Annotated in this window: 49 protein-coding genes (2 of these 49 cut by a window edge); 36 read left to right on the top strand and 13 right to left on the bottom strand. The window is 60.2% G+C overall.

Annotation, left to right across the window (positions count from 1 at the left end):
• Nucleotides 1–192, bottom strand: the 5' portion of a protein-coding gene (locus BM216_RS00500) for a GntR family transcriptional regulator (protein WP_244530020.1). 534 nt of this gene lie to the left of the window's left edge; only the first 192 of its 726 coding nucleotides appear in the window; it begins with the start codon at nucleotides 190–192; its stop codon lies off the left edge, out of view.
• 138 nt (nucleotides 193–330) lie between these two features.
• Between BM216_RS00500 and BM216_RS00495 the strand changes: the two genes are divergently transcribed.
• From BM216_RS00495 to phnA, 3 genes are all read left to right on the top strand, one after another.
• On the top strand, nucleotides 331–1,293 hold the full coding sequence (locus BM216_RS00495; protein ID WP_092993318.1) for a tripartite tricarboxylate transporter substrate-binding protein: 963 nt from the start codon (nucleotides 331–333) through the stop codon (nucleotides 1,291–1,293).
• A gap of 70 nt (nucleotides 1,294–1,363) precedes the next feature.
• Complete coding sequence (locus BM216_RS00490) at nucleotides 1,364–2,440, top strand: tartrate dehydrogenase (protein ID WP_092993315.1); 1,077 nt, start codon at nucleotides 1,364–1,366, stop codon at nucleotides 2,438–2,440.
• A gap of 171 nt (nucleotides 2,441–2,611) precedes the next feature.
• On the top strand, nucleotides 2,612–3,865 hold the full coding sequence (phnA, locus tag BM216_RS00485; RefSeq protein WP_092993312.1) for a phosphonoacetate hydrolase: 1,254 nt from the start codon (nucleotides 2,612–2,614) through the stop codon (nucleotides 3,863–3,865).
• Nucleotides 3,866–3,883: 18 nt separating this feature from the next.
• Here the strand turns inward: phnA and BM216_RS00480 are convergent, their stop codons facing one another.
• Entirely contained in the window at nucleotides 3,884–4,804 is a 921-nt protein-coding gene (locus BM216_RS00480) for a LysR substrate-binding domain-containing protein (protein WP_244530019.1), read from the bottom strand.
• 193 nt (nucleotides 4,805–4,997) lie between these two features.
• Between BM216_RS00480 and BM216_RS00475 the strand changes: the two genes are divergently transcribed.
• Genes BM216_RS00475 through phnE form a run of 3 tightly spaced genes read left to right on the top strand, consistent with a single transcriptional unit; the run spans nucleotide 4,998 to nucleotide 7,501 of the window.
• A complete protein-coding gene (locus BM216_RS00475) occupies nucleotides 4,998–5,861 on the top strand; it encodes a PhnD/SsuA/transferrin family substrate-binding protein (RefSeq protein ID WP_092993306.1) in 864 nt (287 codons plus the stop codon).
• A gap of 34 nt (nucleotides 5,862–5,895) precedes the next feature.
• Nucleotides 5,896–6,687 (top strand): phosphonate ABC transporter ATP-binding protein, encoded by a 792-nt coding sequence (locus BM216_RS00470; protein WP_092994950.1) that lies wholly within the window; start codon nucleotides 5,896–5,898, stop codon nucleotides 6,685–6,687.
• A complete protein-coding gene (phnE, locus tag BM216_RS00465; RefSeq protein ID WP_092993303.1) occupies nucleotides 6,677–7,501 on the top strand; it encodes a phosphonate ABC transporter, permease protein PhnE in 825 nt (274 codons plus the stop codon). Before BM216_RS00470 ends, phnE begins: the two co-directional genes overlap by 11 nt.
• Before the next feature lie 165 nt (nucleotides 7,502–7,666).
• Here the strand turns inward: phnE and BM216_RS00460 are convergent, their stop codons facing one another.
• Together BM216_RS00460 and BM216_RS00455 are read right to left on the bottom strand one after the other, a co-directional pair.
• A complete protein-coding gene (locus tag BM216_RS00460; protein WP_092993300.1) occupies nucleotides 7,667–8,296 on the bottom strand; it encodes a hypothetical protein in 630 nt (209 codons plus the stop codon).
• 113 nt (nucleotides 8,297–8,409) lie between these two features.
• Entirely contained in the window at nucleotides 8,410–9,546 is a 1,137-nt protein-coding gene (locus BM216_RS00455; RefSeq protein WP_092993297.1) for a GGDEF domain-containing protein, read from the bottom strand.
• 472 nt (nucleotides 9,547–10,018) lie between these two features.
• On the opposite strand from BM216_RS00455, the gene BM216_RS00450 reads away from it, so the two are divergent.
• The 8 genes from BM216_RS00450 to malQ all read left to right on the top strand — a co-directional run bounded on the left by BM216_RS00450 (nucleotide 10,019) and on the right by malQ (nucleotide 19,453).
• Nucleotides 10,019–10,918, top strand: a complete 900-nt coding sequence (locus BM216_RS00450) for a hypothetical protein (RefSeq protein WP_092993294.1) — start codon at nucleotides 10,019–10,021, stop codon at nucleotides 10,916–10,918.
• 372 nt (nucleotides 10,919–11,290) lie between these two features.
• On the top strand, nucleotides 11,291–12,007 hold the full coding sequence (locus tag BM216_RS00445; protein ID WP_092993291.1) for a FadR/GntR family transcriptional regulator: 717 nt from the start codon (nucleotides 11,291–11,293) through the stop codon (nucleotides 12,005–12,007).
• Nucleotides 12,004–13,170 (top strand): PLP-dependent transferase, encoded by a 1,167-nt coding sequence (locus BM216_RS00440; RefSeq protein WP_092993288.1) that lies wholly within the window; start codon nucleotides 12,004–12,006, stop codon nucleotides 13,168–13,170. Before BM216_RS00445 ends, BM216_RS00440 begins: the two co-directional genes overlap by 4 nt.
• 32 nt (nucleotides 13,171–13,202) lie before the next feature.
• On the top strand, nucleotides 13,203–14,462 hold the full coding sequence (locus BM216_RS00435; RefSeq protein WP_092993286.1) for an ABC transporter substrate-binding protein: 1,260 nt from the start codon (nucleotides 13,203–13,205) through the stop codon (nucleotides 14,460–14,462).
• Between the two features lie 95 nt (nucleotides 14,463–14,557).
• Nucleotides 14,558–15,493: a carbohydrate ABC transporter permease gene (locus BM216_RS00430; protein ID WP_092993283.1), complete on the top strand. Its 936-nt coding sequence runs from the start codon at nucleotides 14,558–14,560 to the stop codon at nucleotides 15,491–15,493.
• 5 nt (nucleotides 15,494–15,498) lie between these two features.
• The gene (locus tag BM216_RS00425) at nucleotides 15,499–16,329 is read left to right on the top strand and encodes a carbohydrate ABC transporter permease (RefSeq protein ID WP_092993280.1); all 831 of its coding nucleotides are present in this window, start codon (nucleotides 15,499–15,501) and stop codon (nucleotides 16,327–16,329) included.
• Nucleotides 16,330–16,333: 4 nt separating this feature from the next.
• Nucleotides 16,334–17,401 carry an ABC transporter ATP-binding protein gene (ugpC, locus tag BM216_RS00420; RefSeq protein WP_092993277.1) on the top strand — a complete coding sequence of 356 codons (1,068 nt, stop codon included), beginning with the start codon at nucleotides 16,334–16,336 and terminating at the stop codon, nucleotides 17,399–17,401.
• Between the two features lie 231 nt (nucleotides 17,402–17,632).
• On the top strand, nucleotides 17,633–19,453 hold the full coding sequence (gene malQ / locus BM216_RS00415; protein WP_244530018.1) for a 4-alpha-glucanotransferase: 1,821 nt from the start codon (nucleotides 17,633–17,635) through the stop codon (nucleotides 19,451–19,453).
• Between the two features lie 15 nt (nucleotides 19,454–19,468).
• Here malQ and BM216_RS33930 read toward each other — a convergent pair whose 3' ends face one another.
• Nucleotides 19,469–20,596 (bottom strand): sensor histidine kinase, encoded by a 1,128-nt coding sequence (locus BM216_RS33930; RefSeq protein WP_177230661.1) that lies wholly within the window; start codon nucleotides 20,594–20,596, stop codon nucleotides 19,469–19,471.
• A 631-nt stretch (nucleotides 20,597–21,227) separates the two neighbouring features.
• Here BM216_RS33930 and BM216_RS00405 point away from each other — a divergent pair.
• From BM216_RS00405 to fhuB, 4 genes are read left to right on the top strand one after another with little or no spacing between them, the layout of a single operon-like run.
• On the top strand, nucleotides 21,228–23,426 hold the full coding sequence (locus tag BM216_RS00405) for a TonB-dependent siderophore receptor (protein WP_177230660.1): 2,199 nt from the start codon (nucleotides 21,228–21,230) through the stop codon (nucleotides 23,424–23,426).
• 50 nt (nucleotides 23,427–23,476) lie between these two features.
• Nucleotides 23,477–24,289 (top strand): ABC transporter ATP-binding protein, encoded by an 813-nt coding sequence (locus tag BM216_RS00400; protein ID WP_092993271.1) that lies wholly within the window; start codon nucleotides 23,477–23,479, stop codon nucleotides 24,287–24,289.
• 13 nt (nucleotides 24,290–24,302) lie between these two features.
• A complete protein-coding gene (locus tag BM216_RS00395) occupies nucleotides 24,303–25,187 on the top strand; it encodes an iron-siderophore ABC transporter substrate-binding protein (RefSeq protein WP_092993268.1) in 885 nt (294 codons plus the stop codon).
• Nucleotides 25,184–27,151 carry a Fe(3+)-hydroxamate ABC transporter permease FhuB gene (gene fhuB / locus BM216_RS00390; RefSeq protein WP_092993265.1) on the top strand — a complete coding sequence of 656 codons (1,968 nt, stop codon included), beginning with the start codon at nucleotides 25,184–25,186 and terminating at the stop codon, nucleotides 27,149–27,151. The genes BM216_RS00395 and fhuB overlap by 4 nt, the downstream gene beginning before the upstream one ends.
• A gap of 87 nt (nucleotides 27,152–27,238) precedes the next feature.
• Here the strand turns inward: fhuB and BM216_RS00385 are convergent, their stop codons facing one another.
• On the bottom strand, nucleotides 27,239–27,598 hold the full coding sequence (locus BM216_RS00385; protein WP_092993262.1) for an ArsR/SmtB family transcription factor: 360 nt from the start codon (nucleotides 27,596–27,598) through the stop codon (nucleotides 27,239–27,241).
• 207 nt (nucleotides 27,599–27,805) lie between these two features.
• On the opposite strand from BM216_RS00385, the gene BM216_RS00380 reads away from it, so the two are divergent.
• On the top strand, nucleotides 27,806–28,909 hold the full coding sequence (locus tag BM216_RS00380) for an NADH:flavin oxidoreductase/NADH oxidase (protein ID WP_092993259.1): 1,104 nt from the start codon (nucleotides 27,806–27,808) through the stop codon (nucleotides 28,907–28,909).
• Nucleotides 28,910–29,081: 172 nt separating this feature from the next.
• On the opposite strand, the gene BM216_RS00375 is transcribed toward BM216_RS00380, so the two are convergent.
• Complete coding sequence (locus BM216_RS00375) at nucleotides 29,082–29,720, bottom strand: GntR family transcriptional regulator (protein ID WP_210217006.1); 639 nt, start codon at nucleotides 29,718–29,720, stop codon at nucleotides 29,082–29,084.
• Between the two features lie 216 nt (nucleotides 29,721–29,936).
• Here BM216_RS00375 and BM216_RS00370 point away from each other — a divergent pair, with 216 nt between their 5' ends.
• From BM216_RS00370 to BM216_RS00350, 5 genes are read left to right on the top strand one after another with little or no spacing between them, the layout of a single operon-like run.
• Nucleotides 29,937–31,436 carry an ABC transporter substrate-binding protein gene (locus tag BM216_RS00370; protein WP_092993253.1) on the top strand — a complete coding sequence of 500 codons (1,500 nt, stop codon included), beginning with the start codon at nucleotides 29,937–29,939 and terminating at the stop codon, nucleotides 31,434–31,436.
• Nucleotides 31,437–31,489: 53 nt separating this feature from the next.
• Entirely contained in the window at nucleotides 31,490–32,407 is a 918-nt protein-coding gene (locus tag BM216_RS00365; RefSeq protein WP_092993250.1) for an ABC transporter permease, read from the top strand.
• Complete coding sequence (locus tag BM216_RS00360; protein ID WP_092993247.1) at nucleotides 32,404–33,297, top strand: ABC transporter permease; 894 nt, start codon at nucleotides 32,404–32,406, stop codon at nucleotides 33,295–33,297. The genes BM216_RS00365 and BM216_RS00360 overlap by 4 nt, the downstream gene beginning before the upstream one ends.
• 9 nt (nucleotides 33,298–33,306) lie before the next feature.
• A complete protein-coding gene (locus tag BM216_RS00355) occupies nucleotides 33,307–34,695 on the top strand; it encodes a M20 family metallopeptidase (protein WP_092993244.1) in 1,389 nt (462 codons plus the stop codon).
• A complete protein-coding gene (locus tag BM216_RS00350; protein WP_092993241.1) occupies nucleotides 34,692–36,323 on the top strand; it encodes an ABC transporter ATP-binding protein in 1,632 nt (543 codons plus the stop codon). The genes BM216_RS00355 and BM216_RS00350 overlap by 4 nt, the downstream gene beginning before the upstream one ends.
• Before the next feature lie 35 nt (nucleotides 36,324–36,358).
• Here BM216_RS00350 and BM216_RS00345 read toward each other — a convergent pair whose 3' ends face one another.
• Nucleotides 36,359–36,985: a TetR/AcrR family transcriptional regulator gene (locus BM216_RS00345; protein WP_092993238.1), complete on the bottom strand. Its 627-nt coding sequence runs from the start codon at nucleotides 36,983–36,985 to the stop codon at nucleotides 36,359–36,361.
• Between the two features lie 269 nt (nucleotides 36,986–37,254).
• Here BM216_RS00345 and BM216_RS00340 point away from each other — a divergent pair, with 269 nt between their 5' ends.
• Entirely contained in the window at nucleotides 37,255–39,309 is a 2,055-nt protein-coding gene (locus tag BM216_RS00340) for a prolyl oligopeptidase family serine peptidase (RefSeq protein ID WP_092993235.1), read from the top strand.
• Nucleotides 39,310–39,338: 29 nt separating this feature from the next.
• Nucleotides 39,339–39,653: a hypothetical protein gene (locus BM216_RS00335; protein WP_143102695.1), complete on the top strand. Its 315-nt coding sequence runs from the start codon at nucleotides 39,339–39,341 to the stop codon at nucleotides 39,651–39,653.
• Nucleotides 39,654–39,802: 149 nt separating this feature from the next.
• On the opposite strand, the gene BM216_RS00330 is transcribed toward BM216_RS00335, so the two are convergent.
• From BM216_RS00330 to BM216_RS00310, 5 genes are read right to left on the bottom strand one after another with little or no spacing between them, the layout of a single operon-like run.
• A complete protein-coding gene (locus BM216_RS00330) occupies nucleotides 39,803–40,618 on the bottom strand; it encodes an ABC transporter ATP-binding protein (protein ID WP_210217017.1) in 816 nt (271 codons plus the stop codon).
• Nucleotides 40,619–40,625: 7 nt separating this feature from the next.
• A complete protein-coding gene (locus BM216_RS00325) occupies nucleotides 40,626–41,474 on the bottom strand; it encodes an ABC transporter ATP-binding protein (protein ID WP_092993227.1) in 849 nt (282 codons plus the stop codon).
• Nucleotides 41,467–42,381 carry an ABC transporter permease gene (locus BM216_RS00320; RefSeq protein ID WP_092993224.1) on the bottom strand — a complete coding sequence of 305 codons (915 nt, stop codon included), beginning with the start codon at nucleotides 42,379–42,381 and terminating at the stop codon, nucleotides 41,467–41,469. The genes BM216_RS00325 and BM216_RS00320 overlap by 8 nt, the downstream gene beginning before the upstream one ends.
• A gap of 3 nt (nucleotides 42,382–42,384) precedes the next feature.
• The gene (locus BM216_RS00315; RefSeq protein WP_092993221.1) at nucleotides 42,385–43,455 is read right to left on the bottom strand and encodes an ABC transporter permease; all 1,071 of its coding nucleotides are present in this window, start codon (nucleotides 43,453–43,455) and stop codon (nucleotides 42,385–42,387) included.
• A gap of 25 nt (nucleotides 43,456–43,480) precedes the next feature.
• Nucleotides 43,481–45,103, bottom strand: a complete 1,623-nt coding sequence (locus tag BM216_RS00310; RefSeq protein WP_092993218.1) for an ABC transporter substrate-binding protein — start codon at nucleotides 45,101–45,103, stop codon at nucleotides 43,481–43,483.
• Between the two features lie 197 nt (nucleotides 45,104–45,300).
• Here BM216_RS00310 and BM216_RS00305 point away from each other — a divergent pair, with 197 nt between their 5' ends.
• The 10 genes from BM216_RS00305 to BM216_RS00260 all read left to right on the top strand — a co-directional run.
• Nucleotides 45,301–45,945 carry a GntR family transcriptional regulator gene (locus BM216_RS00305; protein WP_092994944.1) on the top strand — a complete coding sequence of 215 codons (645 nt, stop codon included), beginning with the start codon at nucleotides 45,301–45,303 and terminating at the stop codon, nucleotides 45,943–45,945.
• A 1-nt stretch (nucleotide 45,946) separates the two neighbouring features.
• A complete protein-coding gene (locus BM216_RS00300) occupies nucleotides 45,947–46,867 on the top strand; it encodes a dihydrodipicolinate synthase family protein (protein WP_244530017.1) in 921 nt (306 codons plus the stop codon).
• A 13-nt stretch (nucleotides 46,868–46,880) separates the two neighbouring features.
• Nucleotides 46,881–48,020 carry a mandelate racemase/muconate lactonizing enzyme family protein gene (locus tag BM216_RS00295; protein WP_092993212.1) on the top strand — a complete coding sequence of 380 codons (1,140 nt, stop codon included), beginning with the start codon at nucleotides 46,881–46,883 and terminating at the stop codon, nucleotides 48,018–48,020.
• Between the two features lie 310 nt (nucleotides 48,021–48,330).
• Nucleotides 48,331–49,290 carry a cytochrome c oxidase subunit II gene (coxB, locus tag BM216_RS00290; protein WP_348271991.1) on the top strand — a complete coding sequence of 320 codons (960 nt, stop codon included), beginning with the start codon at nucleotides 48,331–48,333 and terminating at the stop codon, nucleotides 49,288–49,290.
• Complete coding sequence (gene ctaD / locus BM216_RS00285; protein ID WP_092993206.1) at nucleotides 49,287–51,803, top strand: cytochrome c oxidase subunit I; 2,517 nt, start codon at nucleotides 49,287–49,289, stop codon at nucleotides 51,801–51,803. Before coxB ends, ctaD begins: the two co-directional genes overlap by 4 nt.
• Nucleotides 51,800–52,183, top strand: coding sequence for a hypothetical protein (locus BM216_RS00280; RefSeq protein ID WP_092993203.1), 384 nt, complete (start codon nucleotides 51,800–51,802; stop codon nucleotides 52,181–52,183). The genes ctaD and BM216_RS00280 overlap by 4 nt, the downstream gene beginning before the upstream one ends.
• Nucleotides 52,180–52,827 (top strand): cytochrome c oxidase assembly protein, encoded by a 648-nt coding sequence (locus BM216_RS00275; protein ID WP_092993200.1) that lies wholly within the window; start codon nucleotides 52,180–52,182, stop codon nucleotides 52,825–52,827. Before BM216_RS00280 ends, BM216_RS00275 begins: the two co-directional genes overlap by 4 nt.
• The gene (locus BM216_RS00270) at nucleotides 52,824–53,873 is read left to right on the top strand and encodes a c-type cytochrome (RefSeq protein ID WP_092993197.1); all 1,050 of its coding nucleotides are present in this window, start codon (nucleotides 52,824–52,826) and stop codon (nucleotides 53,871–53,873) included. Before BM216_RS00275 ends, BM216_RS00270 begins: the two co-directional genes overlap by 4 nt.
• Before the next feature lie 345 nt (nucleotides 53,874–54,218).
• Complete coding sequence (locus tag BM216_RS00265) at nucleotides 54,219–55,376, top strand: efflux RND transporter periplasmic adaptor subunit (RefSeq protein WP_177230658.1); 1,158 nt, start codon at nucleotides 54,219–54,221, stop codon at nucleotides 55,374–55,376.
• Between the two features lie 12 nt (nucleotides 55,377–55,388).
• On the top strand, nucleotides 55,389–57,671 hold the 5' portion of the coding sequence (locus BM216_RS00260) for an efflux RND transporter permease subunit (protein WP_092993191.1). The gene runs 867 nt beyond the window's last position; only the first 2,283 of its 3,150 coding nucleotides appear in the window; it begins with the start codon at nucleotides 55,389–55,391; its stop codon lies off the right edge, out of view.

Below are 57,671 nucleotides of genomic sequence, written 5' to 3'. Positions count from 1 at the left end.
AACGGGTGTCCTGCTCATTCCGAGCTGTCGGGCGATCTCGATCTCGGCCGCCTGGTAGCCGGGCGCAAAGACGTTGTTGCGGATCGCCTCCTTGATCGCGACATATGCGGCCGTCACTCGGCCCGCGCCACTTTCATCGACCGCTGTCTCACTGGCCCGGAGGGGCGCCAGAGCTTTCGTGGCAATCATCATTCGCCCTTGCATGTTTCAAAGAACTATAGCGCGGGCAAAACCAGTTGACAAATCCTTGAGCAATGATGAGTTTAATCTTGCATGCAAGGTGGCATGGAATGGATGTGGAGGCGTCCATTTTTCCAGGGAGGATGAACTATGCTCAAGATTATGCTTGCGGCAGTGTTGCCGGTGTCACTCGCAGCAAACGCCGCTGTCGCTCAAGAAAACTATCCCAGCCAGCCGATCACGATCATGGTGCCAGCAGCAGCCGGTGGTCCGAGTGATACAGTCGCCCGCCTCGTCGCCCAGTCCATGGGCAAGACGCTCGGTCAACAGGTCCTCGTCGAAAACATGGGCGGCGCAGGCGGTTCGCTCGGAGCGGCGACCGTGGCCCAAGCGGAGCCGGATGGCTACAAACTCCTGCTCTACCATATCGGCGTCGCGACTTTCGCCGCGCTCTACCCGAACCTCAGCTACAGGCCGATAGACGACTTCAGCAGCGTGGGCCTCATCACCGAGGTGCCAATGACGATCGTAGGCCGCAAGGACCTCGGCCCGAAGACCTTCACAGAACTCGTGGAGTATATCAAAAATAACGGGCAGGGCGTGACCTTTGGAACGGCAGGCACGGGCGCGGTTTCTGATCTCTGCGGTCGTCTCCTTCAGGATGGTCTGCAGACCAAGTTCATCCTGGTGCCGTACAAAGGTATGGGGCCTGCCATGACAGACCTGATTGGCGGTCGGATCGACCTCGCCTGCGATCAGACGACCAATACGACGACACAGATCAAATCGGGCGAAGTCCATTCGTACGCGGTTACAACCTCGGCCAGGATTGGCGTTCTGCCCGATCTGCCTACCGTTGCTGAAAGTGGTGTCCAAGGATTTGAGCTCAGCGCATGGCACGCCCTCTGGGCACCAAAGGATACGCCCGACGCGGTCCGTAACAAGCTGGCCGAAGCTCTCCAGGTTGCGTTGAAGGATCCGACAGTCGTTGAACGCTTTGCGAGTTTGGGAACTGCTCCGGTCTCGCCAGAACAGGCAACCCCGGCCGCGCTGGATGAGAAATTCAAGTCCGAGGTCGACCGCCTCAGCACGCTCATCGGGTCCTCGAAGTAGGACTTTCCAATCAAACACAAGGCGGTCCGCTAACCGCCTTGTAGTCCCAACACCATGATAGAGACATGCTATGCGCCAATACAAGATTGCAGCCATCCCCGCCGACGGTATCGGTCCTGAGGTCATTGCAGCCGGACTGCAGGTTCTTGAGGCGCTTGCCCTCAGGAGCGGTGACTTCGAGATTGACACGAAAACCTTCGACTGGGGTTCGGACTATTACAAGAGGCACGGCGTCATGATGCCGGCGGACGGCCTGGAACAGTTGAAGAGTTTCGATGCCATCTACTTCGGCGCCGTCGGTGCACCGGACGTGCCTGACCACATTACCCTTTGGGGCCTACGTCTCCCGATCTGCCAGGGCTTCGACCAGTACGCCAATGTTCGACCCACCAAGATACTTCCGGGCATTACCTCGCCGTTGCGCAACTGCGAGCCGGGTGACCTTGACTGGGTGATCGTGCGCGAGAACTCCGAGGGGGAGTATTCCGGACACGGTGGGCGTGCGCACAAGGGACTGCCGGAAGAGGTTGGAACTGAGGTAGCCATCTTCACCCGCGTTGGTGTCACCCGCATCATGCGCTATGCCTTCAAGCTTGCCCAGTCTCGTCCGCGCAAGTTCCTCACGGTCGTGACGAAGTCGAATGCCCAGCGCCACGGGATGGTAATGTGGGACGAAATTGCCGCAGAAGTCTCGAAGGAATATCCGGATGTCACTTGGGACAAAATGCTGGTCGATGCGATGACCGTGCGGATGACGCTGAACCCTAAAAGCCTCGATACCATCGTCGCCACCAACCTGCATGCCGATATCCTGTCGGACCTGGCCGGTGCGCTCGCAGGAAGTCTCGGTGTCGCGCCGACAGGCAATATCGATCCGGAACGCCGCTTTCCATCGATGTTCGAACCGATCCATGGCTCCGCCTTCGACATTACTGGCAAGGGCATCGCCAACCCCGTCGCGACATTCTGGACGGCGGCGCAGATGCTGGAACATCTCGGTGAAAGCGAAGCAGCCGCAAGGCTGATGCAGGCAGTCGAACGCGTGACAGAAGAGCGCATTCTCACTCCCGACGTCGGCGGAACGGCAGATACCAGGCGTGTGACGGAGGCCGTCTGCGCAGCTATCGCAGGCTCGAACATCTTGTAGTCAGGGACCTTTGCATTCGAAGTGCCACTACCCGACTAATAGCCCTTTGTTCCAAAACCTCACAGGCTCATGGAGATAAAGCAAATTTATCCTTGTCTGCCTTCCGCCTAATGCAGCCGATGAGGCCGAGCCACTCGGCCGCATCGGACACAAGGACGGAAAGGATAACAGATGTCTGCAGCAGCCCACGCCACTTCGATCGAGGCCAATGGAAGAACCTATCGCTGGCCCGTGCGGCCAACCGTCGTCGTCTGCTTCGACGGCTGCGACCCGGCCTATATTGAGGCGTCGGCGCCGGCAGGCCATATCCCGACCATCAGCCGCTTCCTGAAGGACGGTTTCTATTCTGTCGCCGATGCCGCGATGCCGACCTTTACAAATCCCAACAACGTCTCGATCGTTTGCGGCGCGCCGCCGGCGGTGCACGGCGTCGCCGGCAACTACTATCTAGACCGCGAGACCAAGCAGGAAGTGATGATGCTCGACGCGCGCCTGATGCGGGCGCCGACTATCCTGTCGCAATTTTCCAAGGCCGGTGCGAAGATCGCCGTCGTCACCGCCAAGGACAAGCTGCGCAAGGCGCTGGCTCACGAGATGGACGGCATTGCCGTATCCGCCCAGTATGCCGACAAGTGCACGATGGACGAGAATGGCATCGACGACCTGACCGGCCTCGTCGGCCGCGGCACGCCGGACCAGTATTCGCCGGATCTCTCGCTTTTCGTTCTCGATGCCGGCATTCGCCTTCTCGAAACGCGTCCGCTCGACCTTCTCTATCTCTCGCTCTCCGATCTCGTTCAGCACAAGCATGCGCCGGACGCACCTGAAGCCCATGCGTTCATGAAAGCCGTCGACGATCGTCTCGCCCGCCTGATCGAACTCGGCGCCACGATCGGCATCGTCGCCGACCACGGCATGAACGACCTTTCGCATGAGGATGGCACGCCCAACGTCGTCTATCTCGGCGATGTGCTGGACGAGGGCTATGGTTTCGACACGACGCGGGTCATCTGCCCGATTACCGATCCCTTCGTGAAGCATCACGGCGCCCTCGGCGGCTTCGTGCGCGTTCACCTGATGGCCGACGGCATGGACCGAGACGCGGTGTTGAAGACCATTGCCGCCCAGCCGGGCATCGAGCTTGCACTGACCGGCGAAGAGGCCGCCGAACGTTTCGAGTTTCCGCTGGATCGCGAAGCCGACATCGTCGTGGTGGGCAGGAAGGGGGTCGCGGTCGGCGCACGCACGGTGGATCACGACCTGTCGCAGCTTGCCGGAGAACGCTTGCGTTCGCATGGAAGCCTTGCCGAACAGCAGGTACCGTTCATCATCTCTCACCCGCTCAACGATGACTATGCCAAGCGCCCGACGACCGGCCTCAGGAACTTCGACGTCTTCGATTATGCCGTGAACGGCGTTCGCTGAGCGAGCACTGAAGGTAAATCAGACCGGCTGGCCCGCCTGTGCCTCATCGCGCAGGCGGGTTTCCTTTTGCCCGTTCAGCTGGCGCAGATCGGGAACGCAGGAGGCGATCCAATCGACGAAGCTCGCCGCCGCCTCGCCTTCCCGCGAGGCCGGATTGGCGAAGACCTGATAGGCCGGTCCTTCGACCCGCAATTCCGGAAAGGGCTCGACGACCTCGCCGCGCATCAGATGGTCTTCGATCAGGAAGGTCGGCACGACGAGCGCGCCGCGGCCGGCGAACATCGCATCCAGTGCGATATAGAAATGCGGCAGCTTCAGCGCCTGACGCGTCATGCCGCCCGACAGGCCGGCAGCCTTCAACCACGTCTTCAGTTCGCCCGGCCGGGTGACTGCTTCGAGCAGGCCGATCTCCGCTAGGTCTTCCTTCGCAATCACCCTTCCATCGCCCGTAAGCCGGGCCGAGACGACGAGCGACAGCGTTTCGGTGAACAGATGCCGCGGCGAGAACTGCGAAGGGATGTTGCCGCCCCTGCGGATCGCCACGTCGAAAGGCATATCCAGCCAGTTGTCCGGCGTATGAGTGGGGCGCACCATCGTATCGACGGGGCGTTCGGGCGTATGGAATTCCTGCAGCTTGGGAATCAGCCAGCGCATCGCGAATGTCGCAGGTGCAATCAACTCCAGCTTGGCGCGCTGGATGCGCGATGGACGCAATTCCTCCAGCGCATCCTGTATCTCGTCGAAGGCGTTGCCGAGCACTGCCGCGAGGCGACCGATATCGGCCGTCGGGATCATGCCTTTGCGCTTTTCGACGAAGAGCGGCATGCCCATCCATGCCTCAAGCTGCGCAAGCTGCTTGCTGACCGCGCTATGGGTGATGGATAATTCGTCGGCCGCGGCAGTCACGCTGCCGGTGCGGACCACGCTTTCAAGAAACAACAGAGACTTCAGCGGCGGAAGGCGGCGTTTCCGTTGTTCCATTTCCTCACATTGCCTCGGCGATAATGTCACTGTACTATCTAGATGTAGTATTGTGAAATGCGGCTGCGTCTAGATATTGAGTTTCCGACGGAAACGAACTCTTATAGAGCAATTCCGTGACGCTATTATTACAACCGATGAGGAAACCCATATGCGTCGCCTGATAAGTGCTCTGGTCGCAGTAACCGTCACAGCCTCTTCCGCATTCGCCGCCGACAAGGTTCGTTTCGCCGTCACGGAAATCGAAGGCCTCGAACAGCTCCAGACCGAATTCGGTCCGTTCCGCGACAAGCTGCAGCAGTTGACCGGTCTCGACATCGAATTCCAGCCCGTCAGCTCCCGCACGTCCGCCGTCGAGGCGATGAACTCGGGGCAGCTCGAACTGGCACTGACCGGCCCGTCCGAATATGTCGTCATGCATGAAATGACCAAGGCGGAAGTCATCGCCGGCTGGCAGCGTCCGGACTATTTCGCCCAGGTCGTCACGATCGCCGGTCGCGGCATCAACACCGTCAAGGATCTCTCCGGCAAGAAGATCGCCTTCGGCTCCGCCGGCTCTACCTCCACCCATCTCGGTCCGGCCCAGGCACTGGCCGATCAGGGCCTCGCCTATGGCAAGGATTATCAGTCGCTGCATATCGACCGTAACGTCGCGATCCAGGCACTGATCAACGGCGACCTCGATGCCGTCGGTATGAGCTTCGACCACCTGAACAGCGCCCGCAAGGCGTTTCCGAACGTCGCCTTCCTCGTCGTCGCCCGCGGCCGCGACCTGCCGGACGACGCGCTGATGGCAAGCCCGAAGGCCGACCAGGCCGCGATCGAGAAGGTCCGCAAGGCCTTTACCGAACACGGTCAGGAACTGCTCGGCGCGGTCCTCAACGGCACCGACGACAACCAGAAATACGCTTCCGGCGTCTTCCGCGCTTCCGTCAAGGACAGCGATTACGGTTACGTCCGCGCGATGTACAACACGATCGGCATCGATACGTTCGGGAAGTTCATCGATGAATGATGCCGTGATGGAGCGCGACAGGCTGGATTGTCGAATGGTCAATACAGCAAAGCGGGATGGCGACACCGGCAGCATGGGCGAAACGCTCAGCCTCTCCTGCTACGATGTCTTCAAGTCCTACTCGGCGAAAGGCGGACTGGTGCTCCACGGCGTCTCGCTGGAAATCGATGAGGGCGACAGCGTCGCCCTCATCGGAGCCAACGGCTCGGGCAAGTCGACGCTTCTGAAAAGCCTGGTAGGACTGCATCCGGTGGACAAGGGCAAGGTTCGCGTTCTCGGACGGGAGCTGCAGGATGGCAGGCTGGAACAGGATGTGCGCCGGCAGATCGGTTTCGTTTTCCAGAACCACGGACTGGTCCAGCGCCTCAGCGCCCTGTCGAACGTCATTCACGGACGGCTCGGCTTTCCCGGCTCATGGCGGGCATGGCACCAGTCGATCGCGCCGGAACACTGGCGGCAGGAAGCGCTCGAAGCGCTTGAAGCCGTCGGTCTCGGTCACCGTGCCGCGGCACGCGCCGACCAACTTTCCGGCGGACAGGCGCAGCGTGTGGCGATCGCCCGGGCACTGGTGCGCAAGCCGAAGCTGATGATCGCTGATGAACCGGCGGCAAGCCTAGATCCCAAGACAGGCATGGACGTGATGGAAACCTTCGCGTCGATTGCCGCCCGCAGCGGCACCACGCTCATCTACACCACCCATGATATGGCGCATGCCCTGCGCTTTGCCAAACGTATCGTCGCCCTGAAGAGCGGCCGCGTCGCGCTCGACGTGGCTTCGGCGAATCTGACCGAGCAGGAACTGCAGAGATTTTTCCATGAGGCATGACACTCCAACTCTCGCCGGCCCCACTTCGATTACTCCGCCGGCCCGTTTCGCCGGCGCGAGTGCCCTGCAGTTCGCGCTGCTGATCGGGGTGGGAGCCCTTGTACTTTCGTCGATCTACCAAGTCGCCCCTTCGCCGGAGCGGCTGGTGACGGGCGCACCGCGGATGGCGAACCTTCTCGGCCGGATGATGCCGCCTGCAACCGACAGCACGTTTCTGCTGCGTATCGTCGGACAGCTGATCGAGACGTTCCAGATCGCCATCGCCGGCACCTTCATCGGCATCGCGCTCAGCCTGCCGATCGCCTGGCTTTCGGCCCGCGGCGTGACGCCGGTCCCGGCCTTCTCGTTCCTGTTCAAGGGGCTGGTGTCGTTCTTCCGCACCGTGCCGGATCTCGTCTGGGCGCTCGTCTTCGTCGCCACTGTTGGCCTCGGCGCCGTGGCCGGCACGATGACGATCATCGCCGACACGATAGGTTTCTGCGGTCGGTTCTTCTGCGAAAGCATGGAGGATGCCGACAAGAAGCCGCAGGAGGCCCTGTCGGCCACCGGCGCCAACCGCCTCGCGATCCTGTTTTCCGCGATCATTCCCGACACGCTGCCGTCGCTGATCAATGCAGGTCTCTTCGCACTGGAAAAGGCTGTGCGGGCTTCGGTGGTGCTCGGTCTCGTCGGCGCCGGCGGCATCGGCCAGGAGCTGCAGGTCGCCTTCGATCTGTTCCAGTACCAGAAGGCCTCGACGATCATCATCGTAATCTTTGTCGTCGTGCTGGCGATGGAAGTGCTGACCAACGCCCTACGCAAGCGCGTCGGTTGAACATTTCTCGGGTCGACCGAAGGCAACTGATGCCGTCCGGATGCTCAAGTAAAGTTCGCGTCAGGCCGGATGCAGACCAGTACACCTTGGAAGGATTGCGCTTGTTGCGATCACCCTTCCAGACGTTCGACGAGGCAGCACCCCGCCCGGTAACGGCGGCGATTGCTATCGAAGAAGTCCGTCGATATCGAATTCCTGCCAGTCTTTCAGCTTCGGGGCCGAATCTTCGCCAGTGTGTTCTGGTTTTTTGGAAGCCTTCGGTGTCTTCTTCAGCGACCGTGTCAGTTTTGCCTGGTAAGCAGCGTGACGCCTTTTCTCCGCTTTGGCCTCAGCATCTTCCTCCCGCCATTGATCGACCATGCCGCGGTCGAGGAGATCTTCCACGACTTTGGGATCGAAAACGTGGAATGTGATCCGACGGGCGCGGCCGTTCAACCGGACAGTCCGCGTGCCGGCGCTCGGCAGACGCCCGTCGGCGAGCCATCGATGACGCTCGCTTGTTTTGATGGTCAGGATGTCCTCTATTTCGCGGGGGATCACGGGAAGCGTCTCGACCTCCTTCATCACCGCAGAGATGACGGCGGTCGCTGCTGCGAACGCGGCCTTGTCGCTGGCAGGCATTGCAAGGGTGAGGTCGCTGCCGTCTAGGACAAGCAACTTTTTAGAGGTGCCAGGAAGCCTTGCCCGGACCTCTTGCAAAATCCCCTTGGCCCGGATGGACGAGCCAAGGGTGGCTGCAGGCGACAGCACCCATGTTCTGAAAAGTTCAATTTCGGTTTTGGCGCTTTTGAGCATGGGCGTTACATGGGATCGGGCTCTCTGCAGGTCAACGCGTCCCATGCGCGCTGAAGTCCTCATACTCGCGCCCTCGGTGGGAGATGTCCGTTGCTCGCCTTCCGGCGCTGAGATCAGGCGGCTCGTTTCACCCTGTTTCGCCCTTCGCTCTTTGCCTGGTAGAGCGCCATGTCCGCCATGCGACAGGCCTCCGCCAAGTCCGTTGTCGAGTTCAGCGAGGATACGCCAAAGCTGGCTGTGACACTCAGGCCATCCGGCAGATTGTCCATCGTCGTGGTCGCGACACTCAGCGCCCGCGCAAACAAAACCGCCACATCGACATCCGTTAGCGGGAGAAACAAAGCGAATTCCTCCCCGCCTATGCGGCCGACGACGGCACGCTCCGGAGCATGCTGTCGCAGAAGCATGCCGAAACTCTGGATGACGACATCCCCGACGTGGTGACCGTACGTATCGTTAATGCGCTTGAAATGATCGAGGTCGCAAAGGATCACGGTATGTTGGCCGTTGGGCATCGCAGCAAGATGCGTCTGGACGTTCCTTTCAAAGTCGCGGCGGTTCGCGAGCCCCGAAAGGAGGTCCACCTCGGACTCTGTCTTCTGATCCGCCATGATTTCAAGCACCAAGGTTGCAAGCAGTGTCAGGCCGACGACGACGATCAGGATCGCGGTCGCACTCTGCGAAACCAGGGCGTAATTGGTATAAATGTAGTCTTGCGCGCGCTGACCGGCGCCGACCAGAACCGCAAGTCCTGCCTTGGCGAAGAAGTGCAGCCCGGTGACGAGTAGGACCACGCCGAGGAAACGGTCCGCAATCAGCCTTCCCCTATTCAGCACGACAACAGCACTGGACAGGACCGCAAGCGCGAAAGGTGTCTGATAGGAGAATGCGTGTAGTAGCGTGCCGCGAGGAAGGTCATAGATCAGATAACAGACCGTCATGCTGGCAATGATAAAGACAGCTGCGACAGATCCTCTGAGCGACCTGCCATACAGCTCGCCGATGCCGACCCGCAGCAGCACCATGCCGATGAGAACGGATGCAAAGGCGCCGATGGCCCAAAGCTTCGGCGTTTCGCCGAAGGTGACCAGAAGCTCGCTCACAGCGGAGAGCGAGGCGACGCCGAATCCAGCAGCGAGCCAAAGAGAAGCAACACGCGACCGGCCGCGCATTGCGACAACCGCGAAGAGCGCAGAAAAACTCAGTGCGACGACGAAATTCACCGTCAGAAAGAAAACTGCTCCGTTCATGGATCCATCACTGCTGCCGGATCGGCATCCGCACCTGCTGCAAGTAGTCTCAAATTATCTAAACAAGCACCTGTTAAAATTCTTGCGTCTTCGGAGCGGCAAACATTGCCCAAGCCTAAAAACTGATAGCGCCTTAGATATGACGTCCGCAATACCACAGTCTAACTCCTGGTTGGTGTCGAGCACTCTGCACCGCTCTGAAAGGCCGGCGACGTTGCTCAATGGCAAGGGAGCGCCGATTGGCCCTTTATCTCCCGATCTTAAAGAGGGCCGCATTCGCGCCGGTGCCATCACGGCGGCGTGAAATCTCAGGAACTTCTGCCTGTGCACAAGGTTTGTAGGCCGAGGCGACTGCCTCGATAAAAATCACATAGGAGGCACTCTCATGGGTCGCGGTATTCTTCTCTGGCTTCTCGGTATTCCGTTGCCGATCGTCATTCTTCTCGTTCTTTTTCTTCGATAGGAGAGCGAGATGCCACTTTATCAATCCGGTGTTTCGGACGTTGGTGTGGAATCTGCGGTCCCGGCACTCGCTTGGGGGCCTGTCATCGGCGGCGCTGTCGCAGCTTCCGCTACAACTTTGATCCTCCTCCTTTTCGGCTCGGGAGTAGGCCTGACTATCGTCTCTCCGTGGACGAACGACAGTGCGTCCGCAGCCACTGTGGGCATAACCGCTGGAATATGGCTGGTCGTCGTCCAGTGGCTGTCATCGGCATTGGGCGGCTATCTTACGGGTCGCCTACGGACCAAATGGGCAGGCGTCCATACGGACGAGGTTTTCTTCAGGGACACCGCGCACGGTTTCCTGAGCTGGGCCCTGGCAACGGTTGTCGTAGCCGGGCTTGCGGGCTCCGCCTTCACTTCTCTCGTGGGTTCGGGCGTACAAGCTGCAGGCTCTGCGGCATCGACAGCGACGGTGGCCGGTGCCGCTGCGTCCAGCGGTGATGCCGCCGGTCCCGATATCGCCACCAGCTACTTTACGGATGCACTTCTGCGTCCTCAGGACCTGCGCAGTCGGGCTGACACGGATAATGCAGCCGCGACGGCAGAGGTATCCCGCATCTTGATGAACGGGGCCATACAAGGGGGGGTGCCCGACGAGGACAAAGCCTATCTTGCAGCAATCGTGGCATCCCGTTCCGGCCTCACCCCGGAGGAGGCACGAGCGCGTGTGGATGGTGTCCTGCAGCAGATCGATGAAGCCAAGAAAACAGCACAGCAGACGGCCGATGAAGCAAGGCAGGCTGCGGCGACAACCGCCATGCTCGGTGCGCTCTCCCTTCTTGTGGGAGCCTTCATCGCATGCGCGGCTGCAGCGCTTGGCGGTCGGCAGCGAGATGACGAAGAAACCCGGCTCGCTGTGCCGCGCTAGGCAGGCGCCCCGGCTTTATGCTTTCCTCCCCAATAGCGTGGCTCCCTAATTCGGGCCACGCCGACGTCTGGTTGTTGCTGCGCAAGTTTCTCAAAGGAGCGGCGGCCCTTTGAGGACTGCAGCCGACCTGTAGCCTTGTAAAGATACATATGGCTTCGTCCTCACAATGGGCAATCGCGTGTCGCGAAAATCTTCGGACCTCTAGGCGTTTAAGCGGACACCGTAGGAAAACCTCGGCGCCCAACTCGAAGTTTGGAGTTAATCCACCTGATCAAGGCCTGCATCGCCGCCGACTTGACAGGTGTTTCCGTCAATGCTTTGCTAAGATGTCAGACCAATTTAGACGCCGTTCAAGGCGCGGTCGGAGGGGATGTGATTTCGAAACTTTCTGAAAAACTTCAGCCATTACCTCCTATCGACCGTGCGCGGCAGGTGACATCGGCTCTCGCGCACTACGTCGCAGATGCGAGCTTGAAAACGGGCGACCGTTTGCCGGCCGAACGGGAACTGATGGCTGCCTTGGCGGTCGGTCGGTCAACGATCCGCGAGGCGATCCGGCATTTTCAAGCTCTCGGTGTCATAGAAACCAGGAAGGGCAGTGGCACCTATCTGCTGCGCGCCATATCGCCTGACACCATCCACATGCCACTGTCGCTCGACACAACCCAGCTGCGCGACGTGCTGCTCCAAACGCTCGAAGTGCGCCGTGGCATCGAATGCGAAGCGGGCATGGTGGCAGCCCGTATGCGTACGGCGGACGACCTCGTCGTTATCGAAACGCGGCTCGCGCAAATGGAAACTGTGCATCTAGAAAAAGGCTCGTCCGGCCCGGAAGACCTGGCCTTTCACTTGGCTGTCTACGACGCCACCCACAATCCGCTGTTTCGGCAGATCCTGGAACAGATGCGCGAAAGTTTCGAGCATTTCTGGGCGTCGCCTTTCGATCGCAAGGATTTTGCCAAGCGTTCCTTTCCCTTCCATCGCACGCTTTTCGACGCCATCGTCGCCCGCGATCCCGAAGGTGCGCGGTGCGAGACGCTAAAGATCCTCGCGGTTGTCGAGGAAGACATCAAGGAAATGTCCAAATGAACGAAATGCTCGATCCGTCGGCGTTTGCCTCACTGATCACCGCCCATGACGACGGCAATTTTGCCGATGCGGTGGTGCCGCCGATCTTTCAGACCTCGCTGTTCACCTTCTCCGACTATGACGAAATGATCGCTTCCTATCGCGGCGAAAAGGTGCGGCCGATCTATACGCGCGGCCTCAACCCGACAGTGCGCATGTTCGAGGAAATGCTGGCAAGGCTCGAAGGCGCCGAAGACGCGCTCGGTTTTGCCAGCGGCATGTCGGCGATCTCGTCTTCGGTTCTGAGCTTTGTTGAGCCGGGGGATCGTATCGTTGCGGTCAAACATGTCTATCCCGATGCGTTTCGCCTGTTCGGCACGCTTCTGAAGCGCATGAAAGTCGAGGTTACCTATATCGATGGCCGCGACGAAGAGGCGGTCGAAAAGGCTCTGCCGGGCGCAAAACTGCTTTATCTGGAAAGCCCGACAAGCTGGGTGATGGAAGCGCATGATGTCGGCGCGCTGGCGGCGTTGGCGAAAAAGCACGGCGCCGTTTCGATGATCGACAATAGCTGGGCAAGCCCGGTTTTCCAGCGGCCGATCACGCTCGGTGTCGACCTCGTCATCCATTCGGCCTCCAAATATCTCGGCGGCCATAGCGATGTCGTCGCCGGTGTCGTTGCCGGCTCCAAGGAGATGATCGCGCGTGTGAAGGCGGAGGCCTATCCCTATCTCGGCGGCAAACTCTCTCCCTTCGATGCATGGCTTTTGATCCGCGGCATGCGCACACTGCCCTTACGCATGAAGGCCCATGAGGAATCGGCGCTCACCATCGCGCGGCGTTTGCAGGAACTGGATGTGGTGGAAAACGTCTGCCATCCGGGTCTGGCCAACCGCCTGCCGACGGGGCTTCACGGCACGTCCGGCCTGTTTTCCTTCATCTTCAAGGAAGGCGTCGATATCCGCGCCTTTGCCGATCACCTGAAACTTTTCAAGCTCGGCGTCAGCTGGGGTGGCCACGAAAGCCTGATCGTTCCAGGCGAAGTGGTGCTGCAGCAGAAGGCCCAACCGAATTCCGCGCATACATTCGGGATCCATGCGCGGTCAGTACGCCTCCATGTCGGCCTTGAGGGAACCGAGGCTCTGTGGAGCGATCTTCAGGAGGCGATCGCCGTCGCCTCATAGCGCATCAACCAAAAACAACTGGGAGCAGGACAATGAAAACAATCATAACGGCTGCATTCATCGCGACCATGATGGCGGGGACCGCCATGGCCGATACAACCCTCAAGCTGGTCGAAGTCATCACCAGCCCGGAGCGCACGGAGACACTCAAATCGCTGGTCGGCAAGTTCGAAGCCGCCAATCCGGGCACCAAGGTGGAAATCATCTCGCTGCCCTGGAACGAAGCGTTCCAGAAATTCGCGACCATGGTATCGGCCGGTGATACGCCCGACGTGATGGAAATGCCGGATACCTGGCTTTCGCTCTATGGCAACAATGGCATGCTCGAAAGCCTTGAGCCCTATCTCGAAAAGTGGGAGCACACCAAGGAACTAACGCCGCGCGCGCTGGAGCTCGGCCGCGACGTCAAGGACACCGCCTATATGTTGCCCTACGGCTTCTATCTGCGCGCCATGTTCTACAACAAGAAGCTCCTGAGCGAAGCCGGCGTTTCCGAACCGCCGAAGACGATGGACGATTTCGTCAAGGCTTCGGAAGCCGTTTCCAAGCTGCCGGGCAAATACGGGTATTGCATGCGCGGTGGACCGGGCGGCCTCAATGGCTGGATGATCTTTGCCGCCTCCATGGCCAGCGACAACAAATACTTCACCGAAGACGGCACCTCGACCATGAACAGCGAAGGCTGGGCAAAGGGTATCGAGTGGATGGTCGATCTCTACAAGAAGGGGCTAGCCCCGAAGGACAGCGTCAACTGGGGCTTTAACGAGGTCGTCGCCGGTTTCTATTCCGGCACCTGCGCCTTCCTCGATCAGGATCCGGATGCGCTGATCGCCGTTGCGGAACGCATGAAGCCGGAGGATTTCGGTGTCGCACCGCTGCCGAAGGGGCCGACCGGCAAGTCATTCCCGACGATCGGTTATGCCGGCTGGTCGATGTTCGCCACCAGCGAAAACAAAGACATTTCCTGGAAGCTGATCGAAACGCTGCAGAGCCCCGAAGGCAATATCGAGTGGAACAAGAAGATCGGCGCCCTGCCGGCCTATACGGCAGCCGAAAAGGATCCGTTCTACGCCGGTGACCAATTCAAGGGCTGGTTCGAGGAACTGGCTGACAAGGACACGGTTCCGACCGTGATGCCGACCTACCTCGAAGAATTCGCCTTCTTCAAGGACTCCATGGCAATCAAGACTTCGCAGCAGGCGCTGCTTGGCGACATCTCGGCCAAAGAGCTTGCCGATGAATGGGCCGACTACTTGACCAAGGCGCAGCAGAAGAACCTCTCCAAGAAGTAATCGTGTTCATGGCGGCGCGTGCAAGGCTGCGCCGCCAACTGCCTTCCTTCATGCAATGACGGCTCAGATCTGCGCCGCAAACGGGAAACTGTCTGATGTCCATGACCGCCGACGTCTATGATCGTCGCCAGGATCGCAGGCCGTGGCAAAAGCGACTTGCCGATGCCTCCGAGCCTTATCTTTACAGCGCGCCGGCGCTTATCCTCATCATCGTTGTCATGCTGGTGCCGCTGGTCGTCGGCATTTCCTATGCCTTCCGCGATATCCAGCTGCTCAATCCGTTTTCCGGCGGTTTCATCGGGCTCGAACACTTTGAAACCCTGTCGAAGGACAGAGCGTTTTACACCGCGCTGAAGAATACCCTTTGGTGGACCGGCGCGTCCGTGTTCCTGCAATTCGCCTTCGGCCTCATTCTGGCGCTCTTGCTCGACAAGCCATTCATGGGCCGCGGTCTGGTTCAGGCGCTGGTGTTCTTGCCTTGGGCGGTGCCGTCGTTTCTGGCCGGCCTGAACTGGGCATGGCTGTTCAACCCGGTCATCGGGCCTATCCCGCACTGGCTGTTTGATCTCGGCCTGATGAGCCAGCCAGGAAATATCCTTTCCGATCCCCAATATGCGATGTGGGGGCCGATCATCGCCAATGTCTGGTGGGGCATTCCGTTTTTCGCCATCACGCTTCTGGCAGCACTTCAATCGATCCCGCGTGAGCTTTATGAAGCGGCCTCCATCGATGGCGCTTCGTGGTTCCAGCGCTTCTGGTCGATCACGCTGCCGTTTCTGGCGCCGACCATCGCCATCACCGTGCTGCTGCGTACCGTCTGGATCTCCAACTTCGCCGACCTAATCGTCGTCATGACCGGTGGGGGACCTGCCGATCGCACCCAGATCGTTGCGAGTTACATCTTCACTCAGGCCTTCAAGGCGCTCGATTTCGGCTATGCCTCGGCAATCGCGCTGGTGCTGCTCGTGCTTCTTCTGGCCTATTCCATGCTGATCATCCTGCTGCGGCAGACATTGCTGAACAAGGGGTGAGGGTCATGAAAACATCGCTTCTTCCGACCATCGCACACCGGCTGGCGCTGCTCGGTTATATCGTCTTTGCGCTCTTCCCGCTGTTCTGGCTGCTGAAGGTCTCGGTCACGCCGAACGATCTTCTTTATTCCGAAGGCGTGCGCATGTGGCCGTCGCGGACCACGTGGGAACACTATTCCTTCGTACTGCAGCACAGCGCCTTTCCGACCTTTTTCAAGAACAGCCTGATCGTCTCCGGCTCGACCGCCATCATCGTCACGATCTGCGCCTCGTTGTCCGGTTATGCGCTCTCGCGTTTCAATTTCCGTGCCAAATACTGGATCGTCGGGCTGATGCTTTTGACGCAGATGTTCCCGTTGGTCATGCTGGTGGCGCCGATCTTCAAGATCCTGACGCCGCTTGGTCTCACCAACAGCCTGACGGGGCTGATCGTCGTCTACACCGCCTTCAACGTGCCCTTCGCGACTTTTCTGATGCAATCCTTCTTCGACGGCATTCCAAAGGATCTCGAAGAGGCGGCGATGATCGACGGCGCCACGAAGTTCACGGCGTTTCGGGAAATTATCCTGCCGCTGACGCTTCCCGGCATCGCCGCGACGCTCGGTTTCGTTTTCACCGCCGCGTGGAGCGAACTTTTGTTCGCGCTGATGCTGATCAACGGCAACAATGCCGCGACCTTCCCGGTCGGGCTGTTGACCTTCGTTTCCAAATTCTCGGTGGATTTTGGGCAGATGATGGCGGCGGGCGTGCTCGCGCTCATCCCGGCCGCTCTCTTCTTCCTGCTCATCCAGCGCTACCTCGTCCAGGGTCTGACGGCCGGCGCGGTCAAGGGGTAATCACATGGCTTCGATCGATATCCAGAACGTCAAGAAGGCCTATGGCCATGTGCAGGTGCTGCACGACATCGATTTGCAGATCAAGGACGGCGAGTTCGTCGTGCTGGTCGGTCCGTCCGGTTGCGGTAAGTCCACGCTGCTGCGCATGATCGCGGGCTTGGAAGGCGTCACCGGCGGTGAGATGCGCATCGACGGCAAACGCGTCAACGAGCTGCATCCGAAGGACCGCGACATTGCCATGGTGTTTCAGTCCTATGCGCTCTATCCGCATATGAATGTCGCAGGCAACATGAGCTACAGCCTGAAGCTCCGAAAGACGGCGAAGGAAAAGATCGCCAGCGCGGTCGCCAGTGCTGCATCGAAACTAGGCCTCGATCCGCTGCTCGATCGCCGGCCGCGTGCGCTTTCCGGCGGCCAGCGCCAGCGCGTCGCCATGGGCCGCGCCATCGTGCGCCAGCCGAAGGCGTTCCTGTTCGACGAACCTCTGTCGAACCTCGATGCCCGCCTGCGTGAGCAGATGCGTGCCGAAATCAAGAAAATGCACGGCGATCTCAAGGCCACCTCGATCTATGTCACCCACGACCAGATCGAGGCAATGACCTTGGCGGACCGGATCGTCGCCATGCATGGCGGGGTGGTCCAGCAGGTGGGGGCTCCGCTGGAGCTGTACGACCGTCCCGCCAACATTTTTGTCGCCGGCTTCATCGGCTCGCCGGGAATGAACTTTTTGGAGGCGACTTATCACGCCGGCGGCGTGACGCTGAAAGACGGAACCGTGATCGCCCTGCCGGCGCCGCTGGCACTGGCTGACGGCGCGAAGGTGACCGTCGGCATCCGGCCAGAGCATGTGGTGATGGGCGGTGAGGGGATCGGCATGGTGGCAGGCGTCGATCTGGTCGAGCCGACCGGTTTCGGTATCATCCTGCATCTCTCGCTGCACGGACTGGCATTCAAGGTGTTCACGCTTGATCGCGCGGCATTGTCGGCTGGGCCGACAGTCCGGGTCGCCTTTTCGCCGCAGCACCTCCATGTCTTTGATGGCCAAGGTAACCGCTGCGTGCCGTCATCTTGACCTTTGCCCCGGCAACGGACGAAGGATAGTTTTCCGGAGGGCGAGTGATGCCTCGGTGGTCGGCGGAGATGTGACCGGGCGTAGGGCCACGGTCGGTCCGTTCGCCGCCTCCGTATCGTGAAGTCCCCTGTGTTCGCGCCAAAAGCAGGCATTTAGTCGCCGGCCTTTTCAGGAACCTAGTCACCTTCCGAGTGTTGTCTCCGCATCATTTCACAATCGGGCAGGTGATGCGTGAAGGATCTCGGTAAATCGGTTCGGCGCGTTGCCAGGGAAAATGGCATCGATCTACTTTGCCCATCGCCCGATGGCAGCTTCTCGCGCGTGTCCGACGACAATCTGCAGAAGATGTTGGCAGCGCTTGGTGTCGAGGAAACGGGCCGCGCGTCGCCCAATATGCCAAAGTGCTTTCTACCTCAGGACCTCATAGACGGTCCGACGTGGGGGATCAGTCTTCAACTCTATGAGCTTCGCTCGGCTCGTAACTGGGGGATAGGCGACTTCGCGGATCTATGGTGGATCTGCGATATGGCGGGAAAACTTGAAGCCGACTTCGTCGGTCTCAATCCGCTCCATACCGGCTTTCTCTACGATCCCGGGCGATGTAGCCCCTACGAGCCCTCCAATCGCAGGTTTCTCAATCCGCTCTATATCGCCGTCGATGAAGTTGGAGGATTCGAAACTACGCTCCCCGACACCGAGAGGGTTATTTCTGAACTTCGCTCTTCATCACTCGTCGACTACGAGGCGGTGGCAACAATCAAGCTCAATCAGTTGCGCGCTATCTGGCGATCGACGCGTGGCGCGGACAATCTTGCATTTGATGCGTTTGTTCACGGCTCGGGCGAGGGGCTTCACGCCCACGCCCTGTTCGAAACGCTCTCACGCATCATGTCCGAGGCCGGATATGGAGCCGGATGGACATCCTGGCCCGCACCTTACCGTATCCGCACCAGTAGCGAGGTCGAGAGCATCGAGCGCTCGCATGCGGACGACATTGAGTTTCACAAGTGGCTTCAATGGGTTGCTCATGTGCAGCTCAGCGAGGCGAAGGAGCGATGCCGCCAGGCGGGTATGCGCATCGGGCTCTATCTGGACCTTGCCGTCGGTGAAGCTCTTGACGGATCTGCGACTTGGAGCGACGGAAACCTCTACGTTCAGGGCGCGAGCATCGGAAATCCACCCGAACCGTTCGCGGCAAATGGGCAGGACTGGCGGTTGGCAGCCCTCAGGCCGGACAGGATCACCGAGGGTGATCCTTCATCCTTCCGCCAGTTGATGACTAGCTCGATGTACTACGCCGGCGCGATCCGCATCGATCATGCAGCGGCATTCGCGAGGCTGTTTCTCGTTCCGACGGACGGTGCACCCGCAGACGGCGCGTACGTCTCCTACCCCATCGACGACTTGCTTGCAGAACTCGCCAGAGCGTCGCGCGAAAACGATTGCATCGTGATCGGCGAGGACCTGGGCAATGTCGCCGTTGGACTGCGGGAAGAGTTGGAAGCCGCAAATGTGTTGTCGTACAGGATACTCTCCTACGAGAAATCGGAGGAAGGGTTCATATCCCCCGAAGCCTATCCAGTGATGGCTCTGGCTTGTGTTTCCACGCATGATCACCAGACATTCAATGGTTGGTGGCTCGGGGCAGATATAGATCTGAGGCTCGAGCACGGCCTCGTGTCGGCAGCGACGACCAAACTTCACCGCAAGGAGCGCGAGTGGGAGCGCGATAAGCTTCTGATTGCATGGGACGCGGCGGGCGTGACAACTCCACCGGGATCAGATGATTTCGGGTCGGAACATGATTTTACTCTGGCTGCCTATGCCTATCTGGCCGCTACACCGTCGATGCTTCTTTCGGTGAGGCTTGCCGATCTTACCGATGAGGAGCGGCCGACCAATATCCCGGGGACCGATCGAACCTATCCGAACTGGAGACCGAAGAGCTCGGTGCATGTCGAGAGGCTCGGCGACATGCCGATAATGAAGAAGATTGCAGCGCTCATGCAGGCAAGCCGGCCGCGACGCCAGCGAAGTTCGGACAATATCTGAAAAGATAGAGTGCCCTTAGATCATCTCTGCGGAGATATCGTCCCGAGCCTCGGTCGGATCGACGACCGAAAACGCAATCGAGCACCGAACGCCGGTGGGCTCGAATACCTGTTGCAGCGCTCCATTGAGTTGCCGTTCGACCAGCCGCACGAGAAGCTCGGTCCCCTCTCCGTGTCGGCGGAGGGTGCTGATCGGAGGACCATCATGTTCCTCCCAGAGGACCGTAAGCAGGTTACCGTCGTTTGACCATGACACTGCCACCCGCCCTTCTTCCATGGACAGAGCACCATGCTTCAGTGCGTTCGTGGCAAGTTCGTTGATGGCCAACCCGAGCGGAATAGCGCGGGAGCTGTCGATTTGGACCCTCGGACCGTCAACCCCAATCCGGCCATGTACCGTTCGATAGGGCTCTACCTCGAGGTCGATGAGGTCGGCGAGGTCGATACCCGACGTCTTCGAGATATGTTCGTCGAGATAGGATTGCGCGCGGGACAGGGCCTGGATCCTGTTGACCGCATCATCGCCGGCCTTGCCGAGTGACATCCGAACCAGGCTCTGTGCACCCAGATAGGCATTCTTCACGCGATGGCGCAGTTCGTCGCGGGCAAGCTCGGCATCTTCGAGAGCGCCGGACAGGGCAACGATGAGCCGGACGTTCTCGATAGCTGTCGCGGCTGCACTGGCAAGTGCCGCCAATATCTCGATTTCGGCCTGGCTTGGCTCATATGGCGTCGACCAGTAGGCGCCGATGGCGCCGATCGGATCCTGCGGCCGGATCGGTGTCATGACGATCGCCTTGACGAAGGTGCGCTGATAAAGTTCGTGAGGAACCCTCGGCTCCCTGTCGATGTCTGGTATGACAATAGTCTTGCGATCCATCATCGCCCATCCGCTGACACACGCGGTCGCCGGGAATTTCTCCCCCTTCCAGAGCGCGCCGATGGCATCTTCTTCGATGTAATGGCAAAGATCGCCTTCCCTGCGAATGACGGCGATCCCCTGGCAACCGATCATTCCCCGGGCCGTGGACCTGATGATCTCCACAACATCGCTGGCATCGCGCGCTCCAGCAAGCTGCGCAATGGCATGCGTCAGCGCGGCGAGTGGCGTTGCCTTGGTGGGGAATTTGTTGCCAGCCGTCATCGCGGCATCCTTCCAGGGGAACCGGCGGCCGTCGGTCGGCCGCTTAAAATCCCACTTTACAGAGATATATGTCGCCCGTCTAACGGAAGTGTGGGGTGAAACCTCCAGGAGCCGAAGAATGTCATTCAAACGTGATCCGGTCCGGTCGATATCCATCTGTGCGGCGAAAATGTTCTTGGCGACAGGGCAGACGTTTAATGCGTAGGGAAACCAGCAATAGACACTGAGCTGTATAGGCACCTTGATGATTTGCTAGCGCCGTCCGCCAGCGCGGTGGGTGCGCAGCGCATCGGTGCGATTGCTATTGGCGCCCAGCATCGAGACGATCGCCAGCATCTTTGCGCTCTCGTCGAGTCAGATCCGAGGAGCCAGCGGTGACGGATCTGACTGCCGGTCGTTACCGGTTGCGGAACTGCTGAGGGGACCTCCACAACGTCGACTTTGAGCAGAGAAACGAGCGCTGTCGTCTGGGCATTTCGGGGACATGCTCAGCAATGATCGTGGCCAATTTGCTTCCGCCTTCAAAAAGGTGAGTAAAGTAATCATATTTTATTGATCACCTTAAGTTTACCTCCTATAGGTCGATCGGCGAGCCGCCTCGCCGATGGCTATTCATCGCCGCCTCACATCCATGATCTCGCCGGATCATTCATCGCAATCTGCCGCTTGCCAAAAGGACCGGGCAATGACGTTCTCTTTCAATAAGTATCCTGCACGTCGCCATCTTCTTGGTTCCACCGTGCTCTTTGGCGCGATGGCTGCAGCCTTACTGCCAATGACGGTCTTCGCGCAGGATGCCGCCGGTGACACGACCCAACTTGAACCGATCATTCTCAGCAATTCTGGTGCTGAGACGATCAGTGAAGACAACGACACGATCGTTCCTCGTCGTGCTGTTTCCGCCTTGAAGACCGACACGCCGCTTGTCGAGACGCCGCGCTCGGTTGCCGTCGTCACCCGTGAAGAGATAGAGCAGCGTGGCGCCACCGACATGATCCAGGCGACACGCTACAGCTCCGGCATCTCCACCGGCGGGTTTGGTTACGACCCGCGCTTCGACCAGATCTACATCCGCGGCGTCGCCACCACCATTGCGGGCGATTTCCGCGACGGTCTGCGCCAGCCGGTAATGACCTACGGAGCTTTCACCACAGAGATCTACACGCTGGACCGTGTCGAAGTTCTAAAGGGGCCAGTCTCGGTGATGTATGGTGCGGCGAGCGCGGCCGGCATCGTCAACAAGATCTCCAAACTGCCGTTGAAGGACGCTCATAACGAGGTCGAGTTCCAATACGGCACGATCGGTCGCAAGCAAGCTGCATTCGATTTTGGCGGTCCGATCGGCGAAGGCGACGAGATGTATTACCGCATTGTTGGTCTCGCCCGAGATGGAGAGAGCAACTACAATATCGAGGACGATCGCTATCTCCTGCAGCCATCGTTTACCTGGGAGCCCACCGACGACACCAAGCTCACTGTCTATGGCCTGGCCCAGAAAAGTAAGGGCGAGTCGAGCGTCTGGACCTTCAAGGACGATGGGGAGATCACTCGCGTCAGCGACCCGGACTACGATTATCAGAAAGTTCGCCAGTACCAGCTTGGCTATCAGTTGGAACATGAGTTCGATAACGGCCTGACGTTCCGGCAGAACGCGCGCGTCAGTGACCTCGATCTCAAGGCACGATATGTCGACCGAAGGACGCTATACGCTCCCACGCTGGGCGCGCCGGCCGACAGCTGGATGACCTCGGCAGTCACGGAAGATGTGCGTGCTTACCAGATAGACAACCAGCTCCAGGCCAAATTCGATACAGGCCCCATATCCCATACCATTCTTGCCGGGCTGGATTACACTGCCGTGAACTCGGATTTTGCTACCGGAAGTGGTCTCAGCTTGCCGGGGGATATCGGTAGCGCGCCGTCGCCGGCGCTCACAGGCTTCACGAGCAACGATCTTCGCCAGACGGGATTGTACGCCCAGGAGCAGGCGGAGATCGACAACTGGCGCTTCGTCGGCGGCCTGCGCTACGATTGGCTGCATCAGGAAACCAGGAACAAGGTCGCAGACATCGGGGCTGAGAAGGACGAGGGAGCTCTGTCCGGCCAGGTCGGCCTGCTTTATCTATTTGACAACGGGGTTGCGCCCTACGTGAGCTATGGAACGTCCTTTGTGCCTTCGACGCAGCAGTCAGCCACGGGCGGTGTACTTGATCCCACGAAAGGGCGTCAGATCGAGGCCGGCATCAAGTATCAGCCGGAAGGCGACAACTTCTCACTCAGCACCGCGGTCTATCGCCTCGTTGAGACCGGAAAGCCGCAATATGCAGGCTTTTCAGGACCGGTCTTTCTCTATGAAAGCTCAGGTGAGAATACGTTCACCGGCTTCGAGGTCGAAGGTCGCGCTGCACTCGACAACGGCATCAGCTTGATCGCCGCTTATACCTATACCCACGGAGAAATTACCGAGAATCTCAATGACGCGGTCGTTGGCAATATACCGACGACAACGCCTAGGCATATCGCTTCGCTGTGGGTCAACTACGCTGCGCCTGAGGACATGGCGATCGGCGGCCTCAGCATCGGCGGCGGTGTCCGTGCGACTAGCAATTCCTACACAAGCGATGCCAACACGGCTAAGAATGCAGGCGCCGTCTATTTCGATGCGTCGCTCTCCTACGACTTCGGCGTGAAGTCGCCGGATCTGAAAGGGCTATCGCTTGCGGTCAGCGCGACAAACCTCGCCAATCGCGAGGAACAGATCTGCAATACTGACTCTTGCTATATCGGCCAAGGCCGTACGGTCCTGGGTTCGCTGAAGTATAAGTGGTAGCGGATTGAGCTTCGGCAGATAAGGTTCGTTCATAATTATAGGGAGGTGACGTGGCCTCGGTTCAGCTTGCGCACGAAGCGCCCGATAGGACGAAAGCCTTCGCCGTCGATGGGATCGGCTTGTCGATCGATGGAAACGCGATTCTTTCGGATGTCAGCCTCGACTTCCCCGCAGGGGAGGTCGTGGCCCTTGTCGGCCATAACGGTTCCGGAAAATCCAGTCTTCTGAAAATCCTGGCACGACAGCTGATGCCCTCCGTCGGATCGGTCGTTTATGGTGGTCAGGACCTCGCGCATTATCACGGCCGGGACTTCGCGCGGTCGGTTGCCTATCTGCCGCAGGATCTCAGTACCGGTTCGGACATGACGATTCGCGAACTCGTCGGCTGCGGGCGCTATCCGTGGCACGGGGCACTAGGTCGATTTTCTGATATCGACAGGGAGAAGGTCGAGGCCGCGATTGCAGCCACGCATATCGAGCCGTTTGCCGACCGCATGGTCGGCACGCTGTCCGGCGGCGAGCGGCAGCGAGCATGGATTGCGATGCTGATCGCCCAGGATGCGCGGTGTCTTTTGCTCGACGAGCCTACCGCGGCGCTGGATATCGCCCACCAGGTCGAGGTTCTGTCCCTCGTGCGGCGGCTGGCTCACGAAGGCGGACAGAGTGTCGTCATCGTATTGCATGATATCAACATGGCCGCGCGTTTCTGCGACAGGATCCATGCGCTGAAAGGCGGGCGGGCGGTTGCCAGCGGGACGCCCGATGAAATCCTGGTGCCGGCGACGCTCCACGACATTTACGGTATCGACATGGAGGTCATCGCCGTTCCGCATCTTTCACATCCTCTTGCCTACGCCTGCTGAGGTCGGCCCCGGGATGAATATTTCACGGCGCTCGTTTCTACACTACGCAACGGCGGCAGCCGCCTCGATGCCGACACCGCTCTTTGCCGAGGTTGCCGGGCTAAGAGTCGTCAGCCTCGATTACGGGCTTGCGTCAACGCTCTTGTCGCTCGGATTGCCGCCCGTCGGCATTTCCGACCTTGCCGACTGGGGCAGATGGGTCGTTGAGCCGATGATGCCGCGATCGGTCGTCGATATTGGTAGTGCCTATGAGATCGATTTCGAGATTCTCATCCAGCTGAAGCCGGATGTCATCCTGACGACGCCTTATCTGGACGAGCTATTGCCCAGGCTGCAGCCGATCGCGAAAGTTCTGCGGCTTGAGATATTCACGACCGATTCCGGCCCCGTCCTGCCGGCAGCCATGGCGGCGACGCGCAGACTGGCAGCAGAACTCGGCCGTGAAAATGAGGCGGAGCTATTCCTGGCGCGATCCGATGCCTTCTTCGGTCAATGCCGCGAGCGGCTGGCGGGCAGGGCCGTTCCGCCCGTGGCGCTGGTGACCTTCATGGATGAGCGACATGCCCGGATCTATTCGTCACCCGGTCTATTCCACAACGCACTCGAACGCATCGGCGTTCGCAACGCCTGGACGCGACAATCGAATTACTGGGGTTTTGAGACGATCGGCATAGAGCAACTTTCCGCCATTGCCGACCCGGACGCGCACCTGATCGTTTTCGATCCCGTTCCGCCGGACGTCCTGCCGAAACTTGCCGACAGCCCGCTATGGCAGGCGCTTCCGTTTTCGCGGCCGGGCCGCATGTCGGTCGTTCCGCCAGCGCTGATGTTCGGCATGGTCAATGAGGCCATGCGCTTTGCCGGTCTGGTGACTGATGCTCTGGAAAAAGATGCATGACCGCAGCTCGCCGCGACAATCTCGGGCCAGCGCTCGTCTTTCTCATGCTGATCGTCAGCGGAGGCGCGGCATCCTGGTTTCTCGCGGCGCCTGCTCTATCGAGCGCGGTGGGGCATGGCTATGACATCCCGCGCATGGTGGTCTATTACTCCACATTGCCGAGGCTGGCGACCGCACTGCTCGTCGGTGCGGCGCTCGCATTGTCAGGTGCCCTCTTCCAGCAGGTCCTACGAAACCCGCTTGCCGATCCGACGACACTCGGCGTCTCTGCTGGGGCTAACCTCGCGCTTGTCGTGGTCTCGCTTTTCATTCCCGGCCTGCTGGGTGCTGGCCGCGATGTCGTTGCGCTGCTGGGGAGTGCTGCTGCCGCAGTGATCGTCGTCGGGTTTGGTGCGCGTCGGGGCTTTTCTCCCTATTCCCTGGTGCTCTCCGGCCTGGTGCTGAGCCTCTGGTGCGGAGGGCTGTCGGCGATCCTGACTTATCTGAACCAGCGGTACCTCGCGAGCCTGTTCATCTGGGGATCCGGTTCGCTGGCGCAGCAGAGCTGGGCCATCCCGCTGTCGCTTACGTGGAAAATCGGGGCCGTTGCCGTCGTCAGCGCCCTGTTGATAAGGCCGTTGTCGCTGCTCGATCTCGGCGAGAGCAGTTCCGTAGCGCTTGGGGTGAGGCTCGCCCGTCTGCGCGTCGTGGTCGTCGCCTGTGCTGTAGCGCTTGCAGCCTTTGTCACCAGTGCGGTCGGAGTCATCGGCTTCATCGGGCTGGTCGCACCGACACTTGCACGACTTTCCGGAGCGCGCCGGCCTGTGCAATTGATCGTCTGGTCTCCCTTGATCGGTGCCGGCCTGCTCTTCCTCGCGGATTCCGTGTTGCAACTCACCACCGGCAGTCTCGGCAACTTTCTGCCGACCGGCGCGGTTACCGCCATATTCGGTTCGCCGCTTCTCCTGGCATTGCTGCCGCGTTTGAAGATCCGACACAGGATTCAACAGGCAATACCACTCCGGCGGCCGCGGCCATGGGGTGTAAAGTTGCCTCTCGTCACCGCCATCCTCGGAGTTCTGGTTCTGCTGGTAATCAGTCTTTTCGCCGGGCGGAGCCCTGGCGGGGGCTGGGCGCTCCTTTCCGGCGAGTTCCTTGACGATATTCTTGCTATCCGCTCGCCAAAGATTTTTGCCGCACTTGCATCCGGTGCGATGCTTGCCGTTGCGGGGGCGATCCTGCAGAGATTGACCGGCAACGAGATGGCAAGCCCGGAGGTTCTCGGGATCAGCGCCGGTGCAACCTTCGGTGTTGCCATTGCGCTCTTTGCCGTTGCGCCCGGCTTTTCCGGCCAGTTCGCCTTTGCCGTCGGTGGCGCCGTTTCTGTTCTTGCCGTGATTCTCCTGAGTTCGCGCAGTTCAACCTTTGCCCCGGAAAGGGTGCTGCTGGCCGGCATCGCGCTGAGCGCGATGGTTGATGCGGTGGTCGGTGTCTTGAGTTCGACGGGGGACCCGAGGGCGGTTCTGCTGATGCGCTGGATGAGCGGCTCGACTTATCTGGTGGACGGCACGACGGCTGCGGCGGAAGTGGTCATCGGCGCGGTGCTGATCACCGCAGCGCTATCGGCACGCCGTTGGCTCGACATCTTGCCGCTCGGGCCTGCGCCTTCGGCGGCGGTCGGCATGCCTTTGGCGATGTCCAGGCTGGCATTGTTTGGACTCGCCGGGCTCATGACCGCGGCTGCAACGCTGACGGTCGGTCCACTTTCCTTTGTTGGCCTCATGGGGCCACATCTTGCCAGGGAGGCGGGCCTGAAGCGAGCCATGCCACAGATGGTCGGAGCGGCCCTGATCGGTGGCGGGCTGATGGTAGCTGCCGATTTCGTCGGGCGCACCATCGCAGCGCCCTACCAGATTCCGGCGGGGCTCGTATCGGCCCTTATCGGCGCCCCCTTCCTGATGTTCCTGATGGGCAGAGCGCGCTGATGCGAGAGGCTCGATTCCGGGAAGCTTCGTGGCCATCGGGATGCAATCAGTGCGATTTTCTGTTGACCTTTTATCTAGGCAGTGACCTCAACGCTTTCCGGCCGAGTTGACGGCTTTCTCGATACCGCCCTCTCTGTTCAGTTCGTCCGTAAGCATAGCAAGAAGCCCGGGGAACCGAGCCTCGATGTCATCTCGACGCAACGAGGACGCGCGGCGATTTCCATAATCGATCTGACTGATGAGGCCCGCTTCACGTAGGATTTTGAAGTGATGAGTGAGTGAGGCTTTGGCTACCGGAAAGCCGAAAGAAACGCAGTTGCGCTCTTCGTAGTCCGGAAGCGTAGCCAGAAAGGCAATGGCAGTACGGCGCAGCGGATCGGACAGTGTGGAGAACACGACACTGAGGTCGATCTCTTCGCGTGTTGGCTGAGGAAGAAGTTCTGGCATGGATTAAATTTACGGAAATTGGTGTTCTGATGCAAGCTGAGGTATGGGTTGACCCGTACCTATTTGCGGAATAGGTATGGCTTTCATCATACCAATGCCCTTCAGTTGGGTTTGGCGGCATGCACCGGATTCGTTCGTTGTCGCCGGCTTTCATCATAGAAACGCGGCGGGGACGACCTCGAACCCGCCATGCCAAAAGTGAGCAACATGCCGCAGCCGCAGCTTTTCACACCTTTCAAAATCCGCAACCTCGAGCTCGAGAACCGTATCACGATAGCTCCTATGTGCACTTATTCCGCCGTGGATGGGTGCATGACCGACTGGCACCTTATCCACCTGGGGCAGCTTGCTTTGTCCGGTGCTGGCCTCCTTACGATCGAGGCGACCGCCGTTGTTCCCGAGGGGCGCATCACCTATGCGGATGTCGGTCTGTATGATGATGCGACAGAGACCGCCTTGCGCCGGACACTGGATAGCATCCGCAAGTGGTCCGATATGCCGGTCGCCATACAGCTCGCCCATGCCGGCCGTAAGGCTTCTTCGGATCTGCCGTGGCGCGGTGGCGGGCAGATCGCGGCCGATCACAAGGACGGATGGCAGACGGAAGCCCCGTCACCGGTTCCCTTCAAATCAACGGATAACGCGCCGACTGAACTGAGCCGCGAACGCATGGACGCCATCCGTGATGCCTTCGCAATGGCGGCGGTGCGCGCGGCGCGAGTTGGTATAGACTCCGTCCAGATCCATGCCGCGCATGGTTATCTCCTCCATTCCTTCCTGTCCCCGCTCACAAACCAGCGGACTGATGAATATGGCGGGAGCCTTGAAAATCGGATGCGTTTTCCGCTGGAGGTTTTCGATGCGGTGCGGGCGGCCTTTCCGGTCGACAAGGTCGTGTCGGTTCGCGTATCCGCAACCGACTGGCATGACGGCGGCTGGAATTTGGAAGAGACTATTGAATTTGCCAGGGCTCTTGAACTTCGCGGGTGCGATGCCATCAACGTGTCGACCGGCGGCCTGCACATTGATCAGAAAATCCCCTTGTCACCCAGCTATCAAGTGCCATTCGCACGCGTGGTGAAGGCGGCGGTGAAAATGCCGGTCGTTGCTGTTGGATTGATTACCGAGCCGGCCCAGGCGGAAGCGATCGTCGCTACGGGGGATGCCGATCTCGTGGGCCTTGCACGCACAATCCTGTATGATCCGCGCTGGCCGTGGCACGCTGCTGCAGCTCTCGGCGGAGAGGTGGCCGCGGCCCCCCAGTATCACCGCAGTCAGCCCTCTACATTGAAGTCGCTGTTCAAGATTTGATGCAGCAGTAGACCGAGGACGGTTTGATAGGCCGCGCCATGAGGTGCACCCTGTCCAACCGTCCACGTCCGAACCCGTGATAAGCTAAACGACCCGCGTTGGCGGGGCGGAGGCGTTGGTCCGCAGTGCTCGATTTGAGCGTCCCTCTCCGCGCGAGGGGTTAGTGCATCCTTTAGATAGAGGATTGCCGCTGGAGCCAGCGCGCAACCTGGATCCGCTTGGATTCGAGATGACGGCGGAGGATCGCGCCAAGCTGTGGACCGTTTCGGGCTTCAAGCGCGACGAGCATTTCCTCATGTTCTTTGATTGCTATCTGCCACTCGTCCTCGGCGATCCGCGCGATGAAACGCAATTTGATGATGCGAGTGAAGATGATGCGACGCGTCTCTTTCAGCAGTGCGTTGTCGGCGATATCGAAAATGGCATCGTGGATTTGTCGGTTGTAGACATAATAGCCATCGAGATCATCCGCGGCACGACATTCCAGCATCGCCGAATGCATGGCACGGATATCGTCCAGCTGCGCATCGGTGATGCGCGGAGCCGCGAGCTCACCGGCGAGCCCCTCCATCGCGCCAATAACTAGGAAGCTATCGAGTATCTGAGCCTCGGTTATCGTCGCGACGCTCGCTCCCCGGTTCGGGGTCAGCACCACCAGGCCGTCGGCGGCCAGCACCCGGATAGCCTCCCGCATCGGCGTGCGTGACACTCCGAAGCTCTGGCACAGATCTTTCTCGATCAGCTTGGATCCAGGAATCAATTCGCCGCGCTCGATCATTTCGCGCAAGCGATCCGCGACCTCAAGATGCAAGGTTCGACGCTCTATTGGCTTCATATTATGCAAAAAGCGAGGCCCCTGCGTAGAAAACGATCAGTCATTGCTTAGGCTTTAGACGCATTCTTGGGCTCGTCCAAATTAATCCCACGAGCGTCCACATTCCCCTTTACAGGATAATGTATACAAAATTAAGATCCTCGGAATTGCATAAATGCACGCATATGAAGAAACTTCTTCAAGGGGATACTTATGAGACGAATTCTTGGTTGCGCTACCGCTCTCGTGCTGTTGTCGGGAGCGCTTCCCGCGGCGGCCGGGCCTGACGACAACTCACTTGTTTGGGCATCAGACAGCATGCCCTCGAGCATCGATTTCTATACGCATACAATTCGCGAAGGCATCGTACTCGGGCACCATATCTGGGACACGTTGATCTACCGCAACAACAAGACCAACGAGATCGAGCCGCATCTGGCGGAATCGTTCAAGTGGATCGATGACACCACGCTTGAATTCAAACTGCGCCAGGGCATCAAGTTTCATGACGGCAGCGATTTCACAGCCGATGATGTTGTCGGCACTGTCGATTACGTCACCAGCCATACCACGGTTCAGTCGATCTTCTTCCTCGAGGGAGCTGAGAAGGTTGACGACTATACCGTGCGACTGAAGACCAAGGGTGTGTTCCCTGCGGTTCTCGAATATCTTGCCAACGTTCTACCTATCTACCCGTCCGACTATTATGCGAAAGCAGGTCCGGATGGCATGTCACGCAAGCCGATCGGAACAGGCCCCTACCGTGTTACCGAGATCGTCCCGGGCGAAAGCATCAAGATGGAGGCGTTTCCCGACTATTTCGGCGGGGTGAAGGGCAAGCCTTCGATCGAAAAGCTTGAGTTCCGCCGGGTGTCGGAATTCAACACCCAGGCAATCGAACTCATGACCGGCAATCTCGACTGGATCTGGCGCGTTCCGCCGGACGCAGTTCAGCAGTTCGAGGGCCAGTCACAGTTGAAGGTCGAGTCCGGCGACACCCTGCGGATCGGCTTCATCGGAATGGACGCTGCCGGGCGCACGGGGGACGGCCCGTTGAAGAAATTGGAGGTCCGTCGCGCGATCAATCATGCGATCAATCGCGATGGTATCCGCGAAGCGCTGATCGGCCCCGGCTCGCAAACCATCAATGCCACTTGCGCGCCGCCACAGTTTGGCTGCGCCGGTGATGTCACGGCTTATGACTACGATCCGGAAAAGGCGAAGCAGATGCTTGCCGAGGCGGGTTATGCAAACGGCTTCTCCATCGATTTCTATGGATATCGCGATCGCCCCATCGTCGAAGCCATCATCGGCGATCTGGCAAAGGTCGGCATCACGGCAAACCTCACCATGCTTCAGGCCTCGGCAATTGCGCAGGCACGAACCGAAGGCCGCACGCCGATGTGGTTCCAGGCCTGGGGATCGTCCTCCATTCTCGACGTGAGCGCAGGCCCCGGATACTGGTTTGACGGCTCGAGCGTGGACTACGCGCGCGACGAGGAGACGACAGGACTCCTCAAGCAGGGCAACACGACGATCGATCCGGAGGCTCGCAAGGCTGCCTACGCAAAGGCGCTCGCGCGAATTTCGGATCAGGCTCTGACCGTTCCGATTTTCACCTACTCGCTCAACTACGTCTACAATACCCAGTTGAACTTCACGCCGGTTCCGGATGAGACGCCGCGCTTCTTCGAAGCAAGCTGGAACAAGTGACCGTTCCGTCCCGCGCTGCAGGTGGCGCGGGACCCTCCAATATCTGGTGAGACATGCTGCGCTATCTTATGCAGCGGATCGGTCTGGCGCTGCTTGTCTGCGTGGCCGTTTCGCTTCTGGCTTTTACTCTCTTGAATGCTTCGGGCGACGTCGCCATCGCGATGGCCGGCGAAGAAGCTACCGCCGCGCAAATCGACGCGATGCGTGAACAAATGGGTCTCAATCGGCCATTGATGGTTCGATACGGCGAGTGGCTGGGCAATGCCATCCAAGGCGATTTCGGCAATTCCCTGTTCTTCCGTCAGCCGGTTGGAGAACTGATCGCCGACCGGTTGCCGAAGACGCTGACGCTTGCCTTCATGTCACTGGCGGTCATGCTTCTCCTGTCCGTTCCGCTGGGTGTCGTCGCCGCGCTGAAGCCGAACAGCATCATTGACCGGGCGGCCCTTCTCATTGCCGTGCTCGGCCAGGCAATGCCGAACTTCTGGTTTGCCCTGGTGCTGATCGTGATTTTCTCGCTGACGCTGGGAGTGATGCCGCCGTCAGGGTCTGCGACCCTCAAGCACTATGTTCTGCCGGCGGTCGCACTTGGCTATTACTCGACACCGCCGATGATGCGCCTGATCCGCCAAGGCATGATTGAAGCGCTGTCTTCGGATTACATCCGCACGGCAAAGGCCAAGGGGATCGGCACAACCAAGATTATCTTCAAACACGCCCTCCGTAACGCAGTCATTCCGGTTGTCTCCCTGTCTGCCGTCCAATTCGGCAACATGCTGGGCGGGTCGGTCGTCATCGAAGCGGTGTTCGGCATCCACGGATTGGGCTTCATGGCCTGGGAATCGATCTCGCGCATGGATCTGCCGGTGGTCCAGGCCGTGCTGCTGATCGTGGCCGTCTTCTACATCGTCATCGTCCTTCTGGCCGACTTCATCAATGCCTGGCTCGATCCGAGGATCCGCATCCAATGACCAGCCTCGACCTCTCTCTGCCCAAGGCGGGCACCGTGCGACGCAGGGGCATCCTCTCGCGATCCGCGGCAAATCCCGCGTTCCTGTTCGGCGCCATCCTTCTGGGGCTGATCGTGATCATGGCGATCCTGGCGCCTCTGCTTGCGCCCTACGACCCACTTGCCCAAGACATGCTGAGGCGGACCGTCTCGCCATTCTGGATGGCCGATGGCAACTGGGCTCATGCCCTGGGGACTGATGGGCTTGGCCGCGATTATCTGAGCCGCATCATCTACGGTGCACGGATATCGCTTCTCATCGGTGTTTTCACCGTCATCTGCTCCGGGATCATCGGCACGGTGATGGGCGTGCTGGCAGGCTATTTCGGCGGCAAGGTCGACCTGGCGATCAACTTCCTCATCATGACCCGGCTGACTTTGCCTGTGGTGATGGTGGCTCTGGCTGTGGTCGCGCTGTTTGGCGGATCGTTGATCGTCGTGGTCCTCGTGCTGGGATTGCTTCTGTGGGACCGTTTCGCGGTCGTCATGCGGTCGGCCGTCATGCAGATCCGCAATCAGGAATATATCCAGGCGGCCCAGTCTATGGGGTATTCCACGCCGAAGCTGTTGTTCAGGGAGCTCCTGCCCAACATCTTCGATCGCCTTGCCGTCATTGCGACATTCGAAATGGCGCATGCAATCCTGCTGGAAGCGTCACTGTCCTTTCTTGGCCTGGGCGTGCAGCCGCCCACACCGTCCTGGGGACTGATGGTGGCGGAGGGACGGCAGTATCTGCTGTTCGACAGCTGGCTGATCCTTATCCCGGGCGCCGCGATCTGCGCGCTGGTGCTGGCAATCAACATGATGGGCGACGGTCTTCGTGACGCGATGGCCCCTGAAACTAGGAACTGAGAAAGCAATATGACCCGTTCGAATGTAATCGCGGCCGCCGGTGCCTATGTGACCGATGGCGCTTTCCTTGCTGACCTGCAGGCACGCCTGTCGATCCCATCCGAGAGCCCGCGCGAAGATAGCGGCCCCGATCATCTCCGCTATCTGAACGAACAGATGCAGGCCCTGCTCGAAGGCATGGGCTTCAAATGCCAGATCCTTCCCAACCCGAAGCTTGAACGCATCCCGGCACTGTTCGCCGAAAGGATCGAGGATCCGGCTTTGCCGACAGTCCTCACCTATGGCCATGGAGATGTCCTGTGGGGAATGGCCGGCGATTGGAAAGAAGGGCGCAGCCCGTGGGATGCGACACTTGCCGGGGACCGGATCTATGGTCGCGGGACCGTCGACAACAAGGGCCAGCATACGATCAATCTCGCCGCCCTGGAGATTGTCCTGAAGGAGCGCGGCACGCTCGGCTTCAACGTCAAGGTCCTGATCGAGATGGGTGAGGAAAGCGGTTCTCCGGGTCTTGCGGAAATGGCCGAGACCCACCGTGATCTGCTGAAGGCAGATGTCTTGATCGCCTCCGATGGTCCGCGCGTATCGACGCATGTCCCGACCGTGTTTCTGGGCGCCCGTGGCGGGCACGGGTTTCATCTGATCTGCGATCTTCGCGAGGGAGCGCATCATTCCGGCAACTGGGGCGGGCTTCTGCCCAATGCCGGCATTCGCCTCGCGCATGCGCTTGCAACGATCACCGACGCCAAGGGGCGCATCGCCATCCGCGAATGGACACCGGGCAAAATCCCGGAAAACGTTCACGCAGCACTGAAGAAGATCGAGCTGGAACTGGGGCCGGACGATCCGCAGATCGATCCGACATGGGGGGAGCCAGGCCTCGTGGGTGCCGAGCAGGTCTACGGATGGTGCAATTTCGAGGTGCTCGCCTATAAATGCGGCCGCCCGGAAGCGCCGGTGAATGCCATTCCCGGTTCGGCCAAGGCGACCTGCCAGCTGCGTTATGTCGTCGGCGTCGATCGCGAACGGATACTACCGGCGCTTCGTGAACATCTCGATGCTCACGGCTTCCAGGACATCCGCATCGAGCCGATGGCTCGCGGGTTCTTCCGTGCGACGCGCACCGATCCGGATAATAACTGGACGCGTCTCGCCGTCGGGTCGATTACTGAAACGACAGGCAGGGAGCCGGCGTTGCAGCCGAATTTCGGCGGATCGCTTCCAAATGAGGTCTTTGCGGAAACGCTCGGTCTGCCGACGATCTGGATCCCGCATTCGCATCCTTCCTGCTCGCAGCATGCACCGGATGAGCACATGATGGTCAGTGTGGCGAAGGAAGCCACGGAGATCATGGCGGGCCTGTTCTGGGACATCGGAGAGGGGAAGCTGCAGCGATGACGGAAGCCCTCCTATCCGTTCGCAATCTGAGCGTGGATCTGCCCAGAAGCGGCGATCGCGCCCATGCCGTAAGCGGACTTTCCTTCGACGTCCAGCCGAACGAAATCGTTTGCGTGGTGGGAGAGAGCGGCTCCGGCAAATCCGTGACCGCCTTCACCGCCATGGGACTGCTGCCAAAGGCCCTGAAGGTCTCTGGCGGTGAGATGCTGTTTGAAGGGCGCGATCTGCTGAAGATGTCGCGCAAAGAGCATGCGGGCCTGCGCGGCAAACGGATTTCGATGGTGTTCCAGGAGCCGATGACGGCTCTCAATCCCTGTTTCACGGTCGGTGACCAAATCGAGGAGATCTTTCGGACCCATACGAAGCTTTCTGGAGCCGAATGCAAGGCGCGGACGATGGCGCTGCTGGAAGAGGTGCGGCTTCCCGATCCGCCGCGGGTCTATGCCAGCTATCCGCATCAATTGTCCGGCGGTCAGCGCCAGCGCATCGTCATCGCGATGGCTCTGGCGATGGACCCCAAGCTGTTGATCGCCGACGAGCCGACAACCGCGCTCGACGTCACCACGCAGGCTCAGATTCTGTCGCTGTTCAGAACACTGAAGACGACCCACAATGCGGGCATTCTGTTCGTTACCCATGATTTCGACGTGGTGGCCGAAATCGCCGACCGAGTTGTGGTGATGCAGAAAGGCATCGTCGTCGAGCAGGATAGAGCCGAGGAGGTACTGAACAGGCCGCAACATCCTTATACGCGCCAGCTGATCGCGGCGGTGCCGCGCAAGCGGGAAGGGGTTGCTCCGCCGCTGGCGCAGGAGATCGCTCTTCAGGTGAAGGGCCTGAGCAAGACTTATAATGTCGCACGTACGCTGACGCGCAAGGCGCGGACAGTACAGGCGCTTCATCCGGCGGATTTCACCGTACGCAGGGGTGAAACGTTAGGGATCGTCGGTGAAAGCGGCAGCGGCAAGACGACCCTCGTGCGTTGCCTGATCCGGCTTCTCGATCCCGACGGCGGTGAAATCTGGATTGGAGACCGCAACTTCGCAGAGGGATCGCGCGGAAGCCTGCGCGCTGCCCGCAAGGATATCCAGATCGTCTTCCAGGACCCTTATGGGTCGCTCAATCCCCGCCGCTCTATCGGCGAGCAGTTGATCGGGGCGCCGATGAATTTTGGCGTTTCGCGTGATGTCGCCTGGGAGCGGGCCAAGCGATTGATGAAGATCGTCCGATTGGAGGAGGAGGCACTCTATCGCTATCCGTCCCAGTTTTCCGGCGGTCAACGGCAGCGCATCTGCATAGCCCGGGCCTTGATGGTCGAGCCTAAGGTCCTGATCGCCGATGAGGCGGTGTCGGCGCTCGATGTGTCGGTGCAGAAGGAGGTGCTCCAGCTTCTCGCCGACATCAAGGATGAGATGGGGCTGACGATCCTCTTCATTACACACGATCTTCGCGTAGCATCGCAAATATGCGACAATCTGATCGTGATGAGCCAGGGCCGGATTGTAGAGCGCGGTACCGTCGACCAGGTCTTTGGCAATCCCAAGGATGCCTACACCCGGCAGCTTCTGTCCGCCATGCCGGGGCGCGGCTGGGACGTGCCTGATCTGGCTGCGCTGTCTGCCGTATGAGCCTTAGTCGATTGTTTCACGTCGCTTGAGGCCGGCTATCTTGGCCGCGGTGTCACCGGATCGCAGAACGGTAAGGTGCTCGCGCGGCGGATCGCCTGCGCGAGTCGGTCGTTGATCTCTGCAAGCGTTGGTACCTGGCCGTATTTCACCGCCGCCCGGCTGACGGTCTCGTCGATGATGCGCATCGCTGCGGCGACCGTGGCCGCGCAAAGCCGTACCTCGAAATCCTTCAGCGATAGATCGAGGCGGGAGGCGATGACGCCAGCCATCAGCTCTTCCGTCATCCGGGTCGACATGAACCAGGGCTCCAGCAGCGCGGGCTCTTCCTCAAGCCCGGCGATCAGGTGCACGACAAGCGCACTGTCCTCCAGCTCCTGCTTTTCCATTTTGCTGAAGTCGTAGTTGATCTCGAGAAACCGCTCGACCGAGATATCGAGCGGCCAATTTCCGAGCCTTGTGGCGAAACGCTGAGAAGTGAGCGCGAAGAGCGGCTCCACGCAGCTCTCCTTGGTCCGGAAATAACGCCAGAGCGTTCGCTTTGATATTCCTGCAGCTTCGGCGATCTCGTCGCCACTCGTGTCAGCCACGCCCTTTTTCAGAAACAGGCGTGCGGCACTTCGCGCCACTTCGATATGCGCACCGTCCCGGATCGTCCTGCTCATACTTGTCTCCAACTCGCGACATTTGCGTCTTATCTGGCGCAAAGTGACATTTCACTGAGGCGGATATACGCCCTACATGTGTCTTCTGTAGAATTCTGCATCACAATAATGACACTAAGTGCCAATAGCGAGATTGCTCATGTCAGAACATTCAGCTTCTCATCACCAATCAATTCCTACCGGGGCTGCCCATGAGAACACCTGTCGTAATTGCCATCTCTTTTTTTCTCCAGATTCACAACGTGTCAGCCCAACCAATGGGGGATAATTTGCACAAGATCATCTATCCGACGACCGAGCGTATCGACGTGACCGAAGAGCATTTCGGCGAGGCCGTCGTGGATTCCTATCGCTGGCTCGAGAATGAAGCACCGGATGATCGCGCAGTGGCTGCCTGGATTGGGGCCCAGAACGCGGTCACGCAGACGTATTTGGGCACCCTTCCCGGCCGGGAGCATTTCCGCGAGCGGATGAAGGAGCTTCTCAATTATGATCGCTATACCGTGCCCAAAAAGCGCGGAGACCGGTATTTCTTCAACGTCATCAAGGGGCATGAAAACCAGCCGTCGCTTTACGTCCGAGACGGTGTTTTTGGCGATAGTCGCGTGCTCATCGATCCCAATACGTGGTCCGACGATGGTGCCGATTCGCTCACTGACTGGAGCGTCTCGGATGACGCGCGATATGTTGCTTTCGGCGTCCAGAAGGGCGGCACCGACTGGCGCACTATCAAAGTGCTCGACGTCGAGAGCGGCAGGGAGCTCAACGATGCGCTCGACGGCGCGCGCTTCACGCGCATATCCTGGGCGCCGGACGGATCGGGTTTCTTCTATTCGCGCATGCCCAGGCCCGCTCAGGGCAACGCCAGAGGCGCCATCGTCGCCAATCATGCCGTTTATTTCCACAAACTAGGTACCGAACAGGCTGATGATCGCCTCATCTACTCCACACCCGATCGCCCCGAACTGCTGCATGTTGCGGACCGAGTGTCTGGCGGGCGCTACCTGACCATTACCTCGACGCCCGGGACGAACGAAAATGCCCTGACCGTTATCGACCTTGAGACGAGGGACTGGCAGCCGAGGACGGTGATCTCGGATATGGATTTCACATGGTCCCTCATCGGCAATGACGGAAGCACGCTGATTCTTGCGACAACCCACAAGGCCGAACGCGTGCGCATCGTCTCGCTGGATCTCGCGGAGGCGGAGCCGGAGCCGAAGGAAATCGTTCCCGAAGCCGCCGATGGCGCGGTGCTGGACGGCGTGGTTCTTGCAGGCGGCAAGCTGCTGACGAGCTACCGGATCGACGTCAAGACAGAAATCCGCCGTTTCACCTTGGATGGAAGGCCAGATGGCACGGTCGATATTCCTGGGGTCGGAAGCGCCCGATTTCTGGAAGGTGACGCCCGGGAAGCTTTTTTCGTCTTCACCAGCTACGACGCGCCGATAGCGATCTATCACTACGACATGGTTTCCGAGGCGGTCACCCCTTGGGCCGTGCCGAAAGTGCCGATCGATCTGGACAGGATTGATGTCGAGCAGCGCTTCTACCGCTCGAAGGACGGAACCGAAGTGCCGTTGTTTCTGATCCGGCGCAAGGATGTCACAAGTGCGGCGCCGACCCTGCTTTATGGTTATGGCGGTTTCGGCATCAGCCAGATCCCCATCTACAACCCGATACAGCTTGCCTGGGTGGAACAGGGTGGCGTGCTGGCCGTCGCCAACATCCGCGGCGGCGGCGAATATGGCAGGGTATGGCACCGTGCCGGCCAGCTAGACAACAAGCAGAATTCGTTCGACGACTTCATCGCCGCTGCCGAGTTTTTGAAGCGCACAGGCATCACCCCGCAACAGGGGCTCGCTATCCAGGGGGAGTCGAACGGTGGTCTTCTGGTCGGCGCTGTCACCAACCAGCGTCCCGACCTGTTTGATGTCGCTCTGCCGGGCGTCGCGGTTACGGACATGCTCCGGTACGACCAGTTCACCGGCGGCGGATTGTGGAAAGGCGAGTTCGGCAGTCCGGCCGAAGAGCGGCATTTCCGCAACCTCATGGCCTACTCACCCTATCACACTATCAAAGAGGGCGCAGAGTATCCGGCGATACTGGCCACGACCGCAGATGCCGACGATCGTGTCGTCCCCGCCCATACGTTCAAATATGTCGCTGCCCTGCAGGCAGCCGATCTCGGCCCAAAACCGCGTCTTGTGCGCATCGAAACGAGGGCAGGTCATGGCGCCGGCATGCCGGTCGACAAGATCATCGCCCAGCATGCCGACATGTGGGCGTTCGCCGCCTACTGGACCGGCTTGAAGACGGAATGAAACAGAAGCAACGAGACGAAGGAATGCAGATGAAGACGACCATTCTCCACCCGAAGATCAGGCCCGCAATTTCGACCGCTTGTGCCACACTCGTACTCATAACGCTGAGCAGTTGCATGTCGGCCGAGGAGCAGCGCAGGGCAGACCTCTACCAAGATGGCGGAACCTGTTCCGATTTTGGCGCTCCATACGGCTCCAGAGCCCATACCGACTGCATGCTGCGGCAACAGGATCGCCGCGACAACGAGCAACTGATGAATATGGAGCGCGCCCGGATTTCGTCGGAGACGGCACGTAACAATGTCGAAATGCTCCGCCTCATGCGCGAGCGCCGGAACCAATAGCACCGCCACATGGGCAACGGGATCTCGATCTCTGAGAGAAATGGAATGGCGGACTATTGTCCGGTCTGTCCGCTTCGCATGGGCTCACCCTGATGATCGGCGTATGCCAGCCCGCGAGACGTCCCGCTCCGGATTTCGAAGTGTCGGCGTCAGCATGCGTCGGGTGACAGGACCGAGCTCGTTACTGAACGTGGAATTGCGCTAAGGTGCGGAGACCGTTTTCCGACATATCCTCTGCTGCCGTCCATCAGTTGACGAGTATAGGGATGCTGTACCGTATCGGCGAGAAGCTGGTCCCGCGTCGCGATCTCGACGAAGCCGCCGTCCTGCATGATGGCGACACGATTGCAGAGGTGGGCGACCACCGCCAGATCGTGACTGACGAGAATATAGGTCAGCTGTTCGCGCTCGCGCAGGTCCTTCAGCAGGTTCAGGATCTCGGCCTGGATCGACACGTCGAGCGCAGATGTAGGCTCGTCGAGGAGAAGGATCTGTGGTTCGAGGATCAGGGCACGAGCGATTGCCACGCGCTGCCTTTGACCGCCGGAAAGCTGGTGCGGGTAGCGATAGCGGAAATTATGCGGCAGCCCGACATCCTGCAGCACTTTCTCGATTCGGGCCTGCCGATTGTCCTTGCCGTGGATTTCCAGGGGCTCCAACAGAGTGCGCCCGATCGTGTGGCGCGGATGGATAGAGCCGAACGGGTCCTGGAAGACAAGTTGCTGCTTGGCAAGCTGTCCGCGGGTGCGCTTCTGGCTGATCGCCTCGCCGTCGATCTCTATCGATCCCGTCCATTGCCTGTTGCGGCCGGCAAGGGCACCCAGGATCGTCGACTTCCCGCAACCGCTTTCGCCGACGAGGCCGAACGTCTCGCCCCTGGCGACATCGAAGGACGCATCCTTCACCACCCTGGTCAGCTTGTCGCCGCTGCCATAGGACACGGCCAGATGGTCCACCTTGATCATCGTCATCTCAATTCTCCAGCCATGCGGGGTCGCGCTGCAGCACATCCAACCTGTCACGCGGGTGATTGAGGCTCGGCAGCGCGTTGAGGAGGCCGCGGGTATAGGGGTGTTTCGCCTGGTCGAGATCGGCCGCGGCGATCGTTTCGACGACACGGCCGGCATACATGATGATCACCCGGTCACAGAAGCTGCGCACGAGATTGAGGTCATGGCTGATGAACAGCAGGCCGATATTGCGCTCTATGACGAGTTCATCGAGGATCGACAGAACCTGCTGGCGCACCGTCACGTCGAGCGCCGAGGTCGGCTCGTCGGCAATGATGAGTGAGGGCGATGCGATCAGCATCATCGAGATCATGATGCGCTGGCCCATGCCGCCGGAGACCTCGTGCGGATAAAGATCGAAGACGCGCTCGGGATCGCGGATGTTGACGCGGCCCAGCATGGCAAGCGTGCGTTCGCGTGCCTCGCGGGGGCTGACGCGTTCATGCAGGATCACCGTCTCGGAAATCTGCTCGCCGACGGTCATGACCGGATTGAGTGAATATTTCGGGTCCTGCAGGATCATGGCGATCCGCCGGCCACGGATGGCGAGCATCTCGTCCTCGCTGGCCTTCAGGAGATCGACATCCTCGAACTGCATCCGGTCTGCCTTGACGATCGCCTTGGGCGGCTGCAACCGCATGATGGCGCGGCCGGTCGTGCTCTTGCCGGAACCTGATTCACCGATGATGCCGACCTTTTCGCGCCCGATGCTGAAGGAGACATTGCGCACGGCACTGGTGATGCCAGAGAGCGTCGGGAATTCGACGGACATGTTCTCGACCGTCAGGATTGTGTCTGATGCATTAGCCATTGCGGGGATCCATGATGTCGCGCAGCCCGTCGCCGAGCAGATTGAAGGCGAGGCTGACCGTCAGGATCGCAAGTCCCGGAACCGTCGTCAGCCACCAGGCGTCGAGCAGGTACTGGCGTCCGGACGCCGCCATCGCGCCCCATTCGGCCATCGGCGGCTGCGCGCCGAGGCCGAGGAAGCCGAGACCGGCGGCCGTCAGGATGATGCTCGACATGTTGAGCGTCAGGCGCACGACGATCGACGGTGCGCAGAGCGGCACGATATGGCGCAGCAGGATGCGTCCCATGCCGGCACCCTGCAGTTCTGCCGCTACGACGAAATCGGCGTTGCGGAAGGTCATGGTCTCGGCGCGGGCAAGGCGGGCGATCGGCGGCCAGACGGTCAGCGCGATGGCGATGACGGCGTTTTCAATGCCCGGGCCGAGCGCTGCCGAAAAGGCGAGCGCCAGCACGAGGCTCGGGAAGGACAGGAAGATATCGGTGATGCGCATCAGCACGACATCCACCCAGCCACCGAGATAACCGGCCGTTGCACCGATGATGAAGCCGATCGGCGCGACGATGACGGTGACGAGAATGGTAATATACAGCGTCGTGCGGGCGCCATAGATGAGGCGGGCAAAGACATCGCGGCCGAATTCGTCCGTGCCGAACCAGTGGGCGGCTGAGGGCGCCTGCAGCGCCATGGCGAGATCCTGAGCGTAAGGGTCGTGTCCGGCGATCAGCGGTGCGAGAAGCGCCACGAGGATCAGCACGCCGATGACGGCAAAGCCCGCAAGCGCAAGCGGATTGGCGAGAAGGCTCAGCCAGGCGACGTAGAGCTTGTGGAAACGTGCCTGCCGGGAGGAGGTGAATTCCTCGTTGATCAGCCAGTCGTGAAGGTCGGAAAAATACCCGGATCTGGTCATGGCTTAGCGGGTCCTCGGATCGATGAAGCGGTAGACGATGTCGGACAGGAGATTGATCGCGATCGAGATCATGCCGATCAGCAGCACGGCTCCGAGTACGGCGTTCATGTCGGCGACGAACAGCGCCGATGTCAGGTATTGGCCGAGCCCCGGCCAGGCGAAGACGGTCTCGATCAGCACGGTGCCGTCGAGCAGGCCGCAATAGGCGAGCGCCACAACGGTCAGAAGCTGGACGCGGATGTTGCGGAAGGCGTGCCGCCAGATGATCGGCCGCTTGCCGAGACCCTTGGCGCGGGCCGTCAGGATATATTCCTGCCGCAACTGTTCGAGCATGAAGCTGCGGCTCATGCGGCTGAGATAGGCCATGGCCGCATAGCCCAGAATGATGGCGGGTGCGAGCAGGTGGTGGATCGCGCTCCAGAAGATCTCGAAATTGCCGGCGATGAGGGAATCGACGATGATCGAGTCGGTCGGGCCGTCGATGATGCCTTCGTTATAGATATAGATGCGACCGCCGGGCGGGATCAGCCCGAGATGGGCGTAGAAGATCAGGATGACGATCGTGCCGAGCCAGAAGATCGGCGTCGAATAACCGAGCAGACCGACGACGCGGGCGACATGATCGATCCAGGTGCCACGATTGACGGCGGCGACGACGCCGAGGGGTATGCCGAAACAGGCGCCGATCAGGGTGGCGAGCGTGGCAAGCTCGATCGTCGCCGGAACGACGCGCGCAAGATCGCTCGCCACCGGCTGCTTGGTCAGTGTCGACTGGCCGAGATCGAGCCTGACGACATCCGACAGGTAGCTGCCGAACTGGACATAGAGCGGCTGGTCAAGCCCCATCTCCTTGTAGACGCGGTCATAGGTCGCCTGGTCCGCCTGGTCGCCGATCACGGATATCACCGGGTCGGCCGGCACCAGCCGACCGACCACGAACGTGATGACGAGAAGGCCGAACAGGGTCGTCAGGATGACGGCGAAGGACGTGGCCACCTTGCGCCCGCCGGCGAGAAACCGGCTCGACCGGGCAGGGGATGCGGTGGAAGTTTCGGTTGTCTGGGACATGCTCATAAGGATCTTTCTCGCCCGCCGCTCGTCATTGGCTTTCAGAGCCGCTGCTTTCCGGCACGGCGCTCTTCGTCACGGTGTCCCAGCGCGTCAGCCATGTCGGATGGCCGACATAACCCTTCACTTCCTTGCGCACCGCCTTGGCATCGGTCCGCTGAAACGAGGTGACGAGTGCCGGGGATGAGGCGAGATAGGCCCGGTTGATCCGCTCGTAGAGTTCGACGCGCTTTGCCTGATCGGTCTCATGGGCGGCGGCAGTCACCATCTCCTGGATGTCCTTCGGCACGTCCCAGGCGCTTCGCCAGGCAAGGAGGCCCGAAAGCTTGGCCTTGTCCGAATTATCGGCATTGGTCGCATAGGATTGCAGCACCGCATGCGGATCGGGCAGCCGCTCGCCGGAACGGGCGGAAAAAAGCTCAAAATCGCGGCCGCGGAATTTTCCGATATGATCGCCGCCCTGCAGGTCGAGCCTGATGCCCGCCTTGGCGGCATTGGCCTGCAGCGATTGCGCGACTTCATATTCCGGTGTCACCGGCGTCGCGTAATAGACCTTGGAGAAACCGTCCGGATAACCCGCTTCGGCCAGCAGTTGCTTGGCCTTCTCGATGTCGAGCTTGTAGGGATTTTCGGAGATCGCGCCGGGAAGGCCGGCGGGGATGATGCTCTGCTGCTTGATCCCGTAATAGCGCATCACGGTGGCACTCAGGCCGTCATAATCGATCAGGTAGCGGAAAGCCTCGCGAACCTTCGGGTTGGACAGGACCTCGTCCTTCTGGTTCAGCGCCAGATAGTAGAAGCCGAAGCCCGGCGTCTTGTCGACCGTGATTTCGCCACCGGCTTCCAGCCCCCTGAGGTCGGTATAGGAAAGCCGCGCGGCTATATCGATATCGCCCGCGTCGATCTGGAGGCGCTGGGCGGCCGATTCCGGCATATGGCTCAGGAACACGCGGCGCATCGCCGGTTCTCCGCGCCAATAGGTCGGCACCGCATCGGCAATCAGCAGCTGGTTAGCCCGCCATGTCTTCAGCCGGTAGGGGCCGGACCCGGCGTCGGCCGTCTGCAGATAGGCGCGGCCCCAGTCGCCGTCCTTTTCATGCCGTTGAAGCAGCTTGCTGTCGACGATCGAGGTCGAGAAGCTGGCCAGCGAATAAAGGATGAGATTGGCATTCCACACCTTCGGAGTTTCCACGACGAGCGTGCTCTCGTCGGTGGCGCGGATCAGCGCATCGACATTATCGGCAGAAAAGCCCCACTGGCGCAGGTCGGTGGAAGGGGCCAGCCCGAGCTTGACTAGTCGGTGAAGCGTCCATTCCACATCCTGTGCGGTCAGCGGATTGCCGGAGTGGAATTGGACGCCGGAGCGGATCTTGAAGGTGAAGGTCCTGCCGTCCTCGGAAACCGTCCAGCTTTCCGCCAGGCTCGGCTTCGGCTCGGAGATCTTGTCGGGAGAAAGCTCGATGAGCCGATCATAGAGATTGGCGACCACCTCGGCGGCTTCCAGCTGATTGAGTTCCTGCGGGTCGAGGCCACGGATCGCCGACATCGACATGGCGATGACCAGTTGATCGTCCGGCGTCTTGGCACGCGCGCCATCGAACGGCGCCAACAGGATCGCCACGCTCGCCAGGGCCGCGAGTTTTCGCTTCATCATCTATCGAGACCTCCCAAGGCTCCTCAACCTCGTCCCATCGATTTTCTATCGACAGGGATATCAAATCTGATATACCAGATTTCACACAAAATGATCCTCGTCAACGGATTTCGGAAATAATGATGGAAGTTGAAGGCTCGCTGAAGCGGTCGAACAAGCAGGCGGAAAGCTTCGAGAAGATCGGCGCAAGCTTCCAGATGACCGTGCGCGATCACGTCCATCGCACCATGCGCAACGCCATACTGGCCGGGCGCTTCGCCGCCGGGGAAAAGGTCAACGAGCGCAACCTCGCCGAACAGTTCGGTGTCAGCACCACGCCGATCAAGGAGGCGTTGCGCCAGCTGGAGACGGAGGGGCTCGTCGAGGCTCTTCCGCGCCGCGGCGTCGTCATCCGCTTCGACAGTTCCTGGGCCGAGGAAATGATCCTTGCCCGTGCTGCGCTGGAATCGATGATCGCCCACCTCGCCGCCAAGCGGATCGACGAGAAGGGCAGGGCGGAGTTGCTCGCTGTTGCCGAGCGGATGAAGGAGGCGACCGCATCGGGCGACGCCGATTGTCTGGTCGAGCTCAACGAGACGTTCCACGAGCACATCCACAAGAGTTCGCAATGCGGCTATCTGGCTAAGCTGATCGAGCGGCAGCAATTCTATGACGCGAGCATTCGTCGGGTCATCCATCTCGACCCGACCGAACGGCAGAAGTCGCTCGAGGAACATGCAGCCATTGCCGGCGCCATAGCCTCGGGAGATGCGGACGGCGCCGAACGGCTGATGCGCGACCATGTCGTGCGCTCGGGGGAGACTTACCTCGGTATCGTATTTGGAAAGCAGGAGGATATCTGACGTGACCGAAAAACTTCAGGCCGTAAGGAAGGCGCTGACCGGAATTTCCGGCGTCCCGGTGACTCCCTACAAAGGCGATGGCTCGATCGACTCAGCCAAACTGAAAACTCTCATCAAGGGACTTGCCAGCGCCCGGGTGCATAACCTGATGGCCGCCGGTAATACGGGCGAGTTCTTCACGCTGACCATGGACGAAGTGCGGGAGGTGCATGCGGCCACCATCGAAGCGGCGGCGGGCAAGTCGCTCGTCAGCGCCGCCGTCGGCCGTTCGCTGACGGAAGCCAAGGCGCTGGCGAAGGATGCGATCGCAGCCGGTGCCGACGCCATCATGGGGCATCACCCGATGGACCCTTTCGCCGGCCCGTCCTATCAGGCCGGGTATTTCCTCGAACTGGCCGATTTCTCCACGGTGCCGGTCATCGCCTATGTTCGCAGCGACGCCTTCTCGGTCGCGGATTTCCGCAGGCTGGCGCTGCATCCGAACATTGCCGGCATCAAGTTCGCCTCGCCCAATCTGATGCTTCTGTCGGAAGTCATCCGCGCCACGTCGGATGCGCCGGCCATCTGGGTTTGCGGCCTCGCCGAAGGCTGGGCTCCGGCCTTCTATGCGATGGGCGCCAGAGGCTTTACCTCCGGTCTCGTCAATGTCTTCCCGGAACGCTCTCACGCCATCCACCAGGCGCTGGAGGCTGGCGATTATGCGAGTGCTCGCAGCCTGATCGACGGTATTGCCGGGTTCGAAGCCCTGCGCACCAAGTATAACAACGGTGCCAATGTCACGGTTGTCAAGGAAGCGCTCTGCATGCTCGGCACCGATGTCGGCCCAGTCCGCGTCCCGGGCGTGGTTGCGCTGAACGACGAGGAGCGCGGCATCCTGCGCGGTATCGTCGATCGCGTCAAAGCAGAAGCCCTGGCTGCCTGATCGGAGACAAGACGTGCACATCACCGGTATCAAGACCTACATGCAGCGCGTGGACGAACGCCCGCGCCTGCTTTTGAAGATCGAGACGAGCGAAGGCATTTCGGGCTGGGGCGAATGCTACAATCACGGCCCAGACTGGGCGCTGCCGCCGCTCCTCGACTACCTCTTCCACCAGATCGAGGGCGAAGACCCGCGGCGGGTCGAATTCCTCGTGCTGAAGCTCAACCAGCAATGCCGCTTTCCTCCCGGAGCCCTAGGCCTTGCCGCGATTTCTGCAATCGATCACGCGTTGTGGGATATCGCCGGCAAGGCCGCGGGTCTGCCGGTCTACATGCTGCTCGGCGGCAGCGTGCGCGACCGTGTCCGCGTCTATTGCGGCGTCTATACCGCGCCGGATGCCGAGCATGCCCTCGACCAGACGCTGAAGCTCAACGAGGATTACGGCTACACCGCCTTCAAGCTCAGCCCTTATCGCCGCGACCTTCATTCGGGCCGCTGGGGCGAACTGGTGAAGGAGACCGGCGACTGGTTCGGCCGCATCCGCGAGATCACGCCATCGCATTTCGAATTCGCCTTTGATGCGCATGCCAAGATCTTCGAGCCCTACAAGGCGGTGCAGCTTGCGGCCGCCATCGCGCCGAACGATCCGTTTTTCTATGAGGAGCCGATCCGCCCGGAGCATATCCCCGCCTGGAAGGAGTTGAAGTCGAAGGTCAACGTGCCGCTCGCCACCGGCGAGTCGCTCTATAACCGCTTCGAATTCCTCAATCTCCTCACCAATCAGGGTGCGGATATCATCCAGCCGGACATCTGCGTCGTCGGCGGCGTCTCGGAAATGCGGCGCATCGCGACGATCGCGGAAGCTCATTACGTCACGGTCGCGCCCCATAATCCGATGGGGCCGCTGGCAACCGCCGTCAATATCCACTTCTGTGCAGCACAGCCGAACTTCCAGGTCCTGGAGTTCAAGCCTCACGAATACGCGCCTTGGGCGGTTGACCCCTACATGCCGGTGGATGGGCATATGATGCTTCGCCCGGATCGCCCCGGCTGGGGTATCGAGATCGACGAAAAGGTGTTGCTGAAGGACGATTACGTCCATTGGGAACGCAAGGTGACCCGCAAACCGGATCATTCCACGGCCTATCCGTAGACCCTGAATTTTTCAAAGAGCATTGGCGCTGACGGACGGGCTTTGGTTCATAGCTCGTCCTGGCTGCACAACCTTTGATGTGTCAATCCGCTGTTGCGGTCGGCGGATTGCTCTGCCTGACCCGGAAATACCCGCAATGCGCGACGGTTCGTTTGGGAACCATTAGTCCGAGCCTGCGTTTGCGAACGATTGGCTGGATGAACTTGCCTATCGCATCACGGGGAAGGGGACAGTCCAATCAATGACAGGTGAAGGACTGACGGAAAGCTGCCCAGGAAGATGCCCGAGGCTCTGTCGATCGTCTGTCGCGCTGCTCGTCATTTTCCTGAGTTCCTGTTCCGGGAGCCAATCGGCACTTGACCCGGCAGGGCCTGAAGCGTCTCGCGTGGCCCATCTCTTCTTCGTCATGCTGTTCGGTGGTGCGGTGATCTGGGTCGCCGTCGTTGCCGCCCTCATTTACGCCTCACGCAAAAAGAACGCGCATTCGGAAGAGAGCGCGGGTCGAGTTATTCTGTGGTGCGGAGCTATCCTGCCATCCGCCATTCTCTGCGCATTGCTGTCCTACGGGATGTGGCTGATGCCGGCGATAAGGCCCTGGGTGCCGGACGACCAGCCGGTCCGTCGTATCGAGGTGACCGGCGAACAGTTCTGGTGGCGCGTGCGCTATCTCGACGAGACGGGCAAGACATTGTTCGAGACGGCCAACGAAGTGCGCATCCCGGTCGGAGAGCCGACGCATTTTGCCCTGAAGGCGGCAGACGTCATCCACTCCTTCTGGGTCCCGTCGCTCGGCGGCAAGATGGACATGATCCCCGGTCGCACCAACCCGCTGGCGCTGCAGGCCGACAGGGAGGGAATCTACAACGGCGTCTGTGCCGAGTTCTGCGGCGAATCTCACGCGCTGATGGCGTTCCGGGTCAGGGCCGTGGCGGCGGCCGACTACGAGGCATGGCTTTCCGAACGCAGCGCCGAGACCAGGACGAACGGTTTGGCCGATGCAGAAGGACTGGCCGTCTTCCTGAAGAACGGCTGTGGCGCCTGCCACGCCATTTCCGGAACCGCCGCCAATGGTCGCATCGGCCCGGATCTGACGGCTTTCGGCGAACGCAACACGCTGGCCGCCGGCACGCTTCCCCATACGGCGGAGGATATCGCCCGCTTCATTGCCGATCCGGCCAAGATCAAGCCAGGCGTTAGGATGCCGCATTTCGGCATGCTGCAGGAAGCGGACATTCAAAGAATGGCGGCGTTCCTGAAGGAGCTCAAATGATGGTGGAGCTCGGCAATTTCACGCCAGAGGAAAGGGCGGCTCAGGAAGAACGGCTGCGCAAGGCATGGAAGACGCCGGGCGGCTGGCGCTACTGGACCTCGGTCAACAATAGCGAGATAGGCCTTTGGTATGGTGTAACGGCCTTCGCCTTCATGCTGTTTGCCGGTCTGCTCGGCCTGCTGATGCGTGTCCAGCTCTCCGTACCCAACAACGATTTCATCTCGGCCGACCTCTATAACCAGGCCTTCACCCTGCATGGCACGGTGATGATGTTCCTATTTGCGGTGCCGATCTTCGAGGCCGTGGCGATCTTCCTGCTGCCTTCCATGCTCGGCGCCCGCGAGCTGCCTTTCCCCCGTCTATCGGCCTTCGGCTTCTGGAGCTTCCTGCTCGGTGGCGTCTTCGTCTGCGGCTCGATCTTCTTCAACGCGGCGCCGAACGCCGGCTGGTTCATGTATCCGCCGCTCGCGACGGATAAGGAATATGCCGGCATCGGCGCCGACATCTGGCTGCTCGGCCTCTCCTTCATCGAAGTGGCGTCGATCGCGGCCGCCGTGGAGATCATCGTCGGCATCATGAAATGCCGCGCACCCGGCATGCGTATCAACATGATGCCGATGTTCGCATGGTATCTGCTGATCGTCGCGGGCATGATCCTTTTCGCCTTCCCGCCGCTGATCGCCGGCGATATCCTGTTCGAGATGGAGCGGATGTTCGATTGGCCGTTCTTCGACGCTTCGCGAGGCGGCGATCCACTTTTGTGGCAGCATCTGTTCTGGATCTTCGGCCACCCGGAAGTCTACATCATCTTTCTGCCCGCGATCGCGCTGATGGCGATGATCGTGCCGACGTTCTCGCAGCGCCCGATCGTCGGTTATTCATGGATCGTGCTTGCTGCCGTCGGCACGGGGTTCCTCAGTTTCGGCTTGTGGGTGCATCACATGTTCACCACCGGCCTGCCGCAGATCTCGCTCGCCTTCTTTTCGGCAGCGTCGGAGGCGGTAGCGATCCCCACGGGCGTGCAGATTTTCGTCTTCATCGCCACCATGCTAGCCGGGCGGGTGATCTTTTCCGTGCCGATGCTGTTCGGTGCCGGCGGAATTATCATCTTCGTCATCGGCGGACTGACCGGCGTCATGGTGGCGCTCGCGCCTTTCGACTGGCAGGCGCATGACACTTATTTCGTCGTCGCCCATCTGCATTACGTGCTGATCGGCGGCATGTTCTTCCCGATCGTCGCCGGCATCTATTATTACTTCCCCTTCGTCACCGGGAAGAAACTGTCGGATGCCTGGGGCAAGGTCTCGTTCTGGCTGATGTTCACCGGCTTCAATGTGGCTTTCTTCCCAATGCATTTCTCCGGTCTGCGCGGTATGCCGCGGCGGGTGTTTACCTATCCGGAAGACATAGGTTGGGACTGGTTCAACCTCATATCCACCGTTGGTGCCTTCATCTTCGCCGCCGGTGTCGCAACCTTCGTCATCGATATCTTTCGGCCGAAGCCGAAGCCCAAGGAACGCAATCTGAACCCCTGGAATTCCGGCACGCTGGAATGGACCAACGATCCGTCCGAGGATTGGGGCATGCGGTCCGTGCCGATCATCAGCAGCCGATATCCGCTCTGGGATCAGCCGAACTTGCAGGCCGATATCGAGGCGGGGCGCTACTATCTTCCCGATGCGAAATCCGGCAAGCGCGAAACGCTGGTCACATCTGTACTGGATGCCGAGCCGATCCAGTGCCTGCGCGTCGGCGGTTCGTCCTATGTAACGATCATTGCGGCACTGGCGCTCGGTGGCGTATTCATCGCGCTCACCTATCACTGGTGGATCCCCACGATCATCTCGGCCATCATCACCTTCATAGCCATCCTCTGGTGGCTCTGGAACGGCACGGGGCCGATACCGGAATCGGCGGAGGTTGATGTCGGGCTGGGACAGACGCTGCCGGTCTATGTCTCCGGTCCGGCCTCTGTCGGCTGGTGGGCAATGTTCATCACCATGGTCGGCGACGGCACGGCCTTCGCAAGCCTGATATTCGGTTATTTCTTCTACTGGACGGTGCACGACGATTTCACGGCGGGCGCTTCGGGGCCTGGTGAGCCCTGGCCAATGGTGGCGCTCGTTCTCTTCGTGATCGCATGGCTTTTGACGATTGTTGCCAGACAGCTGAACGAAAAGGGTGTCGTGGGTTGTCGTATCGCCTTGGTTGCGGGCATCGGGGTCACTTTCGCAGCCTGTCTTGCAGGGGTGGCAGGCCCTTATCTCCATGGCATGGACCCGACCTCGAATGTCTATCCGGCCATCGTCTGGATCATTGCAATCTGGACCGTCACCCATGGGGCGGTCGGCATCGTCATGCAGGCCTATTGTCTGGCGCGAAGCTTTGCGGGCCGCATGACCGCGCAATATGATCAGGATATCCGCAACGTGGCGCTCTACTGGCACTTCATGGCCTTCACTGCTGTAGTCACCTTCGCGGTGATCGGCCTGTTTCCGATGGTGAGCGCATGAAGAGCTTCATCCCGCGCGAGGTCGAAAGCCTCTGGACCTTGTTTACGGCACCCATCGTCTGGGCAGTCCATTTCGTCGTCTGTTATGGCGCTGTCGCTGTCTATTGCGCCAAGACGGCGATGCTGGGTTTCGAGTTTTCCACGATGCGAATAATCCTCGGCGGCTTTACCGTGGTGGCGCTCGGCATGATTGTCCTCGCGGCCTACCTGGCCTGGCGGCAATGGGGTTTCGGTTCCGGCGATCCGCCGCATGACGAGGCGACGCGGCAGGACCGCGCGCTGTTCCAAGGGTTTGCCACGCTGCTTCTTTCGGGCCTCAGTTTCGTTGCCGTAGTGTATGTGGCGATCCCGCTCATCTTCATCGCGGAGTGCCAGCGATGAAGCGTTTCTGTCTCGCCACCGGCCTGCTGTTTCTTCTCCTCTTCTGGGGCGTCCTGCTCCCATTCGCCGACCGGGCATCATTCACCGTCCACATGATCGCCCATATGGGCATCGTGGCTGGCGCAGCGCCGTTGATCGCCATAGGTCTGTCGGGAACGCGGGCGGATTTTCCTGCCCGCTGGGCATGGTTCACACCGGTCGTCGCCTCGGTGGTCGAACTGCTGGCGGTCTGGGCCTGGCATATCCCGGCGTTGCGTCTAGGGTCTGAAAGCTCTTCGGGCATTGCAGCCGTCGAACAATTGACCTTTCTTGCCGCGGGGCTGGCACTTTGGCTTTCCTGTCTTGGCGGTGGTCTGCAGGAAGGTCGCGATGGTCGTCGCCTGGCCGGCGCTTTCGGATTGCTGTTCACATCCATGCACATGACGTTGCTCGGCGCATTGCTGGCACTGTCGCCGCGAGCGCTTTACGGCGTCGGTGACGTGACTTGTTTCGGCTTCACTCTCAGCCCGCTCGTCGACCAGCAGGCCGGTGGGGTCATCATGCTTCTTGTCGGCGCGGCCGTCTATCTCGCCGGTGGCGTGTCTCTGCTCGCGACGACGCTGAATTCAGGTGTGCCCGAGACACAAAGGAGGAGGGCCCGATGACCGTTCGCTGGAAGCACCTGATCGTGCTCGTCATCCTCCTGCCGCTTCTCGGCCTCGGTGTCGGCTGGTCCGGGTTGATGAGCGTGCGCGCCTCAACCGGCCATTGGGCGATCACGGACTGGTTTCTGCATTGGGTGATGCGCAATTCGGTCGCGACGCGTGTCGCCTTCGTGGACACACCGCCGCTTGATGATCCGGCACTGATACCAGGTGCCGCAGGGCATTTCGAGACCGGCTGTGCCACCTGTCACGGATCGCCGGCGCAGGCTGCGCCAGCCTCGGTGCTCGCCATGCTGCCGCCTCCGCCGGACCTGAAGAAGGTCGTTCTGGAATGGACGGACGCGGAATTGTTCGAGATCGTCAAGCACGGCGTCCGTTTCACCGGCATGCCAGCGTGGCCGACGCAGTCGCGCGACGACGAGGTATGGTCGATGGTTGCCTTCCTTCGCAAGCTGCCGGACATGGATGCCAATGCCTACATGCAGGCGTCCGGCCTGCATGGCATCGGCCATGCGGGTGAGGTTTCGCCACTCCCGATCACCTGCGAAAGCTGTCATGCCGAAAGCAAACTTAATGACACCAGCCTCATTCCGCGGCTCGCCGGCCAGTCGGAAGCCTATCTCCTGAACGCATTGAAGGCCTATGCCGATACGAAGCGTCCGAGCGGAATCATGCAGGTCGCGGCAGGTACGCTGCCGAGAGAGGGCCTGCCGGAATTGGCTGCATATTACGCCAATCAGCCACGTGCAACTCGGCCGCTTGTGCAACAGGATGCGGGGCTTGTGGAAAAGGGTCGTGTGCTTGCGGAGGAAGGCCGAGTTGCCGACAAGATTCCGGCCTGCCTGAGCTGTCATGACAAGGCGAGCGCCAATCCTGCCTATCCGAAGCTATCGGGCCAGAATTCAGCCTATTTGCGCCAGCAACTGTCACTCTTCCATGCTGAGATCAGAGGCGGATCCTTCTATGGGCACCTGATGGAGGGAGTGGCGAAGCAGCTGACGCCCGAGGATATTGATGCAGCTAGTGCATATTTCAGTCAGCGATGATTGTGGCCTCACCTGACGATGCCCTTAACACGGGCGTCAGCCTCCGCTGTAGTTGAAGCGGTCGGCGCGAGTGGATGCACGGCAGGCATCTGCGGTCGCGTAACAAACAGCAACAATATTGCAAATCTGTAGCAACGGCCACGCCCTAGAGAAGCGTTCAGACTTTGCGCCTGCTGACACCGTCGGGTGGCATCCGGGCCGCCGTGGATCGTTCAAACCGCGTCCGGTCTCGGAAAAGCAGATCCCCATTCTCTCAAGACACCAATAGGCATGCCAATGCGATGCAAGAAAGCCAGTTCATTCACCCGCCTGTTGGATCCTCTGCATTCCATCGGGGGAGGGATGATGCTTCTCGCAGTCGCATTTCTGCTTGCCGGCTGCTCCGCCGAAAGTCAGCAACAGCCTCAGACCGCTCCCAAGTCGGTAAATGCCGTTCAGCCGAAAGCATCGACTATTGTCCGGTATCTCCATCAGACGGGCACGACCAAGGCCCTCGACAGCGTCGATCTCACCGCCCGCGTTACGGGATACCTGAAAACCATCGATTACAGAGATGGCTCGGAGGTAAAGGCCGGGCAACGTCTGTTTCTGATCGAACCTGATCAGTATGAAGCACAGATGCAGCAGGCTCAGGCATCGGTCGAGCAGGCGCATGCGAGCCTGGACAACGCCCAGGTGCAACTGTCGCGGCAAGAAGAGCTTGCCCGGTCGTCGACGACGACCCAGGCCAACGTCGATAACGCACGCGCGAGCAGGGACGAGGCCAAGGCACAATTCGATTCCGCGAAAGCCTCCTTAAGAGAGGCGCAGATCAACCTCGGCTATACCAGCATCACGGCCCCGTTCGACGGTTTTGTCACCGCACATCAGGCGGATGTGGGAGCGCTGGTCGGAAGCGGTAGCCCCACGACGCTCGCGACCATCGTCAAGCTTGATCCGATCCACGTGTCTTTCTCCATCTCGGATGCCGATATGTTGCAGCTCCGGCGGCAGGCGCGTGCCCGTGGCTTGACCTCGGAGGACCTTGGAAAAATCACGGTAGAGGCGGCAACCAAGGTCGACGACGGCTTTCCTTATAAAGGCAAGCTGGATTACGTCGCGCCGCAGACCGATGCAGGAACAGGCACGCTTTCGGTACGGGCGCTTTTCGACAACAAGGACCGTGATCTTGTCCCGAACCTCTTTCTGAGGTTGAGAATCCCCATGGGAACAGTGAAGGATGCCGTGCTGATACCACCTTCTGCGATCGGTACCGACCAGAAGGGACGTTTCGTCCTGGCGATCAACAGCGAGGGCGCTGTGGAGCGCCGCTCGGTGACGTTGCTGGAACGCAGCGGCGACCTTCAACAGGTCCAGGGTGAGGTGTCCACGAAGGACTGGATCGTCCAGAACGCCGTCTCCGGCGTCCGCGCCGGGGAAAAGGTCGAGAAGAAGTCTGCCTCCCAATCCGAGACCGATCCCGGGGCTACGCCGCAAGGCAGCTCTGAACCGGCAGCCAACTGATCGGATGATCTGATGTTTTCACGCTTCTTCATCGAACGGCCGGTTCTGGCCAACGTCATCGCTCTCCTGACTATCTTGATCGGTGCGATCGCTTTCCTGCAACTGCCCGTCGCGCAATATCCAAACATCGTACCACCCACTGTACAGGTCCAGGCCCGTTACCCGGGGGCCAGTGCCAAGACACTGATGGATACGGTGGCGCTGCCAATCGAGCAGCAGGTCAACGGCGTGCCGGGCATGCTGTACATGCAATCGACCAGCGCCAGCGACGGGACCTATTCGCTGACAGTGACTTTCGACATCGGCACGGATGCTGACGAGGCGCAAATCCTCGTTCAAAACCGTGTCGATGCGGCCAATGCCCAGCTTCCGAATTCCGTGCAGTCCCAGGGGGTGACGGTTCGCAAGCGTTCGACGTCGATCCTCGCTTTCGTCACGCTGGATGCCGCGGACCCCGAATATGACAGCCTCTTCCTCGCCAATTATGCCACGATCAACCTGAAGGACGAAATCGCCCGTGTTCCCGGCGTTGGCGACGTGACGGTATATGGCGCTGGTGACTATGCGATGCGCATCTGGCTCGATGCCGACCGGCTGCAGGCACGCGGGCTTGCGCCATCCGATATCGTGAGCGCCATCCAGTCACAGAGCCAGACTGTCTCCGGCGGCCAGATCGGCATGCCTCCGGTGAGTTCCGGGCAGGGTTTTCAGACCCCGATCGAAATCTCCGGCAGGCTTGATCAGGTCGAGCAGTTCGAAGACGTGGTCGTCAAGTCCGATACCGAAACCGGTGCTATAACCCGGCTACGCGACGTCGCGCGTATCGAACTGGGCTCGAAATCCTATGGCCAGATTTTTCGTGTGAATGGAAAGGCGTCCGCTTCCCTGGCAATCAGCCAGTTGCCGGAGGCCAACGCACTGGAAGTCGCGCAAGCGGTGGAAAGCCGCATGAGCGAACTGGCGAAGGCGTTTCCGCAGGGCCTGACCTATGCCGTACCGTTCAATACGACGGCATTCGTCAACGCCGCAGTGGAATCCGTCTACGCGACCCTGATCGAGGCCTGTGTCATCGTGCTTGTCGTCATCCTGCTGTTCCTGCAGGACTGGCGCGCAATGCTGGTGCCGGCGACGACCGTGCCTGTGACGCTGATTGGTGCGTTCGCCGCCATGGCGGCGTTGGGCTTCTCGATCAACATGTCGACCCTGTTCGCATTGGTCCTGGCAATCGGCATTGTCGTCGACGACGCGATCGTCATCGTCGAAGGCGCCGCTCGACACATGTCCGATGGTCTGAAGGGACCACAGGCCGCTGAAAAAGCTATGGAAGAGCTGTTCGGCCCAATCATCGGCATCACCTTGGTGTTGGTCGCAGTGTTTCTGCCGGCGGCATTTCTGCCCGGTCTCACCGGAAAGCTCTACCAACAGTTCGCGCTGGTAATCGCCGCGACCGCTATCATCAGCGCCGTCAATGCGATAACTCTCAAACCCGTGCAGGCAGCGCTCTGGATGCGGCCGATCAAGCCGGTGGAGCAGCGCAACTTCATCTTCCGCTGGTTCGACCGAGGCTTTGCCCGGCTGGAAGACGGCTATACGGCGTTTCTCAGCTGGCTCATGCGCTTCCGTCATTTGGTTGCCGCCTTTACTGCCGTCATCATGGCGCTGGCCTTCGTCGGCCTGTCGAAAGTGCCGACCGGTTTCCTGCCGCTGGAAGATCAGGGCTATCTGGTGGCCGCGGTCCAACTGCCGCCTGGTGCATCGCTTGAGCGTACGGACCGGTCGCTGAAGCAGGTGCAGGAGCGGCTTGAGGAACAGCCGGGTGTCGCCAACGTCATCACCGTGGCCGGCGTCTCGCTGCTCGACAACAATGCCCCGCTTCCCAGCGCAGGCCTGGCCTATATCGTGCTGAAACCTTGGGACGAACGCGGCAAGTCCGAAGCCCTTCTGCCGATCTATCAGTCGATCTCCGGCAGGCTCGCCAACCTTGATGACGGCATGGCAACGGCGATTCCGCCACCGTCGATCCAAGGGATCGGCAATACAGGCGGTTTCACGATGATGGTCGAGCTGACCGACGGCAGTGGCGATTTCAACCGCCTTGCAGACATCGCCAACAGCGTAGCTAGTGAGGCGGCGAAAAACCCTGCCCTCCAGGGGCTGCAGGTGAACGCCAATTTCAACACGCCACAGCTTGCGGTCAATGTCGACCGCACCAAGGCCGCTACACTCGGCGCTGCGATCGGCGACGTTTTCAATGCGCTTTCGGGGTATCTCGGCTCTGCCTATGTCAACCAGTTC

The organism is Rhizobium sp. NFR07, from assembly GCF_900111905.1.
Lineage (GTDB): Bacteria > Pseudomonadota > Alphaproteobacteria > Rhizobiales > Rhizobiaceae > Neorhizobium.
This window is presented reverse-complemented; position numbering and strand designations above follow the sequence as displayed.

What these genes read in the sequence shown, in the direction of transcription:
- ugpC (WP_092993277.1), top strand. Translation starts at nt 16,334, where the DNA reads ATGGCTTCGATCGATATCCAGAACGTCAAGAAGGCCTATGGCCATGTG.
- BM216_RS00495 (WP_092993318.1), top strand. Translation starts at nt 331, where the DNA reads ATGCTCAAGATTATGCTTGCGGCAGTGTTGCCGGTGTCACTCGCAGCA.
- BM216_RS00470 (WP_092994950.1), top strand. Translation starts at nt 5,896, where the DNA reads ATGGTCAATACAGCAAAGCGGGATGGCGACACCGGCAGCATGGGCGAA.
- BM216_RS00270 (WP_092993197.1), top strand. Translation starts at nt 52,824, where the DNA reads ATGACCGTTCGCTGGAAGCACCTGATCGTGCTCGTCATCCTCCTGCCG.
- ctaD (WP_092993206.1), top strand. Translation starts at nt 49,287, where the DNA reads ATGATGGTGGAGCTCGGCAATTTCACGCCAGAGGAAAGGGCGGCTCAG.
- BM216_RS00455 (WP_092993297.1), bottom strand. Translation starts at nt 9,546, where the DNA reads ATGAACGGAGCAGTTTTCTTTCTGACGGTGAATTTCGTCGTCGCACTG.
- BM216_RS00370 (WP_092993253.1), top strand. Translation starts at nt 29,937, where the DNA reads ATGAGACGAATTCTTGGTTGCGCTACCGCTCTCGTGCTGTTGTCGGGA.
- BM216_RS00405 (WP_177230660.1), top strand. Translation starts at nt 21,228, where the DNA reads ATGATCTCGCCGGATCATTCATCGCAATCTGCCGCTTGCCAAAAGGAC.
- BM216_RS00435 (WP_092993286.1), top strand. Translation starts at nt 13,203, where the DNA reads ATGAAAACAATCATAACGGCTGCATTCATCGCGACCATGATGGCGGGG.
- BM216_RS00280 (WP_092993203.1), top strand. Translation starts at nt 51,800, where the DNA reads ATGAAGAGCTTCATCCCGCGCGAGGTCGAAAGCCTCTGGACCTTGTTT.
- BM216_RS00320 (WP_092993224.1), bottom strand. Translation starts at nt 42,381, where the DNA reads ATGACCAGATCCGGGTATTTTTCCGACCTTCACGACTGGCTGATCAAC.
- BM216_RS00430 (WP_092993283.1), top strand. Translation starts at nt 14,558, where the DNA reads ATGTCCATGACCGCCGACGTCTATGATCGTCGCCAGGATCGCAGGCCG.
- BM216_RS00355 (WP_092993244.1), top strand. Translation starts at nt 33,307, where the DNA reads ATGACCCGTTCGAATGTAATCGCGGCCGCCGGTGCCTATGTGACCGAT.
- BM216_RS00385 (WP_092993262.1), bottom strand. Translation starts at nt 27,598, where the DNA reads ATGCCAGAACTTCTTCCTCAGCCAACACGCGAAGAGATCGACCTCAGT.
- BM216_RS00360 (WP_092993247.1), top strand. Translation starts at nt 32,404, where the DNA reads ATGACCAGCCTCGACCTCTCTCTGCCCAAGGCGGGCACCGTGCGACGC.
- BM216_RS00380 (WP_092993259.1), top strand. Translation starts at nt 27,806, where the DNA reads ATGCCGCAGCCGCAGCTTTTCACACCTTTCAAAATCCGCAACCTCGAG.
- BM216_RS00350 (WP_092993241.1), top strand. Translation starts at nt 34,692, where the DNA reads ATGACGGAAGCCCTCCTATCCGTTCGCAATCTGAGCGTGGATCTGCCC.
- BM216_RS00440 (WP_092993288.1), top strand. Translation starts at nt 12,004, where the DNA reads ATGAACGAAATGCTCGATCCGTCGGCGTTTGCCTCACTGATCACCGCC.
- fhuB (WP_092993265.1), top strand. Translation starts at nt 25,184, where the DNA reads ATGACCGCAGCTCGCCGCGACAATCTCGGGCCAGCGCTCGTCTTTCTC.
- BM216_RS00395 (WP_092993268.1), top strand. Translation starts at nt 24,303, where the DNA reads ATGAATATTTCACGGCGCTCGTTTCTACACTACGCAACGGCGGCAGCC.
- BM216_RS00305 (WP_092994944.1), top strand. Translation starts at nt 45,301, where the DNA reads ATGACCGTGCGCGATCACGTCCATCGCACCATGCGCAACGCCATACTG.
- BM216_RS00310 (WP_092993218.1), bottom strand. Translation starts at nt 45,103, where the DNA reads ATGATGAAGCGAAAACTCGCGGCCCTGGCGAGCGTGGCGATCCTGTTG.
- BM216_RS00475 (WP_092993306.1), top strand. Translation starts at nt 4,998, where the DNA reads ATGCGTCGCCTGATAAGTGCTCTGGTCGCAGTAACCGTCACAGCCTCT.
- BM216_RS00460 (WP_092993300.1), bottom strand. Translation starts at nt 8,296, where the DNA reads ATGCTCAAAAGCGCCAAAACCGAAATTGAACTTTTCAGAACATGGGTG.
- BM216_RS00325 (WP_092993227.1), bottom strand. Translation starts at nt 41,474, where the DNA reads ATGGCTAATGCATCAGACACAATCCTGACGGTCGAGAACATGTCCGTC.
- BM216_RS00330 (WP_210217017.1), bottom strand. Translation starts at nt 40,618, where the DNA reads ATGATCAAGGTGGACCATCTGGCCGTGTCCTATGGCAGCGGCGACAAG.
- BM216_RS00275 (WP_092993200.1), top strand. Translation starts at nt 52,180, where the DNA reads ATGAAGCGTTTCTGTCTCGCCACCGGCCTGCTGTTTCTTCTCCTCTTC.
- BM216_RS33930 (WP_177230661.1), bottom strand. Translation starts at nt 20,596, where the DNA reads ATGACGGCTGGCAACAAATTCCCCACCAAGGCAACGCCACTCGCCGCG.
- phnE (WP_092993303.1), top strand. Translation starts at nt 6,677, where the DNA reads ATGAGGCATGACACTCCAACTCTCGCCGGCCCCACTTCGATTACTCCG.
- BM216_RS00345 (WP_092993238.1), bottom strand. Translation starts at nt 36,985, where the DNA reads ATGAGCAGGACGATCCGGGACGGTGCGCATATCGAAGTGGCGCGAAGT.
- BM216_RS00490 (WP_092993315.1), top strand. Translation starts at nt 1,364, where the DNA reads ATGCGCCAATACAAGATTGCAGCCATCCCCGCCGACGGTATCGGTCCT.
- phnA (WP_092993312.1), top strand. Translation starts at nt 2,612, where the DNA reads ATGTCTGCAGCAGCCCACGCCACTTCGATCGAGGCCAATGGAAGAACC.
- BM216_RS00365 (WP_092993250.1), top strand. Translation starts at nt 31,490, where the DNA reads ATGCTGCGCTATCTTATGCAGCGGATCGGTCTGGCGCTGCTTGTCTGC.
- BM216_RS00450 (WP_092993294.1), top strand. Translation starts at nt 10,019, where the DNA reads ATGCCACTTTATCAATCCGGTGTTTCGGACGTTGGTGTGGAATCTGCG.
- BM216_RS00265 (WP_177230658.1), top strand. Translation starts at nt 54,219, where the DNA reads ATGCTTCTCGCAGTCGCATTTCTGCTTGCCGGCTGCTCCGCCGAAAGT.
- BM216_RS00425 (WP_092993280.1), top strand. Translation starts at nt 15,499, where the DNA reads ATGAAAACATCGCTTCTTCCGACCATCGCACACCGGCTGGCGCTGCTC.
- BM216_RS00315 (WP_092993221.1), bottom strand. Translation starts at nt 43,455, where the DNA reads ATGAGCATGTCCCAGACAACCGAAACTTCCACCGCATCCCCTGCCCGG.
- BM216_RS00335 (WP_143102695.1), top strand. Translation starts at nt 39,339, where the DNA reads ATGAAGACGACCATTCTCCACCCGAAGATCAGGCCCGCAATTTCGACC.